The 57,059-nt window shown below is 51.8% G+C and carries 52 protein-coding genes, 1 tRNA gene, 4 pseudogenes and 1 other annotated feature (1 of these 58 only partly in view); of the genes and pseudogenes, 24 read left to right on the top strand and 33 right to left on the bottom strand.

Annotation, left to right across the window (positions count from 1 at the left end; genetic code table 11):
• Positions 1-10: 10 nt before the first annotated feature.
• From coaBC to slmA, 3 genes are all read left to right on the top strand, one after another.
• Positions 11-1,231: a bifunctional phosphopantothenoylcysteine decarboxylase/phosphopantothenate--cysteine ligase CoaBC gene (coaBC, locus tag AACU94_RS20920; RefSeq protein WP_135488549.1), complete on the top strand. Its 1,221-nt coding sequence runs from the start codon at positions 11-13 to the stop codon at positions 1,229-1,231.
• Positions 1,209-1,667, top strand: coding sequence for a dUTP diphosphatase (gene dut / locus AACU94_RS20915; RefSeq protein WP_167856172.1), 459 nt, complete (start codon positions 1,209-1,211; stop codon positions 1,665-1,667). The genes coaBC and dut overlap by 23 nt, the downstream gene beginning before the upstream one ends.
• A gap of 106 nt (positions 1,668-1,773) precedes the next feature.
• Positions 1,774-2,370: a nucleoid occlusion factor SlmA gene (gene slmA, locus AACU94_RS20910; RefSeq protein ID WP_130206731.1), complete on the top strand. Its 597-nt coding sequence runs from the start codon at positions 1,774-1,776 to the stop codon at positions 2,368-2,370.
• 45 nt (positions 2,371-2,415) lie between these two features.
• Here the strand turns inward: slmA and AACU94_RS20905 are convergent, their stop codons facing one another.
• From AACU94_RS20905 to rph, 3 genes are all read right to left on the bottom strand, one after another.
• Positions 2,416-3,375 (bottom strand): reverse transcriptase family protein, encoded by a 960-nt coding sequence (locus AACU94_RS20905; protein WP_135488561.1) that lies wholly within the window; start codon positions 3,373-3,375, stop codon positions 2,416-2,418.
• Positions 3,376-3,672: 297 nt separating this feature from the next.
• Positions 3,673-4,314, bottom strand: a complete 642-nt coding sequence (pyrE, locus tag AACU94_RS20900; protein ID WP_135488548.1) for an orotate phosphoribosyltransferase — start codon at positions 4,312-4,314, stop codon at positions 3,673-3,675.
• Positions 4,315-4,379: 65 nt separating this feature from the next.
• Positions 4,380-5,096, bottom strand: coding sequence for a ribonuclease PH (rph, locus tag AACU94_RS20895; protein WP_001247086.1), 717 nt, complete (start codon positions 5,094-5,096; stop codon positions 4,380-4,382).
• A gap of 126 nt (positions 5,097-5,222) precedes the next feature.
• Between rph and AACU94_RS20890 the strand changes: the two genes are divergently transcribed.
• A complete protein-coding gene (locus AACU94_RS20890) occupies positions 5,223-6,086 on the top strand; it encodes a YicC/YloC family endoribonuclease (RefSeq protein WP_000621326.1) in 864 nt (287 codons plus the stop codon).
• 251 nt (positions 6,087-6,337) lie between these two features.
• Entirely contained in the window at positions 6,338-6,955 is a 618-nt protein-coding gene (locus AACU94_RS20885) for a trimeric intracellular cation channel family protein (protein WP_130222444.1), read from the top strand.
• On the opposite strand, the gene ligB is transcribed toward AACU94_RS20885, so the two are convergent.
• Positions 6,952-8,637 (bottom strand): NAD-dependent DNA ligase LigB, encoded by a 1,686-nt coding sequence (gene ligB / locus AACU94_RS20880; protein WP_135488547.1) that lies wholly within the window; start codon positions 8,635-8,637, stop codon positions 6,952-6,954. The two genes, AACU94_RS20885 and ligB, sit on opposite strands and share 4 nt — an antisense overlap.
• 258 nt (positions 8,638-8,895) lie before the next feature.
• On the opposite strand from ligB, the gene gmk reads away from it, so the two are divergent.
• The 5 genes from gmk to recG are packed head-to-tail and all read left to right on the top strand — an operon-like array spanning position 8,896 to position 14,759.
• Positions 8,896-9,519, top strand: a complete 624-nt coding sequence (gmk, locus tag AACU94_RS20875) for a guanylate kinase (RefSeq protein WP_010344504.1) — start codon at positions 8,896-8,898, stop codon at positions 9,517-9,519.
• Positions 9,520-9,573: 54 nt separating this feature from the next.
• Positions 9,574-9,849, top strand: a complete 276-nt coding sequence (gene rpoZ / locus AACU94_RS20870) for a DNA-directed RNA polymerase subunit omega (protein ID WP_000135058.1) — start codon at positions 9,574-9,576, stop codon at positions 9,847-9,849.
• An 18-nt stretch (positions 9,850-9,867) separates the two neighbouring features.
• The gene (spoT, locus tag AACU94_RS20865) at positions 9,868-11,976 is read left to right on the top strand and encodes a bifunctional GTP diphosphokinase/guanosine-3',5'-bis pyrophosphate 3'-pyrophosphohydrolase (protein WP_130215150.1); all 2,109 of its coding nucleotides are present in this window, start codon (positions 9,868-9,870) and stop codon (positions 11,974-11,976) included.
• Positions 11,977-11,982: 6 nt separating this feature from the next.
• A complete protein-coding gene (trmH, locus tag AACU94_RS20860) occupies positions 11,983-12,672 on the top strand; it encodes a tRNA (guanosine(18)-2'-O)-methyltransferase TrmH (protein WP_130215148.1) in 690 nt (229 codons plus the stop codon).
• 5 nt (positions 12,673-12,677) lie between these two features.
• Positions 12,678-14,759, top strand: a complete 2,082-nt coding sequence (gene recG, locus AACU94_RS20855) for an ATP-dependent DNA helicase RecG (protein WP_135488546.1) — start codon at positions 12,678-12,680, stop codon at positions 14,757-14,759.
• On the opposite strand, the gene AACU94_RS20850 is transcribed toward recG, so the two are convergent.
• Together AACU94_RS20850 and gltS are read right to left on the bottom strand one after the other, a co-directional pair.
• Positions 14,744-15,610, bottom strand: a complete 867-nt coding sequence (locus AACU94_RS20850) for a hypothetical protein (RefSeq protein WP_130222450.1) — start codon at positions 15,608-15,610, stop codon at positions 14,744-14,746. The genes recG and AACU94_RS20850 overlap by 16 nt on opposite strands.
• 2 nt (positions 15,611-15,612) lie before the next feature.
• Positions 15,613-16,818, bottom strand: a complete 1,206-nt coding sequence (gene gltS, locus AACU94_RS20845; RefSeq protein WP_064526038.1) for a sodium/glutamate symporter — start codon at positions 16,816-16,818, stop codon at positions 15,613-15,615.
• Positions 16,819-17,098: 280 nt separating this feature from the next.
• Here gltS and xanP point away from each other — a divergent pair, with 280 nt between their 5' ends.
• The 3 genes from xanP to AACU94_RS20830 all read left to right on the top strand — a co-directional run bounded on the left by xanP (position 17,099) and on the right by AACU94_RS20830 (position 20,747).
• Positions 17,099-18,490 (top strand): xanthine/proton symporter XanP, encoded by a 1,392-nt coding sequence (gene xanP, locus AACU94_RS20840; protein ID WP_130215144.1) that lies wholly within the window; start codon positions 17,099-17,101, stop codon positions 18,488-18,490.
• 121 nt (positions 18,491-18,611) lie between these two features.
• Positions 18,612-20,321, top strand: a complete 1,710-nt coding sequence (locus AACU94_RS20835) for an AsmA family protein (protein ID WP_130215142.1) — start codon at positions 18,612-18,614, stop codon at positions 20,319-20,321.
• A gap of 331 nt (positions 20,322-20,652) precedes the next feature.
• Positions 20,653-20,747: transfer RNA gene (locus AACU94_RS20830), tRNA-Sec, on the top strand.
• A gap of 162 nt (positions 20,748-20,909) precedes the next feature.
• Here the strand turns inward: AACU94_RS20830 and fliB are convergent.
• Positions 20,910-22,124, bottom strand: a complete 1,215-nt coding sequence (gene fliB, locus AACU94_RS20825) for a flagellin lysine-N-methylase (protein WP_135488545.1) — start codon at positions 22,122-22,124, stop codon at positions 20,910-20,912.
• Between the two features lie 204 nt (positions 22,125-22,328).
• Here fliB and AACU94_RS20820 point away from each other — a divergent pair.
• Positions 22,329-23,253: pseudogene (locus AACU94_RS20820) on the top strand (carboxylate/amino acid/amine transporter).
• Between the two features lie 3 nt (positions 23,254-23,256).
• Here the strand turns inward: AACU94_RS20820 and nlpA are convergent.
• Positions 23,257-24,075, bottom strand: coding sequence for a lipoprotein NlpA (nlpA, locus tag AACU94_RS20815; protein WP_135488543.1), 819 nt, complete (start codon positions 24,073-24,075; stop codon positions 23,257-23,259).
• Between the two features lie 220 nt (positions 24,076-24,295).
• Here nlpA and yicS point away from each other — a divergent pair, with 220 nt between their 5' ends.
• The gene (gene yicS / locus AACU94_RS20810) at positions 24,296-24,589 is read left to right on the top strand and encodes a protein YicS (RefSeq protein ID WP_064526021.1); all 294 of its coding nucleotides are present in this window, start codon (positions 24,296-24,298) and stop codon (positions 24,587-24,589) included.
• A 40-nt stretch (positions 24,590-24,629) separates the two neighbouring features.
• On the opposite strand, the gene nepI is transcribed toward yicS, so the two are convergent.
• Positions 24,630-25,820, bottom strand: coding sequence for a purine ribonucleoside efflux pump NepI (nepI, locus tag AACU94_RS20805; RefSeq protein ID WP_135488542.1), 1,191 nt, complete (start codon positions 25,818-25,820; stop codon positions 24,630-24,632).
• A gap of 233 nt (positions 25,821-26,053) precedes the next feature.
• Between nepI and AACU94_RS20800 the strand changes: the two genes are divergently transcribed.
• Positions 26,054-26,407: a type II toxin-antitoxin system RelE/ParE family toxin gene (locus AACU94_RS20800; protein WP_130206759.1), complete on the top strand. Its 354-nt coding sequence runs from the start codon at positions 26,054-26,056 to the stop codon at positions 26,405-26,407.
• A complete protein-coding gene (locus tag AACU94_RS20795) occupies positions 26,391-26,714 on the top strand; it encodes a helix-turn-helix domain-containing protein (protein WP_130206761.1) in 324 nt (107 codons plus the stop codon). Before AACU94_RS20800 ends, AACU94_RS20795 begins: the two co-directional genes overlap by 17 nt.
• Positions 26,715-26,838: 124 nt before the next feature.
• Here the strand turns inward: AACU94_RS20795 and AACU94_RS20790 are convergent, their stop codons facing one another.
• A complete protein-coding gene (locus AACU94_RS20790; RefSeq protein ID WP_130222486.1) occupies positions 26,839-27,291 on the bottom strand; it encodes a DUF1198 domain-containing protein in 453 nt (150 codons plus the stop codon).
• A 52-nt stretch (positions 27,292-27,343) separates the two neighbouring features.
• Complete coding sequence (adeQ, locus tag AACU94_RS20785; protein ID WP_135488541.1) at positions 27,344-28,678, bottom strand: adenine permease AdeQ; 1,335 nt, start codon at positions 28,676-28,678, stop codon at positions 27,344-27,346.
• A 175-nt stretch (positions 28,679-28,853) separates the two neighbouring features.
• Here adeQ and adeD point away from each other — a divergent pair, with 175 nt between their 5' ends.
• Positions 28,854-30,620, top strand: coding sequence for an adenine deaminase (adeD, locus tag AACU94_RS20780; protein WP_135488540.1), 1,767 nt, complete (start codon positions 28,854-28,856; stop codon positions 30,618-30,620).
• A gap of 46 nt (positions 30,621-30,666) precedes the next feature.
• On the opposite strand, the gene uhpT is transcribed toward adeD, so the two are convergent.
• The 7 genes and pseudogenes from uhpT to ivbL all read right to left on the bottom strand — a co-directional run bounded on the left by uhpT (position 30,667) and on the right by ivbL (position 37,947).
• Positions 30,667-32,058 carry a hexose-6-phosphate:phosphate antiporter gene (gene uhpT / locus AACU94_RS20775; protein ID WP_130206773.1) on the bottom strand — a complete coding sequence of 464 codons (1,392 nt, stop codon included), beginning with the start codon at positions 32,056-32,058 and terminating at the stop codon, positions 30,667-30,669.
• Between the two features lie 202 nt (positions 32,059-32,260).
• Positions 32,261-33,579: pseudogene (uhpC, locus tag AACU94_RS20770) on the bottom strand (MFS transporter family glucose-6-phosphate receptor UhpC).
• A 9-nt stretch (positions 33,580-33,588) separates the two neighbouring features.
• Positions 33,589-35,097 (bottom strand): signal transduction histidine-protein kinase/phosphatase UhpB, encoded by a 1,509-nt coding sequence (uhpB, locus tag AACU94_RS20765; protein WP_130261101.1) that lies wholly within the window; start codon positions 35,095-35,097, stop codon positions 33,589-33,591.
• Complete coding sequence (gene uhpA / locus AACU94_RS20760; protein ID WP_047612689.1) at positions 35,097-35,687, bottom strand: transcriptional regulator UhpA; 591 nt, start codon at positions 35,685-35,687, stop codon at positions 35,097-35,099. The genes uhpB and uhpA overlap by 1 nt, the downstream gene beginning before the upstream one ends.
• A gap of 73 nt (positions 35,688-35,760) precedes the next feature.
• Positions 35,761-36,051 carry an acetolactate synthase small subunit gene (gene ilvN / locus AACU94_RS20755; RefSeq protein WP_104920000.1) on the bottom strand — a complete coding sequence of 97 codons (291 nt, stop codon included), beginning with the start codon at positions 36,049-36,051 and terminating at the stop codon, positions 35,761-35,763.
• A 3-nt stretch (positions 36,052-36,054) separates the two neighbouring features.
• Positions 36,055-37,743 (bottom strand): acetolactate synthase large subunit, encoded by a 1,689-nt coding sequence (gene ilvB, locus AACU94_RS20750; protein ID WP_135488539.1) that lies wholly within the window; start codon positions 37,741-37,743, stop codon positions 36,055-36,057.
• Positions 37,744-37,848: 105 nt separating this feature from the next.
• Entirely contained in the window at positions 37,849-37,947 is a 99-nt protein-coding gene (gene ivbL / locus AACU94_RS20745; RefSeq protein ID WP_130215122.1) for an ilvB operon leader peptide IvbL, read from the bottom strand.
• A gap of 563 nt (positions 37,948-38,510) precedes the next feature.
• Between ivbL and tisB the strand changes: the two genes are divergently transcribed.
• Positions 38,511-38,600 carry a type I toxin-antitoxin system toxin TisB gene (gene tisB, locus AACU94_RS20740; protein ID WP_000060506.1) on the top strand — a complete coding sequence of 30 codons (90 nt, stop codon included), beginning with the start codon at positions 38,511-38,513 and terminating at the stop codon, positions 38,598-38,600.
• Between the two features lie 296 nt (positions 38,601-38,896).
• On the top strand, positions 38,897-40,081 hold the full coding sequence (gene emrD, locus AACU94_RS20735; RefSeq protein WP_130215120.1) for a multidrug efflux MFS transporter EmrD: 1,185 nt from the start codon (positions 38,897-38,899) through the stop codon (positions 40,079-40,081).
• 7 nt (positions 40,082-40,088) lie between these two features.
• Here the strand turns inward: emrD and AACU94_RS20730 are convergent, their stop codons facing one another.
• Genes AACU94_RS20730 through AACU94_RS20720 form a run of 3 tightly spaced genes read right to left on the bottom strand, consistent with a single transcriptional unit; the run spans position 40,089 to position 41,282 of the window.
• Positions 40,089-40,586 (bottom strand): radical SAM protein, encoded by a 498-nt coding sequence (locus AACU94_RS20730; protein ID WP_135385276.1) that lies wholly within the window; start codon positions 40,584-40,586, stop codon positions 40,089-40,091.
• On the bottom strand, positions 40,583-40,945 hold the full coding sequence (locus AACU94_RS20725) for a DUF202 domain-containing protein (RefSeq protein ID WP_130206779.1): 363 nt from the start codon (positions 40,943-40,945) through the stop codon (positions 40,583-40,585). Before AACU94_RS20725 ends, AACU94_RS20730 begins: the two co-directional genes overlap by 4 nt.
• Complete coding sequence (locus AACU94_RS20720; RefSeq protein ID WP_135488538.1) at positions 40,935-41,282, bottom strand: YidH family protein; 348 nt, start codon at positions 41,280-41,282, stop codon at positions 40,935-40,937. The genes AACU94_RS20725 and AACU94_RS20720 overlap by 11 nt, the downstream gene beginning before the upstream one ends.
• Before the next feature lie 108 nt (positions 41,283-41,390).
• Between AACU94_RS20720 and yidI the strand changes: the two genes are divergently transcribed.
• The gene (yidI, locus tag AACU94_RS20715; RefSeq protein ID WP_130222499.1) at positions 41,391-41,840 is read left to right on the top strand and encodes a protein YidI; all 450 of its coding nucleotides are present in this window, start codon (positions 41,391-41,393) and stop codon (positions 41,838-41,840) included.
• A 77-nt stretch (positions 41,841-41,917) separates the two neighbouring features.
• On the opposite strand, the gene AACU94_RS20710 is transcribed toward yidI, so the two are convergent.
• The 3 genes from AACU94_RS20710 to ibpA all read right to left on the bottom strand — a co-directional run bounded on the left by AACU94_RS20710 (position 41,918) and on the right by ibpA (position 44,728).
• Positions 41,918-43,579, bottom strand: a complete 1,662-nt coding sequence (locus AACU94_RS20710; RefSeq protein WP_135488537.1) for a putative transporter — start codon at positions 43,577-43,579, stop codon at positions 41,918-41,920.
• Between the two features lie 196 nt (positions 43,580-43,775).
• Positions 43,776-44,204 (bottom strand): small heat shock chaperone IbpB, encoded by a 429-nt coding sequence (gene ibpB, locus AACU94_RS20705; RefSeq protein ID WP_001243431.1) that lies wholly within the window; start codon positions 44,202-44,204, stop codon positions 43,776-43,778.
• A 110-nt stretch (positions 44,205-44,314) separates the two neighbouring features.
• Positions 44,315-44,728, bottom strand: coding sequence for a small heat shock chaperone IbpA (ibpA, locus tag AACU94_RS20700; RefSeq protein ID WP_001243437.1), 414 nt, complete (start codon positions 44,726-44,728; stop codon positions 44,315-44,317).
• Positions 44,722-44,794 (bottom strand) — a sequence feature (ROSE (Repression Of Heat Shock gene Expression) occurs in the 5'-region of heat shock genes and acts as an RNA thermometer to modulate expression.). Its footprint overlaps the gene before it by 7 nt.
• Before the next feature lie 238 nt (positions 44,795-45,032).
• Between ibpA and AACU94_RS20695 the strand changes: the two genes are divergently transcribed.
• Positions 45,033-45,365, top strand: a complete 333-nt coding sequence (locus AACU94_RS20695) for a YceK/YidQ family lipoprotein (protein ID WP_130215114.1) — start codon at positions 45,033-45,035, stop codon at positions 45,363-45,365.
• Between the two features lies 1 nt (position 45,366).
• Here the strand turns inward: AACU94_RS20695 and AACU94_RS20690 are convergent, their stop codons facing one another.
• Positions 45,367-46,581, bottom strand: a complete 1,215-nt coding sequence (locus AACU94_RS20690) for a DUF3748 domain-containing protein (protein ID WP_205713085.1) — start codon at positions 46,579-46,581, stop codon at positions 45,367-45,369.
• A gap of 100 nt (positions 46,582-46,681) precedes the next feature.
• Here AACU94_RS20690 and cbrA point away from each other — a divergent pair, with 100 nt between their 5' ends.
• Entirely contained in the window at positions 46,682-47,782 is a 1,101-nt protein-coding gene (gene cbrA / locus AACU94_RS20685; RefSeq protein ID WP_135488536.1) for a colicin M resistance lipid reductase CbrA, read from the top strand.
• On the opposite strand, the pseudogene AACU94_RS20680 reads toward cbrA, so the two are convergent.
• The 4 genes and pseudogenes from AACU94_RS20680 to dgoR all read right to left on the bottom strand — a co-directional run bounded on the left by AACU94_RS20680 (position 47,743) and on the right by dgoR (position 51,183).
• Positions 47,743-49,079: pseudogene (locus tag AACU94_RS20680) on the bottom strand (MFS transporter). The gene cbrA and the pseudogene AACU94_RS20680 sit on opposite strands and share 40 nt — an antisense overlap.
• Before the next feature lie 74 nt (positions 49,080-49,153).
• Positions 49,154-50,302, bottom strand: a complete 1,149-nt coding sequence (gene dgoD, locus AACU94_RS20675) for a galactonate dehydratase (protein WP_130222503.1) — start codon at positions 50,300-50,302, stop codon at positions 49,154-49,156.
• A gap of 70 nt (positions 50,303-50,372) precedes the next feature.
• A pseudogene (locus tag AACU94_RS20665) lies at positions 50,373-50,465 on the bottom strand (2-dehydro-3-deoxygalactonokinase); the annotation flags it as partial.
• 28 nt (positions 50,466-50,493) lie between these two features.
• Entirely contained in the window at positions 50,494-51,183 is a 690-nt protein-coding gene (gene dgoR / locus AACU94_RS20660) for a D-galactonate utilization transcriptional regulator DgoR (protein WP_000174305.1), read from the bottom strand.
• A 277-nt stretch (positions 51,184-51,460) separates the two neighbouring features.
• Here dgoR and AACU94_RS20655 point away from each other — a divergent pair, with 277 nt between their 5' ends.
• Positions 51,461-52,117: a YidX family protein gene (locus AACU94_RS20655; protein ID WP_130222505.1), complete on the top strand. Its 657-nt coding sequence runs from the start codon at positions 51,461-51,463 to the stop codon at positions 52,115-52,117.
• A gap of 43 nt (positions 52,118-52,160) precedes the next feature.
• Here the strand turns inward: AACU94_RS20655 and yidA are convergent, their stop codons facing one another.
• From yidA to recF, 4 genes are all read right to left on the bottom strand, one after another.
• A complete protein-coding gene (yidA, locus tag AACU94_RS20650; RefSeq protein ID WP_130215106.1) occupies positions 52,161-52,973 on the bottom strand; it encodes a sugar-phosphatase in 813 nt (270 codons plus the stop codon).
• Between the two features lie 114 nt (positions 52,974-53,087).
• On the bottom strand, positions 53,088-53,486 hold the full coding sequence (locus AACU94_RS20645; RefSeq protein ID WP_205713084.1) for a YidB family protein: 399 nt from the start codon (positions 53,484-53,486) through the stop codon (positions 53,088-53,090).
• 239 nt (positions 53,487-53,725) lie between these two features.
• Positions 53,726-56,140, bottom strand: a complete 2,415-nt coding sequence (gene gyrB, locus AACU94_RS20640; protein ID WP_135488534.1) for a DNA topoisomerase (ATP-hydrolyzing) subunit B — start codon at positions 56,138-56,140, stop codon at positions 53,726-53,728.
• A 28-nt stretch (positions 56,141-56,168) separates the two neighbouring features.
• Positions 56,169-57,059 carry the 3' portion of a DNA replication/repair protein RecF gene (recF, locus tag AACU94_RS20635; protein WP_000060112.1) on the bottom strand. It continues 183 nt past the right edge of the window, so only the last 891 of its 1,074 coding nucleotides appear in the window; the start codon falls outside the window, past its right edge; its stop codon occupies positions 56,169-56,171.

Here is a 57,059-nt window from a genome sequence, read left to right as displayed (position 1 = left end):
AAAAATCATCATGAGCCTGGCCGGTAAAAAAATCGTTCTCGGCGTCAGCGGCGGTATTGCTGCCTATAAAACCCCTGAGCTGGTGCGTCGTTTGCGCGATCGCGGAGCAGACGTCCGCGTAGCCATGACCGAAGCGGCAAAAGCCTTTATCACCCCACTTAGCTTGCAGGCGGTTTCGGGTTATCCCGTTTCCGATAGTCTGCTGGATCCAGCAGCCGAGGCGGCTATGGGTCATATTGAGCTGGGTAAATGGGCTGATTTAGTGATTCTCGCCCCAGCCACCGCTGATTTGATTGCCCGCGTAGCTGCCGGGATGGCGAATGATCTGGTATCAACGATTTGCCTGGCCACGCCTGCGCCTGTTGCCGTACTGCCAGCCATGAACCAGCAGATGTATCGTGCTGCGGCTACCCAACATAATTTAGAGGTACTTGCCTCACGTGGTTTGCTGATCTGGGGGCCAGATAGCGGCAGTCAGGCCTGTGGTGATATCGGCCCTGGGCGAATGCTCGATCCATTAACCATTGTGGATATGGCGGTAGCGCATTTTTCTCCCGTCAACGACCTGAAACATCTGAACATTATGATTACCGCCGGCCCGACGCGTGAACCGCTCGATCCCGTGCGTTATATCTCTAATCACAGCTCCGGCAAGATGGGCTTTGCTATCGCCGCAGCCGCTGCCCGTCGCGGAGCGAACGTTACACTGGTTTCCGGACCGGTTTCGCTACTGACACCGCCGTTTGTTAAACGTGTGGATGTGATGACCGCACTGGAGATGGAAGCCGCTGTGAAGGCCTCTGTACAGCAGCAAAATATTTTTATCGGTTGCGCCGCCGTGGCTGATTATCGCGCAGCCGCTGTCGCCAGTGAAAAAATCAAAAAGCAGGCGACTCAGGGGGATGAATTAACAATAAAAATGGTCAAAAACCCTGATATCGTCGCTGGAGTTGCCGCACTAAAAGACCAAAGGCCTTATGTTGTTGGATTTGCGGCCGAAACAAATAATGTGGAAGAATACGCCCGGCAAAAACGTATTCGTAAAAACCTTGATCTGATCTGCGCGAACGATGTTTCCCGGCCAACTCAAGGATTTAACAGCGACAGCAATGCATTACACCTTTTCTGGCAAGACGGAGATAAAGTCTTACCGCTTGAGCGCAAAGAGCTCCTTGGCCAATTATTACTCGACGAGATCGTGACCCGTTATGATGAAAAAAATCGACGTTAAGATTCTGGACCCGCGCGTTGGGAAGGAATTTCCGCTCCCGACTTATGCCACTTCTGGTTCTGCCGGACTTGACCTGCGCGCCTGTCTCGACGACGCCGTAGAACTGGCGCCGGGCGACACCACCCTGGTACCTACCGGGTTGGCGATTCATATTGCCGACCCGTCACTGGCGGCGATGATGCTGCCGCGCTCCGGATTGGGACATAAGCACGGTATCGTGCTCGGCAACCTGGTAGGATTGATCGATTCTGACTATCAGGGCCAGTTGATGATTTCCGTGTGGAACCGTGGTAAGGACAGCTTCACCATTCAACCAGGCGAACGTATCGCGCAGATGATTTTTGTTCCGGTAGTACAGACCGAATTTAATCTGGTGGAAGATTTTGACGCCACCGACCGCGGTGAAGGCGGCTTTGGTCACTCTGGTCGTCAGTAACACATACGCATCCGAATAACGTCATAACATAGCCGCAAACATTTCGTTTGCGGTCATAGCGTGGGTGCCGCCTGGCAAGTGCTTATTTTCAGGGGTATTTTGTAACATGGCAGAAAAACAAACTGCGAAAAGGAACCGTCGCGAAGAAATACTTCAGTCTCTGGCGCTGATGCTGGAATCCAGCGATGGAAGCCAACGTATCACGACAGCGAAACTGGCCGCCTCTGTCGGCGTTTCCGAAGCGGCTCTGTATCGCCACTTCCCCAGTAAAACCCGCATGTTCGATAGCCTGATTGAGTTTATCGAAGATAGCCTGATTACTCGCATCAATCTGATTCTGAAAGATGAGAAGGACACCACAACGCGCCTGCGTCTGATTGTGTTGTTGCTCCTCGGTTTTGGTGAGCGTAATCCTGGCCTGACCCGCATCCTTACCGGGCATGCGCTGATGTTTGAACAAGACCGCCTGCAAGGGCGCATCAACCAACTGTTCGAGCGTATTGAAGCGCAGTTGCGTCAGGTATTGCGTGAAAAGAGAATGCGTGAGGGTGAAGGTTACACCACCGATGAAACGCTGCTGGCAAGCCAGTTGCTGGCATTTTGTGAAGGTATGCTGTCACGCTTTGTCCGCAGCGAGTTTAAATACCGCCCGACGGATGATTTTGACGCCCGCTGGCCACTGATTGCTGCGCAGTTGCAGTAATTCTCCCCTAAACGTTCAGGCAGAAACGTCTGCCTGACGCTTTTCTTACCATGCCACCAGCATTCGCTTTACACTTTCCCTCGCCTGTTTAAAGGCCTCATCCTCAGGGTTGATTTGCAATAACCAGTTTATTCTTCCCTGCAAAGCATACAGATACGCCGTTGCCTGTGCGTGGAGATCGCCTGAAGGATCAAGTTCACCACGATGACTAAGATGCGAAATAACGCCATATTTTTGGCACAAATGCACCTCCTGACGCAGCGCCCGGCGAGCTTCACGGGCAAGCTGTGGTTTGTGATTAACAACAATCCCGGTTACCTGCTGGCGCTTACAGGCCGCAACCAGGCAGCTTTTGCGTTGATTGAGGCTCAGGCCCAGCTCCGCTAACAATCCGCACACTTTATTTTTAACCTGGCGGGCATTGAAGTGACCGGAAAAGGTCATGTCATCGCAGTAGCGGGTGTAGGTAATTCCCCGAGTCTGACACCACTCCCCTATGCGCTCATCAAAACAGCGCATCACAAGATTGGAAATGGCTGGCGAAGTTGGTGCCCCCTGCGGTAACGCGTCGTTATAACAACAAAGCCAGGTCAGCATGGTTACCACATTACGTGGCAACTGGGCCTGGCGAAATACACGCCAGACCTGTAACCAGCTAATGCTATCGAAAAAGTTTTCGATATCGAGTTTCAGGATCTGCGGCTGTTGGCAGTGTGGCTGCGCGTTGCTGACGATTGGGCAACCCGGTCGGTAGGCGGTAGCAAAAGAGGAAAGTGGAAATTGTGAAAGTACGTTCTTAAGAATGTTGCGCTGTACGGTTTTGAGCAAGTAATCAGGGGCTAGCAGCATCCGCTGACCACCGTGGCGCTTAGAAAGAATAATGTGTCGGTAATGGCGTCCGACATGATTACTGAGCGCATACAGCCGCTGTATTTCTTTATCGGCACTCCAGCCCGGCGAGCCGAACAAATCGAGCGCCAGAAGGGTTATCCGGGTAGCATCCATTCCACTCTCCACATCACGGCGGCCAAAAGAGGCACCAACAGCGGCAATACCATCAAACCATCCCAAAGGCGCGTAACTGTACTGAGCGCGTCAGCGCGACGTACGCGAAGCGTACTTAAGTACAATGAAGCGGCTTTGGGTATATGGACATACTACTGGCGTTAAGTCGGCGACTCGCCGACCCTCCCGGCACAAAAGGCCGGAAACGCTATTGCCACTGCTGGCGAAAGCAGATTAACACGATATCTTAAAGCGCATCACGCTGCGCACAGCAAAAACCCTGCGCAGCGCATATTTTTAAACGCCAAACTCTTCGCGATAGGCCTTAACCGCCGCCAGATGTTCCGCCATTTCTGGCTTCTCTTCCAGGTAGGCAATCAGGTCTTTCAGGGTGATGATAGAGATCACCTTGCAGTTGTAATCACGCTCAACTTCCTGAATCGCCGAAATTTCGCCGCGACCCCGTTCCTGACGATCGAGCGAAATCAACACGCCAGCAAGCGTCGCGCCATTGGCCTGAATAATTTCCATCGACTCGCGAATCGCCGTCCCGGCGGTGATCACATCATCCACCAGCATCACACGCCCTTGTAACGCGCTACCAACCAGATTGCCGCCTTCACCGTGATCTTTTGCTTCTTTGCGGTTAAAGCAGTACGGCAGGTCCAGGTCATGATGCTCCGCCAGCGCCACGGCGGTTGTGGTGGCAATCGGAATCCCTTTGTAAGCAGGGCCAAACAGCTGATCGAACTCAATGCCGGAATCCACCAATGCTTCAGCGTAAAAACGGCCTAACAGTGCCAGGTCGCGCCCGGTATTAAACAGCCCGGCGTTGAAGAAATAGGGGCTTTTGCGCCCGGATTTCAGCGTAAACTCGCCAAACTTTAACACCTGCTTGCTAAGCGCAAATTCAATAAACTGGCGCTGATATGGTTTCATGCCTTCGCTCCTCATCTTACTTTTCTACAGACAAAAAAAAGGCGACTCATCAGTCGCCTTAAAAATCAGTTTGCCAGCGCCGCCTTCTGCGTCGCTACAATGGATTCGATTCCCCCTCGGGCAAGCGCCAACAAGGTGAGCAGCTCTTCATGGGTGAACGGCTCGCCTTCTGCCGTCCCCTGCACTTCAATGATGCGCCCGTCTTCGGTCATCACTACGTTCATGTCCGTTTCAGCCGCTGAGTCTTCAACGTATTCCAGATCGCAAATCGCTTCGCCGTTAACAATACCGACAGAAACCGCGGCCACCATACCTTTCATTGGATTGGTTTTCAGCTTGCCATTTTCAACCAGTTTATTCAGGGCATCAGCTAGTGCAACACAAGCACCGGTGATAGAAGCAGTGCGGGTGCCGCCATCGGCCTGAAGTACGTCGCAATCCAGCGTAATAGTAAACTCACCGAGGGCTTTCAAATCTACTGCTGCGCGCAATGCACGAGCGATCAGACGCTGGATTTCCATCGTGCGGCCGCCCTGCTTACCTTTCGCCGCTTCACGAGCATTACGGGTATGGGTAGAACGCGGCAGCATACCGTATTCTGCGGTGATCCAGCCCTGGCCCTGACCTTTCAGGAAGCGCGGCACGCCTTCTTCAATAGAGGCGGTACACAACACTTTGGTATCGCCAAATTCGACCAGCACCGAGCCTTCTGCATGTTTTGTATAGTTACGAGTCAGGGTAACGGGACGCACCTGATTATTGCTACGGCCTGCTGGACGCATATTGAAATCTCCGGCTTGAAACAAATGTGGCTGCGCATTATACGGACTTCCGGCGGTTATTCCTATCCTGACAAGGCATCGATGGCTATAATCCTTCCACCTCTCCTTTTATAAACAGGAACGTCTATGATCCGCAGTATGACCGCCTACGCCCGGCGTGAAATCAAGGGTGAATGGGGGAGCGCAACCTGGGAAATGCGCTCGGTAAACCAGCGTTATCTGGAAACTTACTTTCGTCTGCCGGAGCAGTTCCGTAGCCTTGAACCTGTCGTTCGCGAGCGTATTCGTTCTCGCCTGACGCGCGGTAAAGTGGAATGTACCCTGCGCTATGAACCCGATGTCAGCGCGCAAGGTGAGCTGATCCTCAACGAAAAACTGGCTAAACAGCTGGTAACTGCTGCGAACTGGGTAAAAATGCAGAGCGATGAAGGGGAAATCAACCCGGTTGATATCCTGCGCTGGCCGGGCGTGATGGCAGCCCAGGAGCAGGATCTTGACGCCATTGCCGCTGAAATTCTTGCTGCTCTTGATGGCACCCTGGACGACTTTATCATCGCGCGTGAAACCGAAGGTCAGGCGCTGAAAGCATTGATCGAGCAGCGTCTGGAAGGCGTCACCGCCGAAGTGGTCAAAGTCCGCGCCCATATGCCGGAAATCCTGCAATGGCAGCGTGAGCGTCTGGTCGCAAAGCTGGAAGATGCCCAGGTACAGCTGGAAAATAACCGTCTGGAGCAGGAGTTGGTTCTGCTGGCACAACGAATTGACGTTGCCGAAGAGCTGGACCGCCTCGAAGCGCATGTTAAAGAGACGTACAACATTCTGAAGAAAAAAGAAGCGGTTGGCCGTCGTCTGGACTTTATGATGCAGGAGTTCAACCGCGAGTCGAACACTCTTGCGTCGAAATCTATCAATGCCGAAGTGACAAACTCCGCCATCGAGCTGAAAGTGTTGATCGAGCAAATGCGCGAGCAGATTCAGAACATCGAGTAAGCGACATATCTCCGTACGCCGTTGTTAATTACAGCGGCGCTACGCATATAGTTTCGTCCTCATATTTATTTACTCCATACTTTTTCTAATGCATTTTACTTATCACAAAATCAGAAAAATGCATTCTTACTACAGAAAATAGCAATTTCACATAACTACAAGTTATCAACCCATTCTCTCCTTAAAAAATCTCAATCGTGACAATGCACACAAATCGCTACCCTGCCAGGCAGATTTTTAGGGAGAGAACCATGCTGTTACACATTTTGTATTTGGTTGGCATTACTGCCGAAGCAATGACAGGGGCGCTGGCGGCCGGACGGCGGCGCATGGATACATTTGGCGTAATTATCATTGCTACCGCCACCGCAATTGGCGGAGGATCAGTACGTGATATTCTGCTGGGCCACTATCCGCTTGGCTGGGTCAAACACCCGGAGTATGTGATTATCGTCGCCACCGCCGCCGTGTTCACCACCATCGTTGCTCCCGTGATGCCTTACCTGCGTAAAGTCTTTCTGGTGCTCGATGCACTCGGACTGGTGGTTTTTTCTATCATTGGCGCACAGGTCGCGCTGGATATGGGACACGGCCCGATCATTGCCGTTGTCGCGGCTGTGACGACTGGCGTGTTTGGCGGCGTTTTGCGCGATATGTTCTGTAAACGCATCCCACTGGTATTCCAGAAAGAGTTGTACGCCGGGGTTTCTTTTGCTTCCGCCGTGCTGTACATCGCACTGCAACACTATGTTTCCAACCATGATGTGGTGATTATTTCCACCCTGGTATTCGGCTTTTTCGCTCGCTTGCTGGCGCTGCGTTTTAAACTGGGATTACCGGTTTTTTATTACAGCCACGAAGGCCACTAAGGCACAAAACCTGTGATCTGCTGGGCAGCCAGCCAGTTGCCCAGCATCTTGATTTGCGCATTATCCTTCCATTCCATAACCTGACTTGCGCGACGCCCCCCTGTCCCCGGTAGTTGCTGCCAATACTGTTCGCTTCTCTGCAAAAGTTGCGCCCAGGAGCTGAAGTCGTTGGCATTAAGCGCCGTTTGGGTTAACGGTATTCCCATTGCCATCACCCAGCGAGTAAAAGGCTGTTGACGTGCCAGGTTAAACTGATGCCACAACTGCTCACCTTTACTCTTCGCGATCCCCGGCGTGTGCTGCAATTGCTCTGGCGTTAATGAAAGCCAGGAAAAAATATGCTCAAAGCGATGCGTCTGATGTAGCGAGCGCCAGCCAGATTCACCGATGCCCTCCAGCCCCAAAACCTGTTTTGATCCCAGCCAAACTAATCGCGATATGAATTGTTCCTGACAAACATCAGAAGCGAAGTAGCATGTCAACGCGTTAAAACGGTTTTCTGGCGGCGTCGGTTTTGTGCGTTCTGCACCGCGCCAGACCACTTCATCAATGCGTGGAATACCCTGACCGGCAAGACTCACAAGGATTTGATCGCCAGGTGCAATGTCCCACTCCTGCCAACGTCTGACGGAACCAATGTTCACCCGCTGAACTTTTTTATCATCCAGCATGACAGGCGCGAGTGATGCCACCACCGAGATTTTTCCGCTCTTACCGACAGCAAACTGTATCGCGTTTACTTCAGTAACCTGGGCCACAGGCTGATATTTCCACGCTATCAGCCAGTCCGCCTGACCCGGTAGCCAATGACGGGATTCGGGTTCCTTAGCCGCTCGCACCACCACGCCATCGGTGACGAAGGGCAATTTCGCTTTCCACCACTCATTACGTGCTCGCTCAACCTCGTCTGCGCTTTTCACCGCAAGGGTATACTTCTGCGTCAAAGTAAAGCCCGCAGTAGCAAGCTGCTGTAATCGCTCGGCCATCAACTGTGGTCCATCCGGCCATGCCCAGATAAACACGCCCAGTGAATGCAGCGTGTCGCTATTGTCCTGGCGCATCAAAATGCCAGCGACCTTTGAACGGGCATTCATTCCTCCCATTTGTTGTTGGATATGCCCCTCACGCTGGAGAAATATCTCACCCTGCAGGGTGCTGTTGGCCAAAGCTCCGCTAACAGATTGCGGAACAGAAGGAATCAAGCGTATTTTCTGCGTCCAGTCCTCACCTTTAAGCCCATTGCCACGACTGATCGCTTTAATCAGTTTTCCATCACGGTAGACCAGTGTTACCGCAACGCCATCAACTTTTGGCTGCACCCAAAGATCGCTGTGCTCATGCATCCACAGACGTAACGCATTTTTATCCGCTAACTTACGTACCCCCGTATGCGCAACCGGATGGATAACCGTGCCACTCAACGGCGGCGGCATAGCGTCACCCGTTGTCTCTTCGCCAAAACAGCGTTGCCACTGTGCAAGGCGGGCGCTTAACTGATCGTAAACCCCATCCTCCACGTCACTTTTCCCTTTTTTCCAGTAATCATCGTCCCACTGTTTTACTTGCTGTTGTAGGCGGGAGATTTCTTCATGCGCTCTGGCTGGAGACCAGGCCGGGCAGACCGCCTTCGCTGATGATTGCCAGCACAAAATACTCATTAACACTGCAATCCATACTTTCATCGTCACCTCCGCTGTAGTCAGGCGGGCAGATATACAACGAGATGAATGCAAAACCGAGAGGCAAAAATAAAGTGTGAGATGACGCTTCCAGAGAATCGTCTTTGTTGCAGTAAATGACCGGGAATTGCGGAAACAGGTACGCAAAACGCAACAACTTTGCGCAAAAAGTGTGAGCAAGGGCTACGTCACATGGCCGCGCCGTGTATAATAAGCCCGTATGTAGGCTTTATTTCGCTTAATCACATACGAAAGATACTCATGGCTCAAGGCACGCTTTATATTGTTTCTGCCCCCAGTGGCGCGGGTAAATCCAGCCTGATTCAGGCTTTATTAAAAACCCAACCGTTGTACGACACTCAGGTTTCTGTTTCACACACCACGCGCGCACCGCGTCCGGGTGAAGTACATGGCGAACACTACTTCTTTGTTAATCATGATGAATTTAAAGAGATGATTAGCAGAGATGCATTCCTTGAGCACGCGGAAGTGTTCGGTAATTACTATGGCACTTCACGCGAGGCCATTGAGCAAGTACTGGCGAGCGGCGTGGATGTTTTTCTGGATATTGACTGGCAGGGCGCACAGCAAATTCGCCAGAAAATGCCGCATGCGCGGAGTATCTTTATTCTACCGCCGTCAAAAATTGAGTTAGACCGCCGTTTACGGGGTCGAGGTCAGGACAGCGAAGAGGTCATTGCAAAGCGTATGGCGCAAGCAGTTGCAGAAATGAGCCATTACGCCGAATATGATTATTTAATAGTGAATGATGATTTCGACACCGCTCTGGGTGATCTAAAGACTATCATTCGCGCCGAACGCTTGCGCATGAGCCGCCAAAAGCAGCGTCATGACGCTTTAATCAGCAAATTGTTGGCAGACTGAACCTTCTTTCAGTATCATGCCCAGTCATTTCTTCACCTGTGGAGCTTTTTAAGTATGGCACGCGTAACTGTTCAGGACGCTGTAGAGAAAATTGGTAACCGTTTTGACCTGGTACTGGTCGCCGCGCGTCGCGCTCGTCAGATGCAGGTAGGCGGAAAGGATCCGCTGGTACCGGAAGAAAACGATAAAACCACAGTAATCGCGTTGCGCGAAATAGAAGAAGGTCTGATCAACAACCAGATCCTCGACGTGCGCGAACGCCAGGAACAGCAAGAGCAGGAAGCCGCTGAATTACAAGCCGTTACCGCTATTGCTGAAGGTCGTCGTTAATCACAAAGCGGGTCGCCCTTGTATCTGTTTGAAAGCCTGAATCAGCTGATTCAAAACTACCTGCCGGAAGACCAAATCAAACGTCTGCGGCAGGCGTATCTCGTTGCACGTGATGCTCACGAGGGGCAAACACGTTCAAGCGGTGAACCCTATATCACGCACCCGGTAGCGGTTGCCTGCATTCTGGCCGAGATGAAACTCGACTATGAAACGCTAATGGCAGCGCTGCTGCATGACGTGATTGAAGATACTCCCGCCACCTACCAGGACATGGAACAGCTTTTTGGTAAAAGCGTCGCCGAACTGGTAGAGGGGGTGTCGAAACTTGATAAACTCAAGTTCCGCGATAAGAAAGAGGCGCAGGCCGAAAACTTTCGCAAGATGATTATGGCGATGGTGCAGGATATCCGCGTCATCCTCATCAAACTCGCAGACCGTACCCACAACATGCGCACGCTGGGCTCACTTCGCCCGGATAAACGTCGCCGCATCGCCCGTGAAACCCTCGAAATCTACAGCCCGCTGGCACACCGTTTAGGTATCCACCACATTAAAACCGAACTCGAAGAGTTGGGTTTTGAAGCGCTGTATCCCAACCGTTATCGCGTAATTAAAGAAGTGGTGAAAGCCGCGCGCGGCAACCGTAAAGAGATGATCCAAAAAATCCTCTCGGAAATCGAAGGGCGTTTGCAGGAAGCGGGAATACCGTGCCGCGTCAGTGGTCGCGAAAAGCATCTTTATTCGATTTACTGCAAAATGGTGCTCAAAGAGCAGCGTTTTCACTCGATCATGGATATCTACGCCTTCCGCGTGATCGTCAATGATTCCGACACCTGTTATCGCGTGCTCGGCCAGATGCACAGCCTGTATAAGCCGCGTCCAGGTCGTGTGAAAGACTATATCGCCATTCCAAAAGCGAACGGCTATCAATCTTTGCACACCTCGATGATCGGCCCGCACGGCGTGCCGGTTGAGGTCCAGATCCGCACCGAAGATATGGATCAGATGGCGGAGATGGGTGTTGCCGCACACTGGGCTTATAAAGAGCACGGCGAAACCAGCACTACCGCGCAGATCCGCGCCCAGCGCTGGATGCAAAGCCTGCTGGAGCTGCAACAGAGCGCCGGTAGCTCGTTCGAATTTATCGAGAGCGTTAAATCCGATCTCTTCCCGGATGAGATTTACGTTTTCACACCGGAAGGGCGCATTGTCGAACTGCCTGCCGGTGCAACGCCCGTCGACTTCGCTTATGCGGTGCATACCGATATCGGTCATGCCTGCGTGGGCGCGCGCGTCGACCGTCAGCCTTACCCGCTGTCGCAGCCGCTTACCAGTGGTCAAACCGTTGAAATCATTACCGCACCTGGCGCTCGCCCGAATGCCGCATGGCTGAACTTTGTCGTCAGCTCGAAAGCGCGCGCCAAAATTCGTCAGTTGCTGAAAAACCTCAAGCGTGATGATTCTGTAAGCCTGGGCCGCCGCCTGCTCAACCATGCGTTGGGTGGTAGCCGTAAGCTCAATGAAATCCCGCAGGAAAATATTCAGCGTGAACTGGACCGCATGAAGCTGGCTACGCTTGACGATCTGCTGGCGGAAATTGGTCTTGGCAACGCGATGAGCGTGGTGGTCGCGAAAAATCTGCAACATGGAGACGCTTCCATTCCTCCGGCGACCCAAAGTCACGGACATCTGCCAATTAAAGGTGCCGATGGCGTGCTGATCACCTTTGCGAAATGCTGCCGCCCTATTCCTGGCGACCCGATTATCGCCCACGTCAGCCCCGGTAAAGGTTTGGTGATCCACCATGAATCCTGTCGTAACATCCGTGGCTACCAGAAAGAGCCAGAGAAATTTATGGCTGTGGAATGGGATAAAGAGACGGCGCAGGAGTTCATCACCGAAATCAAGGTGGAGATGTTCAATCATCAGGGCGCGCTGGCAAACCTGACGGCAGCGATCAATACGACCAACTCCAATATTCAAAGTTTGAATACAGAAGAAAAGGATGGTCGCGTCTACAGCGCCTTTATTCGTCTGACCGCCCGTGACCGTGTGCATCTGGCGAATATCATGCGCAAAATCCGCGTGATGCCAGACGTGATTAAAGTCACCCGAAACCGAAATTAATGTTTTATGAACCCAACACGTTATGCACGTATCTGCGAAATGCTCGCCAGGCGGCAGCCTGATCTGACCGTCTGCATGGAGCAGGTCCACAAACCCCATAACGTTTCTGCGATCATTCGTACCGCAGATGCCGTTGGCGTACACGAAGTCCACGCCGTCTGGCCTGGTAGCCGGATGCGCACTATGGCTTCAGCTGCGGCTGGCAGCAACAGTTGGGTACAGGTGAAAACGCACCGTACCATTGGCGATGCCGTCGCCCATCTGAAAGGCCAGGGCATGCAGATTCTGGCAACCCATCTTTCTGATAGCGCTGTCGATTTCCGCGAAATTGATTACACCCGCCCGACCTGTATTTTGATGGGTCAGGAGAAAACGGGCATCACTCAGGAAGCATTAGCCCTGGCGGATCAGGACATCATCATTCCGATGATCGGCATGGTGCAGTCGCTGAATGTTTCCGTTGCCTCAGCCCTCATTCTTTACGAAGCCCAGCGCCAGCGGCAAAACGCAGGCATGTACCTGCGTGAAAACAGTATGTTGCCGGAAGCAGAGCAACAACGTTTGTTGTTTGAAGGCGGCTATCCGGTGCTGGCGAAAGTCGCAAAACGCAAAGGTCTGCCTTACCCCCACGTCAATCAGCAAGGCGAAATTGAAGCCGATGCCGACTGGTGGGCCACTATGCAGGCCGCAGGGTAAGCGCCATGAAAGGTCGCCTGTTAGATGCTGTCCCGCTCAGTTCCCTAACGGGCGTGGGCGCGGCGCAAAGTAACAAGCTGGCGAAAATCAATCTGCATACCGTGCAGGATTTACTCTTACACCTTCCCCTGCGCTACGAAGATCGCACCCATCTCTACCCCATCGGTGAGCTACTGCCGGGCGTTTATGCCACGGTGGAAGGCGAAGTGCTGAACTGCAATATCTCCTTCGGCGGTCGGCGGATGATGACCTGCCAGATCAGCGACGGTTCCGGCATTCTCACCATGCGCTTTTTCAATTTCAGCGCGGCGATGAAAAATAGCCTGGCGACGGGCCGCCGCGTGCTGGCCTATGGCGAAGCAAAGCGCGGCAAATATGGCGCGGAGATGATCCACCCGGAATACCGCGTACAGGGCGATCTCAGTACGCCAGAGTTGCAGGAAACGCTCACGCCGGTTTACCCAACCACCGAAGGCGTAAAGCAGGCGACGCTGCGTAAATTAACCGACCAGGCGCTGGATCTGCTCGACACCTGCGCCATTGAAGAACTCCTGCCGCCGGAACTGTCACAAGGAATGATGACGTTACCGGAAGCGTTGCGCACTCTGCATCGCCCACTGCCAACGCTGCAACTTAGCGATCTGGAAACCGGGCAGCATCCGGCGCAACGTCGTCTGATTCTGGAAGAACTGCTGGCGCACAACCTTAGCATGCTGGCGTTACGCGCCGGAGCGCAACGTTTCCATGCCCAGCCGCTTAGCGCCAATGACGCGCTGAAAAATAAACTCCTCGCCGCCTTACCGTTCAAGCCAACGGGCGCACAGGCACGCGTAGTGGCGGAGATCGAGCACGATATGGCGCTGGATGTGCCGATGATGCGTCTGGTACAGGGCGATGTAGGTTCCGGTAAAACGCTGGTCGCCGCCCTCGCCGCGCTGCGTGCGATTGCGCACGGCAAACAGGTGGCGCTGATGGCACCAACCGAATTACTTGCCGAGCAGCACGCCAATAACTTCCGCAACTGGTTTGAACCGCTCGGTATCGAAGTGGGCTGGCTCGCCGGTAAGCAGAAAGGTAAAGCGCGACTGGCTCAGCAAGAAGCCATCGCCAGCGGTCAGGTGCAGATGATTGTTGGCACTCATGCCATTTTCCAGGAACAGGTGCAGTTTAACGGCCTGGCGCTGGTGATTATCGACGAACAGCATCGCTTTGGCGTGCATCAGCGTCTGGCATTGTGGGAGAAAGGCCAGCAACAGGGCTTCCATCCACATCAGTTGATCATGACCGCCACGCCGATCCCCCGCACGCTGGCAATGACCGCGTATGCCGATCTCGACACCTCGGTCATTGATGAACTGCCGCCAGGACGTACCCCAGTGACGACAGTGGCAATCCCTGATACGCGCCGTAACGATATTATCGACCGCGTGCGCCACGCCTGTATGACGGAAGGCCGTCAGGCATACTGGGTTTGTACGTTGATTGAAGAATCGGAATTACTGGAAGCGCAGGCGGCGGAAGCCACGTGGGAAGAGTTGAAACTGGCGCTACCAGAGTTGAATGTCGGTCTGGTGCACGGGCGGATGAAACCAGCCGAGAAACAGGCGGTGATGGCATCGTTTAAGCAAGGTGAGCTACACCTGCTGGTTGCCACTACTGTTATTGAAGTCGGCGTTGATGTGCCTAACGCCAGTCTGATGATTATCGAAAACCCGGAGCGTCTCGGTCTGGCGCAGTTACACCAGCTTCGCGGGCGTGTAGGTCGTGGCGCGGTGGCTTCTCACTGTGTCCTGCTCTACAAAACACCGCTCTCCAAAACGGCGCAAATCCGCTTGCAAGTACTGCGCGACAGCAACGACGGTTTTGTGATTGCGCAGAAAGATTTGGAGATACGTGGACCGGGTGAACTGTTAGGCACACGTCAGACGGGTAATGCCGAATTTAAAGTGGCGGATTTACTGCGCGATCAGGCGATGATCCCGGAAGTTCAGCGCCTGGCGCGACATATTCACGAACGTTACCCACAGCAGGCAAAAGCCCTGATAGAGCGCTGGATGCCAGAGACTGAACGTTACTCCAACGCATGACCAGACTCATCACAAAACAAGTCACGCAGTAAATCTTCAATCTGGATAGTGATGATATCCACTGCCTCATACGCATCTTGCGCAATTCGCGCCGCCATTGCGCCTTCCGGTTCACCACGCAGAATTTCAGCCGCTGCCTGTACGCCAGCCACAATCATTTCAGGTGTTATCATCTGGCGAAAAAAAGCGCGATTTTCAGAGGACCAGCCATCTTTATGGCCTAATGGATGCCACCAGCCTAACCATTCTTGCGACCATAACGGATTGGCTTCTATGGGATAAATAAGATGCGCGGCATATTGAATAGCACACACCGCTTTGCCGGGCGTATCCAGTGCCCACCAGCGTGACCAGAGGGGACGAATTAACGGCGCGGCCCCGCCCATTGCATTGAACGCCTCCAGCCAGTACAGAACATTATTGAAACCACGCTCGTTATCCATACGCTGCAACGCGGTTTCCAGTAAAAATTGTCGTACCTGCTGGCGTTGGGAAGCATTCATCATCTCCTGCCAGAGATAGGGCCGACGCAGTGCCTTGATGAAGGACTCTTCGAAGTGATCGCCATAACCGCCTGCCAAAACGGTTTCATGCCATTGCGCCAGGCATAGCGGAAACAGATAGCGAAACAGCTCTATTTGCATCGGTTCGTTATAAACGAGATTGAGTACATAGTAAGCACTCAAATCCCATTTGCTGATCTGTTGCCACTCTTTAGCCGCCAGCGCCTTGAGTTCGGCATCTGAGTAATCAAATTCCGTTTCCCATACATAGAGCACTGGCGGCTCATCACCAAAAATATGGCGACAGTGTTCACGTAGCGTTTCCGGTTCCCTCCGACGCTTTTTCATTTTTAACCCGCAAAAATCGGCAACATTAAATACAGCTTAATCACCAGGGCGTTAACGATATCGATAAAGAACGCACCGACCATCGGCACCACCAGGAAGGCCATATGTGAAGGGCCAAAGCGTTCAGTAATCGCCTGCATGTTGGCGATTGCCGTTGGTGTCGCGCCAAGACCAAAGCCACAGTGACCCGCAGCCAGTACCGCCGCATCGTAGTTTTTGCCCATCATGCGCCAGGTGACGAAGATGGCATACAACGCCATGAAGATGGTCTGTACCACCAGAATCGCCAGCATCGGCAGCGCCAGCGAAGCCAGTTCCCACAGCTTCAGGCCCATCAGAGCCATCGCCAGGAACAACGACAGGCTAACGTTACCCAGCACCGATACCGCACGTTCAAAGACGCGATAAAAGCCCATCATTGACAGACCGTTGCTCAGAATCACACCTACAAACAGCACACAAACAAAGGTTGGTAATTCAAAAGCAGTGCCAGCCAAAAGTTGCGCAACAATTTTCCCCACCGTCAGGCAGATAGCAATTAGCGCGATAGTTTCAATCAGCACCAGCGAGGTGATCATGCGCCCTACATCTGGCTTTTCGAACGCCGTCGGGACTTCCTGGTCATCCGGAATACCGTTCGGTGTAGTGGAGTGTTTCACCAGATAACGCGCCACCGGGCCACCAATCAGCCCGCCCAGCACCAGACCGAACGTTGCACAGGCCATTGCGACTTCCGTCGCATTAGTAAAGCCGTAACGTTCAATGAACAATTTACTCCACGCCGCGCCAGTCCCATGACCGCCAGAAAGCGTAATAGACCCTGCTAACAGCCCCATCAGCGGATCAAGACCTAACAGACTGGCCATACCAATACCGATGGCGTTTTGCATCACCAACAGACCAACAACCACAATCAGGAAAATACCCACCACACGGCCACCGGCACGTAAGCTGGCAATGTTGGCGTTCAGGCCGATGGTGGCAAAGAAAGCCAGCATCAACGGATCGCGCAGCGACATATCAAAGTTGACTTCCCAGCCCATGGTTTTTTTCAGCACCAGCAGCGCCAGCGCCACCAGCAAACCACCCGCAACAGGTTCCGGTATGGTGTATTTCTTCAAAAAGGAGACAGAGTGAACTAATTTGCGCCCGAGCAGCAACGTCAACGTTGCTGCAACAAGCGTTGCTAAAGTGTCGAGATGAAACATAGATAGCTCCTTTGTATCCGCACCACTCTTTCATACTCGTCATACTGCATCGCACATGTACTGTAAGGTGCACTATGACGAGTTTCGAGTCATGCTTTCCCGGTTCGAATTCTTAGCTGAAAATAAAAAAATGGCATGGATTTTAAGCAGAAAACAACCAAAAGTTATATAAAAAAGTGCATTTATCGCATTTAAATATTTAGAAGAATGCATGGCAAACGTTTGCTTTTGCCCTTCGGTCAGCTAAAATGCCCGCTTTGCTACCACGGGATTGTTTTCGATGTCTGTTTCCACCCTCGAGTCAGAAAATGCGCAACCGGTTGCGCAGACTCAAAACAGCGAACTGATTTATCGTCTTGAAGATCGTCCACCGCTTGCTCAAACTCTGTTTGCCGCCTGTCAGCACCTGCTGGCGATGTTTGTCGCGGTTATCACCCCTGCGCTTCTCATCTGCCAGGCGCTAGGTTTACCGGCACAGGACACACAACACATTATTAGTATGTCGCTGTTTGCCTCCGGTGTGGCATCGATTATTCAGATTAAAGCCTGGGGGCCGGTAGGTTCCGGGTTGTTGTCGATTCAGGGTACCAGCTTCAACTTTGTTGCCCCGCTGATTATGGGCGGCACGGCGCTGAAGACCGGTGGTGCTGATGTTCCCACCATGATGGCGGCACTGTTCGGTACGCTGATGTTAGCAAGCTGCACGGAGATGGTGATCTCTCGAGTTCTGCATCTGGCGCGCCGCATTATTACGCCGCTGGTTTCTGGCATCGTGGTGATGATTATCGGCCTGTCACTAATTCAGGTTGGGTTAACGTCCATTGGTGGCGGCTATGCGGCCATGAGCGACAACACCTTTGGCGCACCGAAAAACCTGCTGCTGGCGGGTGTGGTCTTAGCCTTAATTATCCTGCTTAACCGCCAACGTAACCCTTACTTACGCGTGGCCTCGCTGGTGATTGCGATGGCGGCCGGATATGCGCTGGCGTGGTTTATGGGTATGTTGCCAGAAAGCAACGAACCGATGACGCAAGAACTGATTATGGTACCAACGCCGCTCTATTACGGTCTTGGTATTGAATGGAGCCTACTGCTGCCGCTGATGCTGGTCTTTATGATCACCTCACTGGAAACCATTGGCGATATCACCGCGACCTCTGACGTTTCCGAACAGCCGGTTTCCGGCCCGCTGTACATGAAACGTCTGAAAGGCGGCGTGCTGGCAAACGGCCTGAACTCGTTTGTCTCGGCAGTATTTAACACCTTCCCGAACTCCTGCTTCGGACAGAACAACGGTGTAATTCAGTTAACGGGTGTTGCCAGCCGTTATGTCGGTTTTGTGGTGGCGCTGATGTTGATCGTGCTGGGCCTGTTCCCGGCAGTGAGTGGTTTCGTGCAACACATCCCAGAGCCAGTTCTGGGCGGCGCTACGCTTGTGATGTTTGGCACCATCGCCGCATCCGGTGTACGCATCGTTTCCCGCGAGCCGTTGAACCGTCGGGCAATTCTGATTATTGCACTGTCGCTGGCCGTCGGTCTGGGCGTTTCTCAGCAGCCGCTGATTTTGCAATTTGCCCCTGACTGGCTGAAAAACCTGCTCTCTTCAGGTATTGCCGCTGGCGGTATTACTGCCATTGTGCTGAACCTGATTTTCCCGCCGGAAAAACCGTAATTCACTTAGCGGCGGTAAGTTTCTTTACCGCCGCAGCGACCCTCTTTCACCATTCCCGCCTTGAGGAATGCGCGTAAATCGTGCATAACTCCCTTATGTGTATTTCGCGGGATGGAAGACTATGAAATTTATTGGGAAGCTGCTTCTCTACATTTTCGTCGCGCTACTCGTAGTGATAACTGGCCTCTATTTTCTTCTGCAAACCCGTTGGGGTGCGGAGCATATCAGCGCATGGATTTCCGAAAATAGCGACTACCATTTGGTCTTCGGGGCAATGGATCACCGCTTTTCCGCGCCGTCTCATATCATACTGGAGAACGTCACGTTTGGTCGTGATGGACAGCCCGCTACCCTGGTGGCAAAAAGTGTTGATATCGCCTTGAGTAGTCGGCAACTGACCGAACCGCGCCATGTCGATTCCATTCTGCTGGAAAACGGGACGCTGAATCTCACCGACCAGACCGCCCCGCTACCGTTCAAAGCCGATCGCCTGCAACTGCGCGATATGGCATTTAATAGCCCAAATAGCGAGTGGAAATTAAGTGCTCAGCGGGTAAATGGCGGCGTCATTCCGTGGTCGCCAGAAGCCGGTAAAGTGTTGGGAACGAAAGCGCAGATTCAGTTCAGTGCTGGCTCCCTGTCGCTCAATGATGTTCCTGCCACCAATGTGTTGGTTGAAGGCAGTATTGATAACGATCGCGTTACGCTGACCAATCTGGGTGCCGATATCGCGCGCGGTACGTTAACCGGAAACGCGCAGCGTAACGCCGACGGTAGCTGGCAGGTGGAAAACCTGCGCATGGCGGATATCCGTCTGCAAAGCGAAAAATCGCTGACTGATTTCTTTGCGCCATTGCGCTCTGTGCCTTCGTTACAGATTGGTCGCCTGGAAGTGATAGATGCTCGCCTGCAAGGCCCGGACTGGGCGGTGACCGATCTCGATCTCAGCTTACGCAACATGACCTTCAGTAAAGATGACTGGCAGACACAGGAAGGAAAGCTGTCGATGAATGCCAGCGAGTTTATTTATGGTTCGCTACATTTGTTTGACCCGATTATGAACGCAGAATTTTCCCCGCAGGGCGTGGCGCTGCGCCAGTTTACCAGCCGTTGGGAAGGTGGCATGGTGAGAACGTCAGGAAACTGGCAACGCGACGGGAAAACGCTGATCCTCGATGATGCGGCAATTGTCGGGCTGGAATATACCCTGCCAAAAAACTGGCAACAGTTATGGATGGAAACAACACCCGGCTGGTTAAACAGTCTGCAACTGAAGAGATTTAGCGCCAGCCGCAACCTGATCATTGATATCGACCCTGACTTTCCATGGCAACTCACCGCGCTCGATGGCTATGGCGCGAATCTGACACTGGTTGCCAATCACCAATGGGGCGTCTGGAGTGGCACAGCGAATCTGAATGCCGCCGCCGCGACGTTCAATCGTGTTGATGTTCGCCGTCCGTCGCTGGCACTGGCCGCCAACAGCAGCACGGTGAATATCAGCGAACTTAGCGCGTTTACCGAGAAAGGCATTCTGGAAGCCACTGCCAGTGTTTCACAAACGCCGCAGCGCCAGACTCATATCAGCCTGAATGGACGCGGTGTGCCGGTGAATATTTTGCAACAGTGGGGATGGCCTGAATTACCGTTGACTGGAGACGGCAATATTCAGCTTACCGCCAGCGGCGATATTCAGGCCGATGCACCGCTAAAACCCACGGTTAGCGGGCAACTCCATGCTGTGAACGCTGAAAAGCAGCAGGTAACCCAAACCATGAATGCTGGCGTCGTTTCCAGTGGCGAAGTTACGTCAACGGAGCCAGTGCAGTAAAAATCAATCTCACCGGGTACGACACAGCCGTACCCGGCATTTTTTCAATAAATAACAAACAGTAGAGTATCCAATTACCATGTTCGTTCCCGCTCATTGCACGGCGTAAACCATCCTTAAGAATACGGATATTGCTATTTTTTGTTATCAACTTACGTTTCTTTTTTCTGGGAGCGCGGTTGTGCCAAAGTGTAACTTATGGATTTGCCGAGAGTTTCTGTGAAGAGGATCATGGCAAGGCGAAACGAAGCGGAAAAAAGTGTGATGGGGGATGTGATAAGGCGAGGAAGTAGCTATAATGCGCCCCGCCTCCATGTAGCAATCGAGGCGCGGAAGATCGTCGTCTCCGGTGAGGCGGCTGGACTTCAAATCCAGTTGGGGCCGCCAGCGGTCCCGGGCAGGTTCGACTCCTGTGATCTTCCGCCAAAATGCCTCTTCTGACGTTTACCAATCCCTTGTAATACCGTTTATAGCAGATAATTTCTTCTATTCATGATTCAACCTGCTTTACCGAAGTTGTTCTTAATATTTATTACAGCGGAAGCGAGATGTCAGACAAACGCTTAACCCAATCCCCGACAGGCGAATTTAACTAATCAACAGCAGGCAGGAGAGATCGTCCCCGGCATTGATCATGTCGATCGCTTCATTCATTCGCTGGTTTATCGTTGACGAATGCAAGGTTGACTCGGCAAGGCTCGCCACAATTTTCAGTACCGTTGCCTCATCCAGAGTTGCTTCCAGCGATGTCAGACTCAACAAATGCTTAATATAGAAATAGTCGAGAATTAAACGGTAAACCTGGCGCATGACCGTTGAGAAATCAGCATCCGGAAAATGGCAGTGGTATATTTTGTAGGTCAGTAAATTGCGCAATACATGCGGAGCACTGAGGATAGAATCCTGGCAAAGCTGCTGCCACTGTTTATTCAGGACAGCAAACTTGTCAGCCAGAGCCTGCTTATCCGGGCTGTTTGCTACGTCTAAATACACCGCCATCTTTCGATGCGCGTCAGCAATAATACGATCCCTGCTGCTCTTATTCGCGACAAGCGACCCCAATACCGTCAGCGCACGCACCTTCAATCCCACCGACTCCGTAGGCGTTGATTGGCTCATCAGGCTAATACCTGCCGCCAGCTCGCTTAATAGCTCCTGATGGTACTGTTCAGCCTGCGCAAAATGGTTGTGCAGATCGAACTCAATGCGCTGCAGGTAAACCATAAACTGTGCCAACGCCATCAGGTTTTCTTCAACGTTCAACGATGGCGCCTGCAGGAGGTGCCAGGCAAAGAGATGCACAATCTGGTGGATCTGATTAACCGGCTGCCTGGCGGTGAAGGTGTTTTTCGCCTTAGCCAACAGATCATCCTGTTCGTGCACTAACATGCTGTCGGCATCAAACAATACCAGTCGGGCTACTTCTGGACATGAGAGCACCATCGAATGGCGAGTTGTATCCGCGTAGTACTTTTTGCTACGTGGATAAGTAGAACAGGTTTCTGAAAGTGCTTTTTCTCCCAGATCGCGATGGACCAGGCAGAATTTATTTTCATCGAGAAACGGACACTGACCCTGCGCGTCCAGTTTGATTATCGAATAGCGGCTTTTACCATTTCTCACCCGTAATAAATTCTCTTTCGCCAACTGGGCAATTTTCGGGTGTTGTTCATTGAGGTAAGTATGATGGGTTTTCTTGTCGATGTGTATCTGCCATCCCTGACAGCAGGAAATCAGGCAGCTGGGGCCGACGCAGGCAAACTTCTTCACAAACTCGGGGGTTACTACTTTATGGATTTGCATAACATTCTTCGCGTTTAAAAAGCGAACAGTAGCACGCTGTCAGAACAAAATGATAACGTCATAACCTGACGGTTTAACAAGTATTTCACTCGTTTCATAAATGCTCGCCCCATCAAATGACGGGTTTACCTGAAGGGGTCATTCTCACCATTTTTGCTATCATGCCTGCATACATAAACGACAAAACAGTATGCAGAGGGAAAAATGGGTTCCACCAGAAAGGGGATGATGAACGTTCTGATTGCCGCCGTATTATGGGGAAGTTCAGGCGTTTGCGCGCAATACATCATGGAACAAAGTCAGATGTCATCGCAGTTTCTGACCATGACGCGACTGATATTTGCCGGATTTATTCTGCTGACGCTCTCTTTTGTCCACGGCGATAAAGTCTTCTCAATCATTAAAAATCATAAAAATGCCATCAGCCTGCTTATTTTTTCCATTGTTGGCGCCCTGACCGTCCAGCTAACTTTCTTACTGACGATTGAAAAATCCAATGCAGCTACAGCAACGGTGCTGCAATTTTTATCACCAACGATTATCGTGGCCTGGTTCTCACTGGTACGAAAATCGCGCCCCGGTATTCTGGTATTTACCGCGATTTTGACCTCCCTGATAGGCACATTTTTGCTGGTCACCCACGGTAATCCAACATCGTTGTCGATCTCTCCTGCTGCGCTGTTCTGGGGGGTTGCTTCAGCCTTTGCTGCCGCATTCTATACGACATACCCCTCAACGCTCATTGCCCGTTACGGCACGCTGCCCGTCGTCGGCTGGAGTATGCTCATTGGTGGGCTGGTCCTGCTGCCCTTTTATGCCGGGCAAGGAACAAATTTCGTGGTTAATGGCAGCCTGATTCTGGCTTTTTTCTATCTGGTGGTAATTGGAACTTCGCTGACCTTTAGTCTGTATCTGAAAGGCGCACAGTTAATTGGCGGGCCGAAAGCCAGTATTTTGAGTTGTGCAGAACCATTAAGTAGCGCACTGCTCTCTTTGCTGTTGCTGGGGATCACCTTCACATTACCAGATTGGCTGGGAACGCTGCTGATTCTGTCATCGGTGATTTTGATTTCAATGGATTCCCGCCGCCGCGCCAGAAAAATGTAATCGTCCGGCGCGGTACGGTTGATCATTACCAGCCAGGCACCGCGCCACCGTTAAAGAGGGTTTCTGCCGCTTTAGCAACTTCTGGTGACTGATAAGATTGCAGAAACGCCTTCACGTTTTCTGCATCCTTATTATCTTCCCGCGCCACCAGAATGTTCACATACGGTGAATTTTTATCTTCAATAAATACGCTGTCGCGCACCGGAGAAAGTCCTGTTTGCTGGATGTAGGTGGTGCTGATAATCGCTACATCCACTTTCGGGTCGTCCAGTACACGTGGCAACTGTGCCCCTTCCAGCTCCATTATCTGCAAATGGCGTGGATTCTCAGTAATATCCAACGCCGTTGGCAGTAAACCTTTCCCCTCTTTTAAGGTAATAAGTTTCTCTTTTTGCAACAGTAACAGCGCACGCCCCAGATTGGTCGGATCATTCGGAATCGCTACTGTCGCTCCTTCTTTTAGCTGATCGACTGTTTTAATTTTTTTCGAATAGCCAGCCATGGGGAAGACAAAGGTATTTCCTACCGCCACCAGTTTGTAACCGTGCGCCTGATTATCCTGTTCAAGGAAAGGACGATGCTGGAAGACATTGGCATCCAGTTCACCCTGATTAGTTGCATCGTTCGGCAACAACGAACCACTAAATCCAACCAATTCAACTTCAAGACCATACTTCTCTTTGGCCACTTTTTTAGCGACTTCTGCCACATCCTGTTCGGCACCGTTAATGACGCCAACTTTAATGTGTTTTGCATCGCTGTTTTGCTGGTCGCAGCCTGCCAGCAGGATCCCCGCCAGAAATAATGCTGCCCCTGTCCGTAGATGATGTGTTGTCAGTTTCATTTTTTATCCTTTTATTAATGATTACCTGACTATAGCGGTAAGGTCGCTGCGGTTTAAAAAACGAAACGCTATCGATAAGAATAAAAAGGAATAAAAGTGGAATATAAGGTCTGGCACTTCTTACTGACCACACAAGCGCGTTTCGTACAGCATGATGAGAGCGATAAAAGCAAACTACACTTATGCTTCATTCGATACACATTTGTAAAAGGTTGAATCCATGAAACCAACGACACTACTGCTTATTTTCACTTTTTTCGCTATGCCAGGCATCGTATACGCCGAGTCGCCTTTTAGCTCACTGCAGTCCGCAAAAGAGAAAAATACGGTATTAGAGGATTTGCGGAAAATTTGCACCCCGAAGGCATCGTTGTCAGATGAAGCGTGGGAAAAGTTAATGTTGTCAGATGAAAACAATAAACAACACATACGCGAGGCCATCGTGGCGATGGAACGTAATAATCAGAGCAATTATTGGGAAGCGCTGGGTAAGGTAGAATGCCCGGATATGTAAGAGCAGCAACAACCACTGACCAACGCTTCTTTACCTGATATCAGGATTTCTTTATTTTCACCTTTGCAGTAACTAACAATGCAGTCAGCAACATCAATGTGCCGGACAACATCAGCGGCGAAGTCAGACCAATGTTATCCAACGCATAACCGCCGATTGCCGCACCGCAGGTATTGGCAAGCTGAATAACGGCCACCTGAATAGACCCCGCCTTTTCTGCCTGATCGGCCAATGAGCGAGTGATCCACGTTGACCAGCCAACAGGAATTAAAGCAAAGGTCAGCCCCCAGATAATCGCCACACCGGTAGCAACAATTTTATCGCTTCCCCACAGCGTCAGTACCAGCGCGCTCAGGGCGAGCACAAACGGTGCGCCCGCTAAGGCCAGTTTCACCGAACGTTTGAGAATGAACGACGAAAGCGATGTACCAACAAAACTGGCGATACCAAAACTCAACAGCACCAGCGTTAAGCCATCAACGCCGAATCCCGCCAGATTCATATACACTGGGCGAATATAAGTGAAAAAAGCAAACTGTCCGGCGAAGGACATAAAGATGGCGATCATCCCGGCCATCACCCCCGGACGCTGCAACAGGCGAAAGGTATTTTGTTTCTGATGTGACGGTTCGCCAGGCAGCGAAGGCAATGATTTGATAATCCAGATAATACACAGCACGCCCATCACCGCCGCCGCATTAAAGACATTGCGCCAACCGATAAGCTCGCCTAAAAAACTGCCCAATGGCGCGGCAATTACCAGCGCAATGGACACCGCGCCGAAGATCACCGACAGCGCCTTCGGCACTGTACGAGGCGGTACCAGGCGCATGGTCAGCGACGCCGACATCGCCCAGAATCCACCCAGCGCCAGCCCCAGACAAGCGCGACCGATTAACAGCAGACTGAATGAGTTGGCAAAGGAAACCAGCAAGCAGGAAAGCGTCAGCAAAACGGCGAACAGAATGACAACGTAGCGGCGGTCAGTGGCCTGAATGGTCTGGGTAATAAACAAACTGGCAAACATCGCCACAAAAGCGGTTACGGTCACCGATTGCCCGGCAACCCCTTCCGAAATGCCTAAATCGTGCGCCATCGGCGTCAACAAACTGACGGGCAAAAACTCAACGATAATCAGACAGGCGACGCAAAACGCCACCGAGAAAACGGCTGACCAGTTCGGTCGGGTAATGGCGTCCGCGCCGCGGTTTTCTTCGATATATTCACTCATGGTGTTACCCGTGGCATGTTTCAGGGGAAAAGCCGACCAGTCTAACATTGAAATGTGTGATGCATTTAACGTTTTTGCAACTTTTACAGTGTTGTGGGAAAAATTCGAGGCTGCTCGAGGAAATAAAAATCATATGGCAAGGTGATATGCATTGACGCGATTTCGTTGGAAACAAGGGATAAAGTATCGCACTTAGTGATATGCTTTAATAACAGGACATCAACGATATGCGTGTGTTTAAAACCAAATGGTTTGCAAGGGAAGCCAAGTCTCATGCAATAACAGATGAAGAGTTATGTCGGGCCATTTTAGAAACAGATCAGGGTAAAGCTGATGCGCTTGGTGGTGGCGTTTTTAAAAAGCGCCTTCACCAAAATCGTGAGCGTGCGATTATTCTGGCGAAAGGGGGTAGCAATTGGTTTTACACGTTTTTATATGCAAAACAGGATATGTCGAACATCAGTAGTCAGGAACTGTCTGGATTTCGTGAACTCGCAAAGCATTATGCCTTCCTGACGAAAGCCCAACTGACAGCAATGATTAACAGTAAAGAACTGACAGAGATCTGCTATGACTGCAAAAACTAAATTCAAAAGCCCTGCATTTGAGGCCATTCACAGCGCGGCTGCTGGATTGTCCAGCGTTGATGCCATTTCTGCCGAAACAATGCGTACTTTTGACAAAGCCTGCCTGACCAGCGTACCAGACTTACAACCTGTTGAGATAAAAGCACTACGGGAAAAATTAAAAGTGAGTCAACCCGTCTTCGCTCACTATCTCAATACCAGCGTTTCAACTGTACAAAAATGGGAAAGTGGCGCTAAACGCCCCAGCGGCATGTCATTAAAACTACTTAGTATTGTGCAAAAACACGGGCTAGAGGTGCTGCTGTAAATAGAACGTAGAGAATGCGTCCGCCTGGTGTCAGATCCGATAGCGGATGCGGCGTGAATGCCTTATCCGTACTCGGTCTGTAGGCCTGATAAGACGCGCCAGCGTCGCATCAGGCAAAGCGGTTTTAATGCAGCCAGTAAACGCCCTCAGCAGGCTGAAAAAATGCGTTGTAGCGCATCTGGAATGCATTAATCTCCTGCATTTCAGGCTCTATTTCGCGCAGAAAACCCAGCGCCAGCCTGACCTGAGCATCGGTAATCGGCGCGGCAAGGCGGGCTTTTTGTAAAATCCGATGCCATTGCAGCAGGTTCTGCTCGCTACCATCGACAATGACAACCTGCCAGATAAGCAACACCTGCGCGGCATTTTGCAGGTGCGACTCATCCGGGCGATGCAGATAACGTAAAAATTCGTCACCGGCTGACTTTCCCATTTGATCGACCATTGACTCAACGGGTACAACATCAATATTCAGCCGATCGCTGAGACGGCGAATCGCTTTTCTGGCCCCGGATGTCAGCACCCGAAAACCAACCACAAACACCACCGCCAGCGTAGCGAGCATTATCCAGATCATGAGTTCTCCTGCGTAACCGGCACTCATGATATCTGGAAACACTTATCAGATACTAATCCACCAGGATGATTTTCAGCGCAAACAATGCCGCTACAACCACCACACACAGATTCAGATCGCGCCAGCGACCAGTACACACTTTCATGATGCAGTACGACATAAAGCCAAGCGCAATCCCTTCAGTGATCGAGAACGTAAAGGGCATCATCACTGTGGTGATAAATGCGGGTACCGATTCGGTAAAATCATCCCAGTTAACGCGTGCCAGGCTCGATGTCATCAATACGCCAACGAAGATTAAGGCCCCGGCGGTGGCGTAAGGTGGAACCATCGCCACCAGCGGTGAGAAGAACATAACCAGCAGGAACATAACGCCAACAACAACCGCAGTCAGCCCCGTGCGACCGCCGACCGCCACGCCAGAAGTACTTTCAATATAGGCAGTAACAGAGGAAGTTCCGATAAACGCGCCAGCCACCGAACTCACGCTATCAACATATAGCGCCTTATTCATGTTAGGGAATTTACCGTTACTATCTATTAAGCCAGCTTTATCAGTTACACCAATTAATGTTCCTGATGAATCAAATAGGTTGATCAACATAAAGGAGAAAATGATACCGGCAAGCTCAAGCGATAATGCCCCGCTCAAATCAACCTCGCCAATAACACCGCTAATATCAGGTGGAATAGAATAGATTCCGCTGAAATGAACATCTCCGAAAAATAATCCACAACAGGAAGTGACGACGATAGAAACCAACACCGCCGCATGAAAATTACGCGATGACAACACGGTTATAATAAAAAAACCTAAAATACCTAACAACACGCCGTGGGAACTTAAATCACCAATCATCACCAGCGTGTCTTTATTGGCGACAATAACACCGGTATTTTTTAATCCCATTAAGGCAATAAATAGCCCGATACCACTGGTGATACCAATACGTAAACTTAACGGAATGTTGGAGATCATCCAGTAACGGATACGAAAAAGAGTCAGCAAAAATAGCCCAATTGCGCCCCAGAAAATAGCGCCCATTCCCGTCTGCCAGGTGATACCCATTGCCCCCACCACCACGAAGGCGAAAAACGCATTCAGCCCCATCGCAGGCGCCAGCGCGACGGGAAGATTAGCAAAAACTCCCATCGCAATACTGCCAATGCCCGCAATCAAACAGGTAGTAACAAACACCACCTTTGGGTCCATTTGCGCTGCGCCAAGAATTTGTGGGTTAACAAAAACGATGTACACCATAGTTAAAAAAGTGGTCATACCCGCAATCAATTCTGTGCGAACGGTTGTCCCGTGTTGCGGTAGTTTAAATAATCGCGAAAGCGTCCCTGATTCATTAGTCACGTAATCGGTATTGTCATTATTCATTTTTTTGTCCATTGGAGGAGATTTAATCCCTTGCTTTTGTAAAACAAATGACAACAACGGTTCAGTGATAATTATCACATTTCAATTGCACATTAATGGATATTCTTTAATAATCTCGCGACGTTTCTTTATGATAAATAATAATCAAATTGATAAAATCAAAATGAGAAAAAATATGAACAATTCTATTAGCCATAAATTTCATCACATTAGTCGGGTAGAATACCAGGAATTGTTAGCCGTTTCCCGTGGCGAAGCCGCTGCCGATTATATTATTGATAATGTCTCTATTCTGGATCTGATCAATGGCGGAGAAATTCCCGGCCCAATCGTGATTAAAGGACGTTACATTGCCGGTGTCGGCGCAGAATACGCTGATGCTCCGGCTTCGCGCCGAATTGACGCCCACGGCGCAACGGCAGTACCAGGGTTTATTGATGCTCACCTGCATATTGAATCCAGCATGATGACCCCAGTCACCTTTGAAACCGCCACCCTGCCGCGCGGCCTGACGACTGTTATTTGCGACCCTCATGAAATCGTCAATGTGATGGGCGAAGCCGGGTTTGCCTGGTTTGCTCGCTGTGCCGAACAGGCAAAGCAAAACCAGTATTTGCAGGTCAGCTCTTGCGTACCCGCCCTGGAAGGCTGCGATGTTAACGGTGCCAGTTTTACCCTCGAACAGATGCTCGCCTGGCGCGACCATCCGCAGGTTACTGGTCTGGCCGAAATGATGGACTACCCTGGTGTAATTAGCGGACAAAATGCGCTGCTCGATAAACTGGACGCCTTTCGCCATCTGACTCTGGACGGTCACTGCCCTGGTTTAGGCGGTAAAGAACTTAACGCCTATATTGCTGCCGGTATTGAAAACTGCCATGAGAGCTATTTGCTGGAAGAAGGCCGTCGGAAATTACAACTCGGCATGTCGTTGATGATCCGCGAAGGGTCCGCTGCCCGCAATCTCAACGCGCTGGCTCCGTTGATCACCGAATTTAACAGCCCACAGTGCATGCTTTGTACTGATGACCGTAACCCGTGGGAAATCGCTCACGAAGGGCATATCGACGCCTTAATTCGCCGACTGATTGAACAACACAATGTGCCGTTGCATGTGGCATATCGCGTAGCCAGCTGGTCGACGGCGCGCCATTTTGGTCTGAATCATCTCGGTTTACTGGCTCCCGGCAAGCAGGCCGACATTGTCCTATTAAGTGACGCGCGTAAAGTCACAGTGCAACAGGTACTGGTGAAAGGCGAACCGATTGACGCACAAACCTTGCAGGCAGAAGAGTCGGCGAGACTGGCACAATCCGCCCCGCCATATGGCAATACCATTGATCGCCAGCCAGTTTCCGCCAGCGACTTTGCCCTGCAATTTACCCCCGGAAAACGCTATCGCGTCATTGATGTCATCCATAACGAACTGATCACGCACTCCCGCTCCAGCGTCTACAGCGAAAATGGTTTTGATCGCGATGATGTGTGCTTTATTGCCGTACTTGAGCGTTACGGGCAACGTCTGGCTCCGGCCTGTGGTTTGCTCGGCGGCTTTGGCCTGAATGAAGGCGCGCTGGCAGCGACAGTCAGCCATGACAGCCATAATATTGTGGTGATCGGTCGTAGCGCAGAAGAGATGGCGCTGGCGGTCAATCAGGTGATTCAGGATGGCGGCGGGCTGTGCGTGGTCCGTAACAGCCAGGTACAGAGTCATCTGCCGTTGCCCATTGCCGGGCTGATGAGCACCGACACGGCGCAGTCGCTGGCAGAGCAAATTGACGCGTTAAAAGTCGCTGCCCGTGAATGTGGTCCGTTACCCGATGAACCGTTTATTCAGATGGCGTTTCTTTCCCTGCCGGTGATCCCCGCATTGAAACTGACCAGTCAGGGGCTGTTTGATGGCGAGAAGTTTGCCTTCACCGCGCTGGAAATCTCTGAATAATAAAAAAAAGCCCGGCGTCATGCCGGGCAAAAGTCACCAGTTACGTTTATGCCACTGTCAACTGCTGAATTTTTTTCTCGCGGCGGATTTTTCGTTCTTCCATCACCGCGACTATCGCCATCAGGCAGATACAGCCAATAGCGGCGATATCCAGTGCGGCGAAGGTGCCTGCCCAGCCGGTGAGGCCGAACACTGGCGTACCATCGGCAATCATTCCCAGACCTAATTTGGCAAAGCTGTCACCAATCAGGTAGGCGAAAGTGCCTTTAATCCCATCGGCAGCGCCGATCGCTTTTTTCGGTACGAAGCCAACAGCCGCCACGCCAATCAACAGTTGCGGACCAAATACCAGGAAACCTAATGCAAAGAGAGAAGCCAGATAGATATATTGGTTGCTGGCGTGTTGATACACACCAAGCGTGGCGATAATCAGCGCCAGTGCAACACACGCCACCAGGCCACGGCGCCCGTTCGCCAGGTCAGAGAGCCAGCCCCACAGCAGCGTGCCAACCAGAGCACCGGCTTCAAACAGCGTAAAGCCCTGAATCGCCACCGATTTAGAAAGTTTCAGTTCCTGAAAAGCGTACACGGTTGACCACTGGTCGATACCAATGCGTACCACGTACAGGAAGATATTGGCGAAGCACAGCAGCCAGATCACTTTGTTTTTCAAAACATATTCGACAAAGATCTGCCACTTGGTCATATCGGTGGATTCCGTCTCTTTGTCCTCTTCGCTGATCTCTTCACCGAATAGTTCTTCAGCTTTGCCAAGACCATACGCTTCAGGGGAGTCGCTGCCATAACGCAGACCGATAAAACCGACAATCAACGCGATAATCGACGGGAAGATAAACATGCCGATCACGTGACCGTCGAACAGGTAATTTGCGCCGAATAGCGCCACACCCGCCGCCCCCGCGCCGCCGAGGTTGTGGGAAATGTTCCAGAAACCGAGGAAGGTCCCGCGCTTACGACGCGGCGTCCATTTGGTAATCGTGGAGTAACTGCATGAACCGCCAGTGCTCTGGAAAAAACCGCTTAAGGCGTAGAAGGCAATCATCAGGAACAGGCTAACCGAGCCGCTGCCCATGCTGGCGCTGAAGCCCAGCATACAAATAGCGGACAAGATCAGCATGAACGGCAGGAATTGTTTGGTATTTTTGCCGTCGGCGTAGTAGGAAACCAGCGTTTTACCCACGCCGTAAGTGATGGAGAAGCCCAGGCCAATCATCCCCAGCTGCGTCATGCTCAACCCGTAGGTCGAGATCATGTCGTTCTGTGCGATGTTGAAGTTCTTGCGAATCAGGTACATCGTCAGGTAGCCAATAAAGACCACCAGATAGGATTGCATGAACGGTTTGAACCACATTTTGCGCCGCACTTCGAGCGGAAGATCCAGGGTCGGCTTGCGAACCTGGTTTAAGAAAGCCAGCATGGGTTACTCCTGATTTCCCTTCATACTTCAGGCCGCAGGTGCCTTAGCTGCTCGCGTTCCTGCAACTTGAATTATTTTGGGAAAGAATTAACGAATGATGGCATTGTAAAAACCTGCAGCAAATCAGGCTTGAGATAGCGTCCAGGCAAAACCAGGAAAATTTCTTAGTTTTGCCGGATATGAGGTAGAAAAGTGAGATGCATCACGCTTCGCGTGGTGCCTGGGCGTTCAAAAAGGGCAGTAACAACAGTGCCGAAACCCCGGCGGCAATGGCGATAACCACGAAAAACCACTCCAGTGCCAGGTATCCAGCACTTTCGCCAGCGGCCAACCGGCAAGCGACGCCCCCAGATAAGCAAACAAGCCGACAAACCCCGTCGCCGCACCTGCCGCCTCTTTGTGGGAACACTCTGCCGCTGCCATACCGATTAACATCTGCGGGCCAAAGACAAAAAAACCAATGGTGAAGAAGCAGGTTGCCTGCATCACGTAGCTGGCAAATGGCATCAACCACAGCGAGCCGACGGAAAGCAAAATCCCCGCAGCAAAAATCAAATTCATCGGCCCACGGTTGCCGTTAAACAGTTTGTCCGAGCCCCAACCGGCTACCAGCGCACCGATAAACCCGCCCAGTTCAAACATCGTTACTGCCGTATTCGCCGTGACCAGATCGACGCCCAGCGTCTCGGACATATACAGGTTGCCCCAGTCGTTGATCGCCGCACGAACCACATAGACCAGCACATAACAGAACGAAAGCAGCCAGATATACGGATTCAGCAACACATATTTGGTGAGGATCTCTTTACGCGTCAGCCCCGCCCCTTCTTGTTGTTGGGCGATTTCCAGCGCATCGTGCCGCCATTCTCCGACCGCCGGTAAACCTAACGCCTGCGGGCGATCGCGCAGCCGCCAACAAAGAAAAATCCCCACGACTATCGCCATACAACCGGCAATCATCATCCCGGCACGCCAGCCGTAATGCAGCGCGCTCGCTGCCATCACAATGGGAATGAGCGCACCGCCGACGTTATGCGCCGTATTCCATAGCGCCCACCAACCGCCGCGCTCGGTACGAGAATACCAGGCAGTCAACAGACGCGCACAAACCGGCGAACCCCAGCCCTGGAAAAAGGCGTTCAGCACCCACAGCACGGCAAACGCCCACAACGAGGTGGAGAAGCCAAACAGAATGTTGATGATGCCAGTGGCGATAAGCCCAATCCCCATAAAATAGCGGGCATTAGAGCGGTCACTGACAATGCCGGAGACAAATTTCGATACGCCGTAGGTAATGTAAAACAGCGTTGCTAACAGGCCGATATCGCTACGGCTGAGCACGCCGTTGGCAAGGATTTCTGGTACGGCGGCGTTAAAACTTTTACGCGTGAAGTAAAACAGCGCATAGCCCAGCCAGATGGTCAGCAAAATATGCCGACGCCAGTAGCGGTAGCGAGCATCAATTTCACTTTTATCGCTGATCAGCGGTGCGTCGGCAGGTGCTTTCAGAAACGGCAACATCATCAAGCCTTAAACATAACGTTGAGGTAGAGAAACGCTGACACGCGTGCCGTGCAGGCAGGAAATGGTCAATGTGCCGCCCAGCGCCGTTACGCGCTCGCGCATTCCGGTCAAGCCAAAACCTTGCTGCCCGGAACCTGGCGGCAAACCACTACCATCGTCTTCAATCACCAGCATTAAACGCTCATCCTGCTGCCAGCCTTGCAGGATAACCGCACTGGCATCTGCATGTTTCACAATGTTGTTCAGCCCCTCCTGACAGATACGAAATAGGGTTACGCGCTGGTTCTCACTTAGCGCTGATTCATCTATCCGCCATTCGAGATGACTGACAATGCCGCGCCCTTCCAGCTCCATTTCCCGCATCAATGAACGGATGGCCTGCTCCAGGGTCAGATCATCCAACTGGCGCGGACGTAACCGCCCTAACAAACGGCGCACCGCGTCGTAAACGCCCAGCGACAGTTGTTCGATGAGCTGTCCGCTCTGTTTCACACTGGCGTTATCCGCCGCCAGCCGCTGGACAATGCCAGCCTGAGTACGAATGGCGGTGATGGTCTGGCCGATATCATCGTGCAGTTCACGCGCTACGTCGCGACGCACACTCTCTTCGGTTTCAAGCAACCGCTCGGCAAGATGTTGATTACGTGCCAGTTCCTTTTGCAGCGACTGGTTAAGCTCGCGCAACCGCTGGATGCCTGCGCCCAGTAACAGGCCAGTGAGGCTTTGCACCAGCAGCGAAAGCAATAAATCGACCGGATGATCGCGCCAGGTCTGACTGGCGATCAGCGCGATGGCGTTCATCAGCGTCGCAATCAGCGCCCCTTGCCAGCCATAGTGCCAGGCCAGGGCGATAATCGGCAGCGCCAGACAAAACGGGGTAAAGCGCGAAAGTTCGTTCGGCAGCCCCAGTTGCAACCACAGGCTGATAACAAACAACAGCAAATACCAGACCAGATGCCGACCACGCCAGTTGATCGGCTGGGAAACCAGCGATGGCCCCAGCGGCAGCCAGGTGTTATTCGCCAGATAGTGCCAGAACACCAGGCAAATGGGGGCCAGCGTCAGGCCGCCGGTTAAGGTCATCAGTAGGGCGTTCCAGGGCTCGTTTCCGTACCCATGCCAAAGCCAGGGGGATGACTGTAATAACGCCGCCGCCGTCAGTGCCGCGCCCTGTAACAGCAACGTGCGCCAGTCGCGCTGGTGGCGATAGCGGGAAATCAACGCCACAGGAAGTAACGTCAGCAAACTACCGATCATCAATAACGGATCATGCGTTAACCCAACCGCCTGCGTCAGCCAGTAAATCAGCAGCCATTCTGCGCCCATCAGCACCAGCCAGTATCTGCGCGGGCATTGCAACATCAGCCCCAGTCGCAGACCGAACGGAAACAGCAATACCGCCAGATCCGGTCGTTCAACCAGGTGCAGGCTGATACTCCACAGGCAAAACCATGCGGCAGAGAAGATAAAAAAGCAGGAAACTACAGTATTTAAGCGGGAGAAAAATGTCTTCATCACCAGCCATCAAACATGCGGCGCGCCAGTTCAACGTCGTTGCTGACGCCCAGTTTTTCCATCAGATTGGCACGATGTACATGCACAGTTTTTGGCGACAACCCCAGTTCGGCGGCAATCTCTTTCACCGCCATCCCTTGCGCCAGTTTTTCTGCCACCTGGCGTTCGCGTTTGGTTAGCGGGTCCTGACGGCCCGATGCCAGTTTAATAGCGATATCCGGCGTCAGATAACAGCCGCCAGTTGCAACCGTATGCACGGCAGCGATCAGCTCGTCCGGGCTACAGCGTTTAGAGAGAAAGCCGCGCGCCCCCGCGTTAAGCGCCTGTTCAACCAGCGCCGGACTGTCGTGAACGGAGAGCATAATTGTCGCCATACCTTTCGGTAGCTGGCTTAACAGCTCCAGCCCGGAAATATCCGGCATTGAGATATCGCAAATACACACCTGCACACCGCGCCCAGGTAAGCCAGTCAGCGCCTCACGCCCGGAACCAAACTCGGCAACTACCTGCAAATCAGGTTCCAGCCCCAGCAGCTGCGCAAAGCCGGAGCGGACGATAAGGTGATCGTCTATAAGGGCAACGGTTATCATGGTCTTGTCCTGGCGGGTAAAAAAAACGCGCTTACCTTAACGATAAGCGCGCCACTGTTCAAGCCTTGAGCGGTTACTGAAAAAATACGGCTATCTTGTTAAACATTGTCGGGTCAGACTGATTACGCTGCACTTTCACCACATCCTCCAGTTTGTCGATTTGGCTTATCATTTGTTCCAGTCGCTGATCGTCATTGACCAGTAGCCAGATGTGGCTTTTATCACTGTTCTGAATCGGCAGACAAAGAATGCCTTCGACGTTAAAAGCACGACGGGCAAAAAGCCCACACACGTGGGTCATTACACCGGGATGGTTGCGAACGGTGAGTTCCAGAATCACGTTGTCATGAGTTGTGTTTTGCATGGCTTATTCCCCCACCATTTCAGTATTTGCCGCGCCTGGCGGCACCATTGGGTACACTTTTTCTTCGGCATCAATGCGTACGTGGATCAGCGCCGGACCAGGGCGATTGATAATTTCCTGTAATGCCGCCTGCGGATCGGTTTCATTATTCAAATCGCAGGTTTCGAGGCCGAACCCGGCCGCAATTTGCATAAAGTTGATTTTTCCCGGATAGGTGGCCGCAAAAACTCCCTGCTTGTAGAACAGACTCTGTTGCTGATGCACCAGTCCCAGCGCTTCGTTATTCATCAGGATGATTTTGACATCCAGCTGGTTTTCACTGGCGGTCGCCATCTCCTGAATATTCATCATCAGGCTGCCGTCGCCGGAGAAACACAACACTTTGCGATCCGGGTTAGCCAGCGCCGCACCTATCGCTGCGGGTAAACCGAAGCCCATCGTTCCCAGCCCACCAGAAGTCAGCCACTGACGTGGTCGATTGAGCGGATAGGCCTGCGCTGTCCACATCTGATGCTGACCCACGTCGGTGGTGATAATCGCGTTGTCATCGACACAGGCGGCAACGGCGTTAATCAGCCCGTAATGTGTTAATGGATCGCACGCTTTCGGAATAGGACACGGGAACTCGCGCTGCAAATCCGCCACCAGTTGGTGCCACTCTGCACGCGGCTGGGCTTCCACCTGTGGGATCAGCTGCGCCAGCACATCATCAACATCCGCCTGAATCGCCACGTGCGGTTGCTTAACTTTACCCAGCTCCGCGCGGTCGATATCCACATGAATAATTTTGGCATTCGGGCAGAACTCTTCAGTTTTGCCAATTGCCCGGTCATCAAAACGCGCACCGAGAACAATCAGCAGGTCCGCCTCCTGCAAGATATAGTTGGTGCTGCGCACGCCGTGCATCCCCAGCATGCCCAGCGACAGCGGATGTGCTTTTGGCAACATGCCCAGCGCCATTAAGGTCATGGTGGTGGGCAGCTGCGCTTTCTCAGCCAGCTCACGCACCCGCGCGGGCGCGTTAATGACACCGCCCCCCAGATAAAGCACCGGGCGTTTGGCGGCGTTAATCATTGCCGCAGCGTCACGAATGCTTTCTTCGCTAAAGGCGGGCGCGGCGGCTTTTTCTGCCGCCGCGGGCTGTTCTTCAATTTCAAAAACCGCCGTTTGTACATCCTTAGGAATGTCTATCCACACCGGGCCAGGGCGGCCTGATTGCGCAATGCGGAAGGCATCGCTCATGACCTGCGGGAGTTCTTCGATATGTCTGACCAGATAGTTGTGTTTGGTGATGGGGATAGAGATGCCGTAGGTGTCCACTTCCTGGAAGGCGTCGGTGCCGATCATCGAGGCGGGAACCTGGCCGGTGATGCAAATCAGCGGAATGGAGTCCAGCCGCGCATCGGCAATGGCGGTCACCAGGTTAGTCGCACCTGGCCCGCTACAGGCCATACAGACCGCCGGTTTGCCGTCGGTACGCGCCATTCCCTGGGCGATAAAGCCCGCGCCCTGTTCATGACGGGCCAGAATATGGCGGATTTGCGTGCTTTGGCTTAAGGCGTCGTAAACAGGGAGAATCGAACCGCCCGGAATCCCCGTCACAATCTTAATGCCCTGCTGTTCCAGAAAATGAACGATAAATTCTGCGCCGGTAAAACGCTTACGTGTCGATGTTGTGCCCGAACTTGCCATGCTCCAGTCCTTTTCTTCTGGGCCGACTTTCCGGGAGGTGTTTAAACGAAAAACCCCGCCCGGTTTGCGCCGGCGGGGTTTTGGAATCGTGTGTTGTTCCAGTCCCTACGGCGCATTGCCGACGACCACCACCACACGCACGACGACCACTGCGGCGGATGGCGCAGTTGGTAGTAGTTTCGCGTTGAGCATGGAAGTAATCATTGGGGACCTTGTTGGTTTTGTGTTTAACAATATTTATACAAGCACAGCTTTACAGGGGAGACAATGGAAAATTTTTCATCAAGGAATAATTGGGGAGTCGATCACGTTTTGTACTGAAACGCAGGTAACAAAAAACCCCGCCGGAGCGAGGTTTTGTCAGTCGCCCGCGGCTGGTAACCGCAAAGCACACTGTGTTATGTCAACACTGAAAGTATACGTGTTCCGCGCAGAACGCGCAATTTCGGCACGAATTTTGACTTATTTAGCGCATAATTGAGTATCGATCACAGTTTTGATTTTGTCTAATTTTTACTGTTTATTTATACAGTATAATTCTATAATATCACTGTACGCAATGTGTTATGCGGGGCCGCATCGTTACCCGGCGCACTAAGTCCTGGCTGAAACGGGTGGTGCCGTCAGCGCCTTAACCCCGCGTGAGCACACTGTGTTATGTCAACAAGCACAACGTTTCTTCTGAAGAAGCTGCGTGCGCAACAGCTGGCAACAGGCAGCGGAAAGGTACGTCAGCTGGCAGTGCTCCTGAACCACAGGAGACGCGTATGAGCCTGGTGGATATTGCCATTCTTATCCTCAAACTCATTGTTGCTGCACTGCAACTGCTTGATGCTGTTCTGAAATACCTGAAGTGATTCAGATTCAAGCCGCACTAAAGGGGAGCGGGAAACCGCTCCCCTTTCATATTCTGCTGGCAGATTGGTGTCGTATGCGATGCTGACGCATCTTATCCGGCCCACAGTATTTATTTAAGCCAAAGTCCTTCCGGCAACATTTATTGCCGCTGTTGTTTATATTTTCTGCCGTTTTGTTATTCATCATTCCGTATATATATCTGGCTAACATTTATCAATGTGATAGATTCCTCTCCTGCATTTATTCGAATGCGTAGTAACTTATTCTAAATATATTTTTAAAAGCGTCCGTGATAATGAAAAGGCATAGAAACGTCAATTTATTATTGATGTTGGTATTACTCGTGGCCGTCGGTCAGATGGCACAAACTATTTATATTCCTGCTATTGCCGATATGGCACAAGATCTCAACGTCCGTGAAGGGGCGGTGCAGAGCGTAATGGGCGCTTATCTGCTGACCTACGGTATCTCACAACTATTTTATGGCCCAATTTCCGACAGGGTGGGACGCCGCCCGGTGATCCTCGTCGGAATGTCCATTTTTATGTTGGCGACACTGGTGGCAGTCACCACTTCCAGCCTGACGGTGTTAATTGCCGCCAGTGCGATTCAGGGGATGGGGACCGGGGTCGGCGGCGTAATGGCGCGTACATTGCCGCGTGATTTATATGAACGGACGCAGCTTCGTCACGCTAATAGCATGTTAAATATGGGGATTCTCGTAAGTCCGTTGCTCGCACCACTCATTGGCGGCCTGCTGAATACCCTGTGGAGCTGGCGGGCCTGTTATCTGTTTTTACTGGTGCTTTGTGCCAGTGTGACGTTCAGCATGGCGCGCTGGATGCCGGAAACACGCCCTGTCGATGCGCCGCGTACGCGCCTGCTCACCAGTTATAAAACACTCTTTGGCAATGGCAGCTTTAACTGCTATTTGCTGATGTTAATTGGTGGTCTGGCAGGGATTGCCGCTTTCGAAGCCTGTTCCGGTGTGTTGATGGGTGCAGTGTTAGGGTTAAGCAGTATGACAGTCAGTATTTTGTTTATTCTGCCAATTCCAGCGGCATTCTTCGGCGCATGGTTTGCTGGTCGACCGAATAAACGCTTCTCTACGTTAATGTGGCAGTCGGTTATCTGCTGCCTGTTGGCAGGAATGATGATGTGGATCCCCGGCTGGTTTAGCGTGATGAATGTCTGGACGTTGCTCGTTCCCGCCGCGCTGTTCTTTTTCGGTGCCGGGATGCTGTTTCCGCTCGCAACCAGTGGCGCAATGGAGCCATTCCCCTTCCTGGCTGGCACGGCTGGTGCGCTGGTCGGCGGCCTGCAAAACATTGGTTCCGGCGTGCTGGCGTCGCTCTCCGCGATGCTGCCGCAAACCGGTCAGAGCAGCCTGGGGTTGTTGATGACCTTAATGGGATTGTTGATCGTGCTGTGCTGGCTACCGCTGGCGACGCGGATGTCGCATCAGGGGCAGCCTGTTTAAGCTCACGTCACCGCAGCATCGTCATCAACTCCATGGGAGAACGATGCTGCTTTATCAGGTCACGCATCACCCGCATGTGCGGCGCAGAGTGGGAATAAAAAGCTTGATAGCCAACACAAAGCACGTTGCCAGGAGAATCCTCCTGGGAATGCCGGCACAAGCGATGCCAGTCGCACACCTGACACTCCCGCCGAAGTTGTACGTTTTCGCTCCCGCACCATTTTTGCAGCGTGGCGTCAAAAAGTTCGACTGATATACGACCAATATCTGCACGCACCCAATGCTCGAACAGTGCGATTAAAAATTGTCCCCACAGTTCAGCCGTCACCGAAGAAGCTGTCAGCTCGCCCCGGTCATCAAATTCTATATGGGGAATAAGTTGCACGGAGCGAAGACCCCGCTGTTTGAAATTCTGATAAAAATCGGCAGGTTGTAGCGCATCTTTATACTCTACAACCAGTTTATGCCTGTCCTCTTCAGCATTTACAACCTGACTTCCTGTCATGCGACTCTCTCAATCAATACGATTAGTTGATGTATATGCGTTACAGCAAACAGTATTGCAAGAGATAACACCGCGAGGGAGATCATAAATTTGTCACGGATGACGTTAAATTGAGAAAAATCACTATTAGTCACATCCATTAAATTACGATTACGGGTATAGCGCCAAAGTATTAATGCCACAATGGCGAGGATGCCAATAGAAATCCAGAACAACGCGCCGGCCTGATGCCAGTTGTGTTTAATTGCCAGCGCCATCAGCGCGCCATAGCCCAGCATGGTGCGAAACCACGCCAACGATGTCCGTTCTGGCTGAAGTCCGGGATCAGCAATGCGTCTGGCTTTGCGACTATCCGGCATACAGCACCAGCCCCATGACTATTACCGCTACGATCATCAATATTAAACTGATGATTAATAAGCTGTTGCTATAGGGTAAGTCCTCTTTCAGACGCATCGCTTTTTCATTGCGTAACCAGCGCAGATAGCCATACATCGCTAACCCGCCGGAAAACAGGCATAACAATAACGCCAGCAGCTCACGAATGACGGGCGTGGCGAAGTCTGGCGCAAGTTGATCCAGCCCGACGCCCGCCGCCAGAAATCCCAACGCGGTACGGATCCATGCCAGAAATGTACGTTCATTAGCCAACGAAAAGCGGTAATCAGGCGCTTCTCCGAGGCGGGAAATTTTCATTGTTGCTCCTTTGCACTTTCACTAACGCTCTGCATTTAGCGGTTATTTTTAAGAATTTCGTCCGCCCGTTTCCTGATATGCTTTTGCCATCCATTACAAGGAGGTCAGATGGGTATCATAGCGCAAAATAAAAGCAGTTCACTGGGCATGCTGTTCGGTGCCATCGCTTTATTGATGGGTATTATCCACTTTTCATTCGGCCCTTTTGCCGCGCCACCACCAACGCTGGAAAGCATCGTGGCGGACAAAACGGCTGAAATTAAAAGAGGTCTCCTCGCCGGAATAAAAGGTGAAAAAATTACTACGGTGGAGAAAAAAGAGACGGTTGATGTCGATAAAATCCTCGATCAAAGCGGTATCGCACTGGCCATTGCTGCGCTACTTTGCGCATTTATTGGCGGTATGCGTAAGGAAAATCGCTGGGGCATTCGAGGCGCATTGGTATTTGGCGGCGGGACGCTGGCTTTCCATACCTTGCTTTTTGGTATCGGCATCGTGTGCAGCATTTTGCTGATATTCCTTATCTTTTCCTTCCTGACCGGCGGTTCACTGGTTTAAGCAACGCGGTAATGTTCAGAAATGCATTGTGAATACCAGGTGGAGTACCATTGACGGTAACTCCACCCAAAAAGGAGTTAGCCGATACTCCAGAAAAGCACCGCCAGTAACTGCGGTGTGATAATGCGCAGGAACATGACTAACGGATACACCGTGGCGTAAGAGAGCGCCGCCGCACCACTGGTAGGATGAAGATTATTGGCAAACGCCAGCGCCGGAGGATCGGTCATTGAACCCGCGAGCATCCCGCACATCGTGAGATAATTCATTTTGACTAACATCCGCGCCAGAATGCCAGCCGTGATCAGCGGAATTGCAGTAATCAATGCGCCATAGCCTATCCAGCTTAACCCTTCCCCATCCACCAGTGTATGGATAAAATCGCCGCCGGATTTCAGGCCAACTACCGAGAGAAACAGTACGATACCCAGTTCGCGCAGCGCCAGGTTGGCACTTGGCGGCATAAACCAGTAAAGCTTACCAATGCTACCGATACGCCCGAGGATCAGCGCCATAATCAGCGGACCACCCGCCAGCCCCAACTTCAACGCAGCCGGGAATCCAGGCACAAACACCGGAATGGAGCCCAACAATACGCCAAGCCCAATACCAATAAACACCGGTAACATTTGTACCTGTTGCAATTTTTGCTGCGCATTACCTAATACATTAGCAACGGCATCAATCGCGGACGGGCGTCCAACCAGGTTGAGAATATCGCCAAATTGCAGGCTAATATCGCTACTTGCAACTAATTCAACGCCAGCACGGTTCAGGCGCGAAATAACGACGTCATAGCGCTCCTTAAAGTGCAGGTCGCGAATACGTTTACCAAGCACATTCTCATTGGTGACCACGACGCGTTCGACGCGCAGATCGGTGCCTTTCGTCGACAGCGAGGTATCCACTTCCTGACCAATCACCAATTGCGCATTATGTAAATCCGCAGGCTGTCCCACCAGATGAAGCAAATCGCCCAACTGAATAATGGTTTCCGGAGAAGGTACTTTGAGGGTTTCCTCTCGTTTCAATCGCGAGCAGATAACTTTATCGCCATTGAGAATCGGTACATCTTTAATCGCTAAATTATGTAAGTTAGGGTTATCAACACGGATGTTAATGGTCCTGATCAGCACGCTACCGTTAGTCCGCGTGGACTCGTGTTGCAACGCCTCAGTCTCAACATTGACGCGGAAAATAACCCGCAGCATCCACATAGTGAACAAAATGCCGCAAATCCCAAATGGATAAGCCATCGCATAGCTCATCCCCATCTGATCGACCATCTCCATTGGTGTCCCCAGGTCGCGTAAGATCTGCTGACCTGCACCCAGCGCTGGTGTATTGGTGACCGCACCGGAGAAAATCCCCAGTACCACGGGAAGTGGAATATCGAACAGTTTATGCAGGATAGCGGTGACCAGGCCACCAATGATGACAACTAAAACAGCAAACAAATTGAGGCGTAATCCGGAGACACGCAACGAGGCAAAGAAGCCCGGCCCCACCTGAATACCGATAGTATAAACGAACAGGATCAGACCAAATTCCTGGATAACATGCAGCATGTCGCTGCTTAATGTCATCCCCGCCTGTGAAACAAAATGGCCGACGATGATCCCACCGAACAGCACGCCGCCAATGCCCAATCCAACACCGCGAAACTTGACGTTGCCGATAAACAACCCGACGACCGCCACCAAAGCCAGAATACTGACCGTTAATGCTATATCACTCATCGTCCATTTCTCTTGAAATAACATTTTAATTGCTACGGATTATGGCTGAATCGGTGAAGCAGATTTGCCTTATGGCGCACATTATCACGGTAAAGAAAGTGCCGGAACATCTTAAATTGGCGAAAATTAAAACATTGTTGAAGATTGCAGGCAAAAAAAAGCCCCACCAAACTGGCGGGGCAAAGAGAATAGCTAATTAGCTATTTAACGCGGGACGTTCGCTGATAGCGATACGCTGCGCTGCGATGGGTTCAGGCTCATTACGAATTAAATCAATATGCAGTAAACCATTAACGAAGGTTGCGCCAGAGACTTCCATATTTTCAGCCAGCGTAAAGCTCAGGCTAAACGGCTGATTCATAAGCCCTTGATGCAGCCATTTCTTCTCTTCTTTTGGCTGCTCCGGCGTGCCTTTTACGCTCAGGCGCGTTCCTTCCAGTTGAATCTCTAAATCTTCCTGACGAAAACCTGCCAGCGCAAGGGTAATGCGGTAGTGGTTATCGTCGCTTTTCTCAATGTTGTACGGCGGGAAGCTCTGGCTTTCACCGGCGTTTTGCAGTGCGTTGGCCAGTTTGTCAAAACCGATCCATTGACGCATCAGTGGGGATAAATCGAAGTTACGCATAGTCATTTCTCCTTCTAAGAAGCGAGTAAGTACCTGCAAATCCGAAGATTCGCATATGCTCCCTGACGGCGAGCATCAAATGTCAGGCCGCGCACTGCGGCCTTAGGGAATTAGTTGATTTCGATACGGCGCGGTTTTTTCGCTTCCGGAATCACGCGTTCGAGATCGATATACAGCAAACCATTTACCAAGTTAGCACCACGAACATGAATGTTCTCAGCTAACTGGAATTTACGTTCAAAGTTGCGTTCAGCGATGCCCTGGTACAGATAGGTGCGCTCTTTTTGTTCGTCGGCGTGAGCACCTTTCACCACCAGCAGATTGTCCTGGGCGGTAATTTCCAGTTCACTTTCGGCAAAGCCAGCCACCGCGATAGCAATGCGGTAATGGTTTTCGTCTACCAGTTCAACATTGTACGGAGGGTAGCCGCCATTACTCTGGCTCTGGTTGTTTTCTAAGTGGTTAAACAAACGATCAAATCCAATAGCAGAACGGTAAAGCGGGGATAAATCAAAGTTACGCATAATTAATAGCTCCTGAAATCAGCGAGAATGTAAGACCTTCCACAATGGACAGGTCGGATAGCCAGAACACCCATCAGGCGTGTTCTCATTGGCTACGGTATAAAAATGGGTCTGGATATGCACTTTTCAAGTCTTTTCGACGGACTTTTTTTTGCAGTTTGTGGTCTATTGCATAGACTGGGGGGCAGCACGAAACGTTAAAGTGCGATAGCCGCCACAGTGCAACGTAATGATGATGTTATTTTCAGCAAGGGATCGCTATAACACATCATGCCAACACCCACGATCAACAGATGAATTTATTATGATAAGAAATGTGTTGTTAGCGTTCATGATATGCAGCGGAATGGCATTACTCGGAGGATGCTCCAGCGTAATGTCCCATACCGGGGGGAAGGAGGGAACGTATCCCGGCACCCGCGCCAGTGCCACCATGATTGGTGATGACACAACAAACTGGGGAACCAAATCGCTGGCAATTCTCGATATGCCATTTACCGCAGTCATGGATACGCTACTTCTGCCATGGGATGCGTTCCGCAAAGACAGTTCAGTGCGCTCGCGCGTGGAAAAAAGCGAAGCCGACGCGCAAGCCATCAATGCCGTCATTCCACCAGCCAGAATGCCCGTGAACTGATTTAGCGGCCAGTTTTGGTTATCCACAACTGGCCGGCTTCCATCCACGCCAGCCATTGACCATCCGGCGAGAAGACCACCGCGTCCGCCGAAGGTGGGTTGGCGTGGTTTTCGGTTAAATACTCAACCGTACCGCTTTGCGCGTGTACGCAGGCAATACGGTTATCCAGCACAACGCCCAGCCATTCTCCCGATGGATGCCAGTTGAATGCTGACTGAATATCCGTTTTGTTATGGGTTAACTGGCGCGGTTCGCCGCCCTGTGGCGAGATAAGCCACAGTTGCACAATACCGTGATCATCACGCATTAAAAACGCGATTTGCGTTCCTTGCGGGTTACACCGCACCCAGTGGCGCGGGACGTTGACTAACCCCGGATAAGCCCGATGGTGGGTAAAGGTTAAACGTCGCTGCACGACGCCACGCGGTGGCGCGGGCAGAGTTGATTCCGTTCCGCTTAACGGCGCGTCGCCCGGCAATTTCCAGCCGTTTTCATCTTGCGGCAATTCAACAATATACAGCTCCGGCACTTTCTCGCCCTTTTGCGAAAGCGTATCGCCAATAAACGCCAGAGCGTGGTTTCCTACCCATCCTTCTTCATAAGCACGATTGATTTCATCGCTGCCCGGCTGCGGCGTGGGCGTTGTTTTACTCACCAGCACGCACCAGTGGCTACCGCTGTATTCACGCGGATGCTGCTTTTGCACATTGACCGGACCAAACGGCGCTGCCACCCCGACGTTTCGCAAATCCAGCGCTGGATCGCGTTCATGCAGCACGTGGTCGTTATAGGTAAAACTCACCATTTCACCGTTTGGGCTAAAGACATGTACATGACTGCCGCCGCGTAACGCCCCTGGAGTGTACGGAACGGTAATATCCATTGCATCGAGATTGCTCATCTTGCCGCCTTCAACAACCACGCCACGACGGTGATGGAAATCGTAATACCATGTTTCATCAGGATTTTCAGGGCCGTGGATGAAGACATACTTCTCTGACTTCGGATGAACGGTCACCACGCCGACGTGCGCGCCCTGTGACGCGCGGTAGATAACCTCGACCTCGCCGGTATGGATATTCACACGCTCAATGGTCTCACCGGTAAACGACGCGCCAGAAGGACGCACGTCAAACACCAGCCACTGGCTGTCGGGCGTCCAGGTATTGGTATTGGTGAGCAGGTGATTACGGGGAGCAAAGGTTATCTGTTTCATGGCGCGGTCCTGATACAAAACGGTTCCCGCCATCATACTTCACAAGGACTTCACTTTCAGACATTAGTCTTTTGCCATCGTGATGAATGTGAGTGAAAAGATGGAACATTTTGACGTGGCGATTATTGGCCTCGGCCCGGCAGGGTCGGCGTTGGCGCGAAAGTTAGCAGGCAGAATGCAGGTGATCGCGCTGGATAAAAAGCACCAGCATGGTACTGAAGGTTTCAGCAAGCCTTGCGGCGGTCTGCTGGCACCGGACGCGCAGCGATCTTTTATTCGCGATGGACTGACGCTTCCTGTCGATGTGATCGCCAACCCGCAGATTTTCAGCGTCAAAACCGTCGACGTCGCCGCATCTCTCACGCGTAACTACCAGCGAAGCTATATCAATATTAATCGCCACGCTTTCGACTTGTGGATGAAATCACTGATCCCCGCCAGCGTTGAGATTTACCACGATAGCCTGTGCCGGAAAATCTGGCGTGAGGATGATAAATGGCATGTCATTTTTCGTGCAGACGGCTGGGAGCAGCATATTACCGCCCGCTATCTGGTCGGTGCCGATGGTGCCAACTCGATGGTGCGGCGACATCTCTACCCGGATCATCAGATTCGTAAATATGTCGCCATCCAGCAGTGGTTCGCAGAGAAACATCCGGTGCCGTTCTACTCCTGCATCTTTGATAATGCGATAACTGACTGTTATTCATGGAGTATCAGCAAAGACGGTTATTTTATCTTTGGCGGCGCCTATCCGATGAAAGATGGCCAGGCGCGTTTCACAGCACTGAAAGAGAAAATGAGCGCCTTTCAGTTCCAGTTTGGTAAGGCGGTGAAAAACGAAAAATGCACGGTGCTGTTTCCCTCACGCTGGCAGGATTTTGTCTGCGGTAAGGACAATGCCTTTCTGATTGGTGAAGCGGCGGGATTTATCAGCGCCAGTTCGCTGGAGGGGATTAGCTATGCGCTGGATAGCGCAGACATTCTTCGTTCGGTGTTACTGAAGCAGCCGGAGAAGAGCAACGCCGCCTACTGGCGCGCCACCCGCAAACTGCGTTTAAAACTCTTCGGCAAGATAGTAAAAAGCCGATGCCTGACCGCACCGGCTTTAAGAAAGTGGATTATGCGCAGTGGTGTGGCGCATATTCCACAGTTGAAAGATTATCCAACGCGCTTCACATCGCCCACCAGCAGGATGTAAGAGAGTGCGCCAATCAACGCGACGGCGGAAATATAAACCAGTGCAGGTGCGAAACCGTAACCCTGCGCCAGGTACCCCACCACCAGCGGAACGGTGATGCCGCCCAGACCACCGGCAAAGTTAAACACGCCGCCGGTTAAACCAATCAGGCGCATCGGTGCCAGAGAAGAAACCAGCGACCAGGTAATCGAAGCAAATCCGTTGCCAAAGAATGCCAGCGCCATCAGGCACATAATCATCATCGGATCGTTGGTGTAGTTAGCGCCCATAATGCAGGTGGAGATCAGCAAGCCGCAGATAATCGGCGTTTTACGCGCAAAGCCCAGTGAAAAGCCCTTACGTACCAGCAGATCCGCGACCCAGCCAGAGAGCAGGACGCCGACAAACGCCGCGAGGAATGGCACTGTGGTCATAAAGCCTGCTTTCAGCGCGGTGATCCCTTTTTCCTGGGTTAAATAGTTCGGGAACCAGGTTAAGAAAAACCACAGTGTAGAAGCCACCGCAAATTGCCCAAGATAGACGCCAATCAGTTTACGATGGAACACCAGTTTCCAGTCTTTGGCTGTTAACGGCTGACGTGCCTCTTTTTTCACCGGCGCATCGCCATCCACCAAACCGCCGCCATCACGAATGTAATCCAGTTCAGCTTTGCTGATGCCTTTGGTCAGGCGCGGCGGCTGATAAACCTTAAACCAAATCAGCGACCAGATAATGCCGATACCACCAGTGACAATGAACACCCAGTGCCAGCTCAACATTTCCTGAATCCAGCTCAGCAGCGGAGTCAGAAACGCCAGACCGACAAACTGACCAGACGTATAAAAACCAACGGCGGAAGCACGTTCATGTTCCGGGAACCAGCTGGTCACCATCCGGTTATTGGTCGGGAAAGCGGGCGCTTCGAAAATACCAGTTATCGCGCGCAGACCAATTAATGACATTAATCCCGTGGCAAAGCCTGGAATAAAGTCGCCACTGACCAGCCAAATATCGCAATAAAATAAGTCACGCGTGAACCTACGCGATCTAAAAACCAACCGCCGGGGATCTGACATAGCGTATAAAGCCAGGCGAAGGCCGAAAATACATAGCCCATTTGCGCTTTGGTAATACCGAACTCTTCCTGAATATGGGCGGAAGCCACGGCCAGGTTAGCGCGGTCAACATAACAAATGACCACCGTAATAAAGATCATCACCAGCGTCAGATAACGCCGACGCCCCGGCTTTGCTGCATTAACGGGAATATCCATAGCGAGCTTTCTCCAGATTTTGGGCATAGCGAAGCCGCTCACCATGCCCTGTAATGTACAGAGGGTTATATTTTTGTATTGCTGTTTTAGTGCCCGATGAGGGGCTTACGTGGCAGGAATTACCACTCTGCTACGCTGTTATCTTCATGACGCCAGAGCGGATTACGCCAGTCCGGGGCATTTTTACTGAACTCAATAACTTTAGCTTCGTCGATTTCCACGCCTAAGCCCGGTTTCGTTAGCGGTTTAAAGAAGCCGCCGACCATGCTGAAGTCTTCTTTGTTTTTCACAAAGTCGAGTAACTCCGCGCCTTTGTTGTAATGAATGCCCATACTTTGTTCCTGAAGTACCGCGTTATAGGAAACAAAGTCGATATGCAGGCAAGCCGCCAGTGCAATCGGTCCGAGCGGACAGTGCGGTGCAAGGGTCACATCATAGGCTTCTGCCATTGCGGCAATTTTGTAGCATTCGGTAATACCGCCTGCGTGGGAGAGATCCGGTTGCAGAATCGAAATACCGCCCGCCTCCAGCACGCGTTTAAAATCGAAGCGTGAGAACATGCGCTCACCCGCCGCCAGTGGGATATGCGTCTGTGCCGCCAGTTTCGGGTAGTATTCGGCTTGTTCCGCCAGCACCGGCTCTTCAATAAACAGCGGGCGATACGGTTCCAGTTCTTTAATCAGTACTTTCGCCATCGGCGCGCTGACGCGACCGTGGAAATCAAGACCAAACTCAATCTGATTGCCAAAAGCTTCACGAATTTGTGCCACGGTGTTGACTGCCGCATCTATCGCGCGGGAGTTATCAATTAGCCCCAGTTCTTCACAACCGTTCAGTTTGAAGGTATCGAAGCCGATTTCACGCAGAGTTTTAATGCCGTCGATAACATCCGCCGGACGATCGCCACCGACCCAACTGTAGGCTTTGATTTTGTCACGGACCAGGCCGCCCATCAGTTGCCAGACTGGCGCATTCAGCACTTTGCCTTTGATATCCCATAACGCCTGGTCAATCCCGGCAATGGCGCTCATCAGGATCGGACCGCCACGATAAAATCCGGCGCGATACATCACTTGCCATAAGTCGTTGATGCGCGATGGATCCTGACCAATCAAATAGTCACCCAGCTCGTGAACTGCCGCTTCAACCGTACGGGCGCGGCCTTCAATCACTGGCTCGCCCCAACCGACCACGCCTTCATCGGTTTCAATTTTCAGGAACATCCAACGGGGAGGTAAACGATACGTGGTAATTTTGGTGATTTTCATTGCACTGCCTCTCGATACGCCTTAACAAATGCTGCTGTCTGCTACGTGGTACGTTCTACGGATTGCCCGGTGCCTGCGCGCCGTGCAATTGGGTTTCTTCACCACGCATGTCATTGTGGTTATCGTCATGAGAGAGGCACACGCTGGGGATTATAGAGATATTCCCCAGTCAATTGCGATGTAGCACACTGTCATGTGATTTCCTTTAACCTTCGTGTCGAGCTGGCGATCATGGTAAGCGCCGCCTGCTCTGCCGCATCGCCGTCCTGATGCCGTATCGCATCGAACAGCGCCTTATGTTCCTGGAGCGTTTGCGGCATGTTGGCCTCATCGCCCATCCAGGTTCGTTCAAAAACCGCCCGCTGCAGCGAACTGATCGCGATGCTAAGTTGCTGTAATACCGGGTTATGCACCGATTGCAGTACCGCCTCGTGATAGCGAATATCCGCTTCGTTAAACGCCTCTCGATCCTGATTGTTGGCTATCATCTCGTTCAGTGCCGATTCAATCTGCGCCAGATCGCTGGAGGTCGCGCGCTCCGCCGCCCAGCGGGCAATCGCAGGTTCCACCAGATTTCGTACTTCGCTCATTGCACTGATAAGCCGTGGGTCGTAGTCGTTTTCCAGCACCCATTGCAGTACGTCAGTGTCGAGGTAATTCCACTGGTTACGCGGTGCTACAAACGCCCCGCGATAACGTTTCATTTCAATCAGTCGCTTCGCCATCAGCGAACGGAACACTTCACGGATGATGTTGCGCGAGGTTGCAAACTCCTCACAGAGTTCCGCCTCAGCCGGAAGCGGCGAGCCTGGCACGTATTTGCCGTGAACGATCTGTTTACCCAGCGTAATGACAATGCGATCGGTTTTATTGAGAGTCATGGAGAGTCCTTGTGCTCTGTATGTTCTTCTCTACTTTACCCCGATCGATGCATAACGCGGCAATTTTGTAGTACCAGCGTGATGACATTCGCGTTTGCCGTGCGCGTAATGTAGTACAAACTTATATTGTTGTACTACAATTTAGATCACAAAAAGAACAATACATAAAAAATGACATGCGCCGGGCAGAAATCTGAAAAGGGGTATCAGGCGCTAAACAGGAGGGAAATAAGAGTATGCTTTCAACGGCTTAGCACTCTTGTTTAAAGGATTAATCATGAAGTTGAATTTTAAGGGATTTTTTAAGGCTGCCGGTTTGTGTTCTTTGGCATTCGCGTTGACCGGATGTCTAACCGCAGGACTGGTTTTTAATACCGCAAGCCGTCCACATGCCCAGCAATGGCGGTCAGACACGATTACGGGTTTATCACTGGCAGAGGATAGTAACGGTACGAAAGGCTATGTTTTTGTTGGCGAATCGCTGGACTACCTGCTGACCACGGGTGGCGGTGATGTGGTTAAAATGCTGAACGATCCGGCAATTCATGGCGAAAGAATCACCGTCCATGATAATGCGAAATTTATTTTAAGCAGCAGTAATAAGAAATTCTCTGGTGCTATTACGCTCTATTACGACTGGAACAACGAAGAAGATAAGGCACTGGCAACACAATATGGTTTTATTTGTGATACCCGGCGTTGTACTTGGGCACTTGACGGCTTGAAAGGCTCTATCCACCAGAAAAATAAAAAAGCGGATTACTCAAACGTGATGGTTTTCCATCAACCCTTTACGGTGGGATTTTATGAGTACAAAGCAACAGATGGCGTCCCGCGCGGCCTCGTTAATGCACTGCTACCAGTCACTCTTACGCTGGATATAGTAACGTCACCACTCCAGTTCCTGATTTTATGCACGACCAGAAATTGTTAATCGCTGCGGGCAAACGCATTCATGCTGTTTGCCCGCCCACAGATTAATTCAGCACATACTTCTCAATAGCAAACGCCACGCCATCTTCAAGGTTGGATTTGGTGACAAAGTTCGCCACTTCTTTCACCGAAGGAATAGCGTTATCCATCGCCACACCAACACCTGCATATTCAATCATTGCGATGTCGTTTTCCTGATCGCCAATCGCCATAATTTCTTCCGGTTTAATGCCCAACACGTCGGCCAATGATTTCACACCAGTGCCTTTGTTAACGCGTTTATCGAGGATTTCGAGGAAGTACGGCGCACTTTTCAGCACGGTGTATTTCTCTTTCACTTCCTGCGGAATACGCGCGATAGCCTGGTCGAGGATGGCGGGTTCATCAATCATCATCACTTTCAGGAGCTGTATATTGGGGTCCATTCTTTCCGCTTCGCAGAATACCAGCGGAATGGTGGCAACGAAGGATTCATGCACCGTGTAGTAGCTGATATCACGGTTAGCGGTGTACAGCGTGGTGCGGTCCAGGGCGTGAAAATGAGAACCGACTTCGCGAGAGAGTTTTTCCAGGAAACGATAGTCGTCATAGCTCAATGCTGTTTGCGCCACGGTGCTGCCATCAGCAGCCTTCTGTACCAGCGCGCCGTTGTAAGTAATGCAGTAGTCGCCGGGCTGTTCCATGTGCAGTTCTTTCAGGTAGTTGTGAACGCCTGCATAAGGGCGCCCCGTCGTTAGCACGACATTCACGCCACGGGCGCGAGCTGCGGCAATCGCATTTTTAACGGCGGGTGAAATGGTGTGATCGGGCAGCAGAAGGGTGCCATCCATATCGATAGCAATGAGTTTGATAGCCATGAGTTCCCCAGGTAGATTGTTTCCTGACCCATGCTAACGCGATTGCGCTCAAAAATCAGTACAACACCTGAGGGAAAACGGGGATGCAACGCGCGTTGCGTGCTCCCCTTTTGCTTAGCGGAAAAGTTTTCCTTTCAGCAATTCCATGCCTGCGGAAAGCAAATCGTTATTGGCTTGTGGCGAAACTTCGCCCTGCGGCGATAGAGCATCAATAATCTTCGGCAATTGTTCCGCCAGTATGTTGGAAGCAGCACTGGTATCAACACCGAGTTTTTGTCCAAGATCGGACACCGCATTTGTGCCGAGCGCCGACTCCAGTTGTTCTCCGCTCACCGGTTGATTACTTTGTTGGTTACTCAACCAGGATGTGAGAATGGCACCTAAGCCGCCACTTTGCAGTTTTTCCAGCAGCACCTGAATGCCGCCCTGCTCCTCAACCCAACTTAAAATCGCCTGATATTTCCCCGCATCGCCTTTCAGAAAGGCACCGACAACTTCATCAAAAAGCCCCATGATAATCACCTGTAAAGCGTTACGTGTTGACTCAAAAAGTATAGTTCTGCGGGATGATAATTGCGGATTGCAGAAATAAAAAGGGCGGAGATAATCTCCGCCCTTTTCTTAAAGCTTCTTGCCGGATGTGGCGTTAACGCCTTCTCCAGCCTACAAAATCATGAAAATTCAATACATTGCATGAGTCTTGTAGGCCTGATAAGCGTAGCGCATCAGGCACGCTCGCATTGTTAACGCCATTAAATATCGATATTCGCCGCTTTCAGGGCGTTCTCTTCGATAAATGCACGACGCGGTTCAACGGCGTCGCCCATCAGCGTGGTGAACAGCTGGTCGGCGGCAATCGCATCTTTAACGGTAACGCGCAGCATACGACGGCTTTCCGGGTCCATCGTGGTTTCCCACAACTGTTCCGGGTTCATCTCGCCCAGACCTTTATAACGCTGGATGGAAAGACCACGACGGGACTCTTTCACCAGCCAGTCCAGCGCCTGCTCGAAGCTGGCTACCGGCTGAAGACGCTCGCCACGTTCGATAAACGCATCTTCTTCCAGCAAGCCACGCAGTTTCTCGCCCAGAGTGCAGATACGACGATATTCGCCACCGGTGATGAACTCGTGATCCAGCGGGTAGTCAGTATCCACGCCGTGGGTACGCACGCGAACAATCGGCTCGAACAGGTTTTTCTCGGCATTGGTGTGGACATCAAACTTCCACTGGCTGCCGTGCTGCTCTTTGTCGTTCAGTTCGCTGACCAGCGCGTTCACCCAGCGGGTAACGGTCTGCTCATCAGAGAGGTCGGCTTCCGTCAGCGTTGGCTGATAGATAAGCTCTTTCAGCATTGCTTTCGGATAACGACGCTCCATACGCACGATCATTTTCTGCGCCGCATTGTACTCAGACACCAGTTTTTCTAACGCTTCGCCCGCTAAAGCTGGTGCGCTGGCGTTGGTATGTAAGGAAGCACCATCCAGTGCGATGGAGATTTGGTACTGATCCATCGCTTCATCGTCTTTAATGTACTGTTCCTGCTTACCTTTCTTCACTTTGTACAGCGGCGGCTGGGCAATGTAAACGTGACCGCGTTCGATGATTTCCGGCATCTGACGATAGAAGAAGGTCAACAGCAGCGTACGAATGTGCGAACCGTCGACGTCCGCATCGGTCATGATGATGATGCTGTGATAACGCAGTTTGTCCGGGTTGTACTCGTCACGACCAATCCCGCAGCCAAGCGCGGTGATCAGCGTCGCCACTTCCTGGGAAGCCAGCATCTTATCGAAGCGGGCTTTCTCGACGTTGAGGATTTTACCTTTCAACGGCAGAATCGCCTGGTTCTTGCGGTTACGCCCCTGTTTTGCAGAGCCGCCCGCAGAGTCCCCTTCCACAAGGTACAGTTCGGAGAGCGCCGGATCGCGTTCCTGACAGTCCGCCAGTTTGCCCGGCAGGCCCGCTAAGTCCAGCGCACCTTTACGACGGGTCATTTCACGAGCGCGACGCGCAGCTTCACGGGCGCGGGCAGCATCGATAATTTTGCCAACCACGATTTTCGCGTCGGTCGGATTTTCCAGCAGGTATTCTGCCAGCAGTTCGTTCATCTGCTGTTCAACCGCCGATTTCACCTCAGAAGAAACCAGTTTGTCTTTGGTCTGGGAGGAGAATTTCGGGTCCGGCACTTTCACGGAGACAACGGCAATCAGGCCTTCACGCGCATCGTCACCGGTGGCACTGACTTTGGCTTTTTTGCTGTAGCCTTCTTTGTCCATGTAGGCGTTCAGGGTACGGGTCATCGCCGCACGGAAGCCTGCCAGGTGAGTACCGCCGTCACGCTGCGGAATGTTGTTGGTAAAGCAGTAGATGTTTTCCTGGAAGCCATCGTTCCACTGCAGCGCCACTTCAACGCCGATACCGTCTTTTTCGGTGGAGAAGTAGAAGATATTCGGGTGGATCGGCGTTTTGTTCTTGTTCAGATACTCAACGAACGCCTTGATACCGCCTTCATAGTGGAAGTGGTCTTCTTTACCATCACGCTTGTCTTTCAGACGAATGGAGACGCCGGAGTTGAGGAACGACAACTCACGCAGACGTTTCGCCAGAATTTCATATTCGAACTCGGTCACATTGGTGAAGGTTTCGAGGCTGGGCCAGAAACGCACCATCGTGCCGGTTTTATCGGTGTCGCCGGTAACCGCCAGCGGAGCCTGTGGTACACCGTGTTCGTAGATCTGACGGTGAATTTTACCCTCGCGCTGGATAACCAGCTCCAGTTTTTGCGACAGGGCGTTTACTACCGAAACACCAACGCCGTGCAGACCGCCGGACACTTTATAGGAGTTATCGTCAAATTTACCGCCTGCGTGCAGAACGGTCATGATCACTTCCGCCGCCGATACGCCCTCTTCCGGGTGAATACCGGTCGGAATACCGCGCCCGTCGTCCTGTACAGAGACAGAGTTATCGGCGTGAATGGTGACGATAATTTCTTTACAGTGACCCGCGAGCGCTTCGTCGATAGCGTTATCTACCACCTCGAATACCATGTGGTGCAGACCGGTGCCGTCATCCGTGTCGCCGATATACATACCCGGGCGCTTACGCACCGCATCCAGCCCTTTCAGGACTTTGATACTGGAGGAGTCATAAGAATTCGACATCAACGTTTCTCGCTCATTTATACTTGGGTTAATCCGTTATTTTACCCTTTTCCACGGTAAACATCTTCGAATTTTCGTCCGACATGTCTATAACGTGTTCAGCACTGATCGCGCTGACAAAGACCTGTGATTGCGTCGCTTTTAAGCGGCTGGCAAGCAACCCGCGACGCTCATCATCAAGCTCAGAGGCAAAATCATCTATCAGGTAGAGACACCGCCGCCCGCTTTCACGGGTGAGGAACTCTCCTTGCGCCAGACGTAAGGCGCACATCAGCAGTTTAAGCTGCCCACGCGATAAGGTATCTTCCACCGGCGCACCGTCGGCGCGAATGCGTAAGTCCGCTTTATGCGGGCCATGCGCGGTGTAGGTTAGCTGGCGATCGCGTTCAAAATTACGTTCCAGCACCTCAGCATATTCTGTCTCTTTCTCCCAGCCGCGCTGGAAAGAGAAAGTCAGAGAAAACTCAGGGAGAAATTGCTTACAGGTATCAGCCATATCGGCCGCGATACCGGCGCTATACTCCGCGCGCCAGGTGCTGATTTGCTCCGCCAGCGGGATCAGCTCTTTATCCCACGGGCGTAGCTGTTCGTAACGAGTCACCTGGCGCAGCGCCGCATTGCGCTGCTTGAGCAATCGCTTGAGATTGCTCCAGGCGGTGAAAAATCCGGGTTCGTTGTGAAAGCATCCCCAGTCGAGGAATGCTCTTCTGTATTTGGGGCCGCCGTTGAGTAAAGTAAACCCTTCAGGCGTTATCAGCTGCATTGGCATCAGATGCGCCAGCTCCGCGACTTTATGCCCGTCAGTACCGTCGATGCGGACTTTGCTGTCGCCCTGTTTGTCTTTGGTTAAGCCAATTGCCGTCTCGCGCTCTTCGCCCTGCAAACGCCCGTGGAGCACAAACGCTTCCTGCTCATGGCG

This window comes from Escherichia sp. E4702, assembly GCF_963883545.1.
In the GTDB taxonomy this organism is placed as follows: Bacteria; Pseudomonadota; Gammaproteobacteria; order Enterobacterales; family Enterobacteriaceae; genus Escherichia.
The sequence above is the reverse complement of the archived record's forward strand: the minus strand, read 5'-3'. Positions and strand labels throughout refer to the sequence as shown.

Bases quoted from the DNA above. Each gene is read 5' to 3' on its own strand.
- coaBC (WP_135488549.1), top strand. From the start codon at position 11: ATGAGCCTGGCCGGTAAAAAAATCGTTCTCGGCGTCAGCGGCGGTATT.
- dut (WP_167856172.1), top strand. From the start codon at position 1,209: ATGATGAAAAAAATCGACGTTAAGATTCTGGACCCGCGCGTTGGGAAG.
- slmA (WP_130206731.1), top strand. From the start codon at position 1,774: ATGGCAGAAAAACAAACTGCGAAAAGGAACCGTCGCGAAGAAATACTT.
- AACU94_RS20905 (WP_135488561.1), bottom strand. From the start codon at position 3,375: ATGGATGCTACCCGGATAACCCTTCTGGCGCTCGATTTGTTCGGCTCG.
- pyrE (WP_135488548.1), bottom strand. From the start codon at position 4,314: ATGAAACCATATCAGCGCCAGTTTATTGAATTTGCGCTTAGCAAGCAG.
- rph (WP_001247086.1), bottom strand. From the start codon at position 5,096: ATGCGTCCAGCAGGCCGTAGCAATAATCAGGTGCGTCCCGTTACCCTG.
- AACU94_RS20890 (WP_000621326.1), top strand. From the start codon at position 5,223: ATGATCCGCAGTATGACCGCCTACGCCCGGCGTGAAATCAAGGGTGAA.
- AACU94_RS20885 (WP_130222444.1), top strand. From the start codon at position 6,338: ATGCTGTTACACATTTTGTATTTGGTTGGCATTACTGCCGAAGCAATG.
- ligB (WP_135488547.1), bottom strand. From the start codon at position 8,637: ATGAAAGTATGGATTGCAGTGTTAATGAGTATTTTGTGCTGGCAATCA.
- gmk (WP_010344504.1), top strand. From the start codon at position 8,896: ATGGCTCAAGGCACGCTTTATATTGTTTCTGCCCCCAGTGGCGCGGGT.
- rpoZ (WP_000135058.1), top strand. From the start codon at position 9,574: ATGGCACGCGTAACTGTTCAGGACGCTGTAGAGAAAATTGGTAACCGT.
- trmH (WP_130215148.1), top strand. From the start codon at position 11,983: ATGAACCCAACACGTTATGCACGTATCTGCGAAATGCTCGCCAGGCGG.
- recG (WP_135488546.1), top strand. From the start codon at position 12,678: ATGAAAGGTCGCCTGTTAGATGCTGTCCCGCTCAGTTCCCTAACGGGC.
- AACU94_RS20850 (WP_130222450.1), bottom strand. From the start codon at position 15,610: ATGAAAAAGCGTCGGAGGGAACCGGAAACGCTACGTGAACACTGTCGC.
- gltS (WP_064526038.1), bottom strand. From the start codon at position 16,818: ATGTTTCATCTCGACACTTTAGCAACGCTTGTTGCAGCAACGTTGACG.
- xanP (WP_130215144.1), top strand. From the start codon at position 17,099: ATGTCTGTTTCCACCCTCGAGTCAGAAAATGCGCAACCGGTTGCGCAG.
- AACU94_RS20835 (WP_130215142.1), top strand. From the start codon at position 18,612: ATGAAATTTATTGGGAAGCTGCTTCTCTACATTTTCGTCGCGCTACTC.
- fliB (WP_135488545.1), bottom strand. From the start codon at position 22,124: ATGCAAATCCATAAAGTAGTAACCCCCGAGTTTGTGAAGAAGTTTGCC.
- nlpA (WP_135488543.1), bottom strand. From the start codon at position 24,075: ATGAAACTGACAACACATCATCTACGGACAGGGGCAGCATTATTTCTG.
- yicS (WP_064526021.1), top strand. From the start codon at position 24,296: ATGAAACCAACGACACTACTGCTTATTTTCACTTTTTTCGCTATGCCA.
- nepI (WP_135488542.1), bottom strand. From the start codon at position 25,820: ATGAGTGAATATATCGAAGAAAACCGCGGCGCGGACGCCATTACCCGA.
- AACU94_RS20795 (WP_130206761.1), top strand. From the start codon at position 26,391: ATGACTGCAAAAACTAAATTCAAAAGCCCTGCATTTGAGGCCATTCAC.
- AACU94_RS20790 (WP_130222486.1), bottom strand. From the start codon at position 27,291: ATGATCTGGATAATGCTCGCTACGCTGGCGGTGGTGTTTGTGGTTGGT.
- adeQ (WP_135488541.1), bottom strand. From the start codon at position 28,678: ATGAATAATGACAATACCGATTACGTGACTAATGAATCAGGGACGCTT.
- adeD (WP_135488540.1), top strand. From the start codon at position 28,854: ATGAACAATTCTATTAGCCATAAATTTCATCACATTAGTCGGGTAGAA.
- uhpT (WP_130206773.1), bottom strand. From the start codon at position 32,058: ATGCTGGCTTTCTTAAACCAGGTTCGCAAGCCGACCCTGGATCTTCCG.
- uhpB (WP_130261101.1), bottom strand. From the start codon at position 35,097: ATGAAGACATTTTTCTCCCGCTTAAATACTGTAGTTTCCTGCTTTTTT.
- uhpA (WP_047612689.1), bottom strand. From the start codon at position 35,687: ATGATAACCGTTGCCCTTATAGACGATCACCTTATCGTCCGCTCCGGC.
- ilvN (WP_104920000.1), bottom strand. From the start codon at position 36,051: ATGCAAAACACAACTCATGACAACGTGATTCTGGAACTCACCGTTCGC.
- ilvB (WP_135488539.1), bottom strand. From the start codon at position 37,743: ATGGCAAGTTCGGGCACAACATCGACACGTAAGCGTTTTACCGGCGCA.
- ivbL (WP_130215122.1), bottom strand. From the start codon at position 37,947: ATGATTACTTCCATGCTCAACGCGAAACTACTACCAACTGCGCCATCC.
- tisB (WP_000060506.1), top strand. From the start codon at position 38,511: ATGAGCCTGGTGGATATTGCCATTCTTATCCTCAAACTCATTGTTGCT.
- emrD (WP_130215120.1), top strand. From the start codon at position 38,897: ATGAAAAGGCATAGAAACGTCAATTTATTATTGATGTTGGTATTACTC.
- AACU94_RS20730 (WP_135385276.1), bottom strand. From the start codon at position 40,586: ATGACAGGAAGTCAGGTTGTAAATGCTGAAGAGGACAGGCATAAACTG.
- AACU94_RS20725 (WP_130206779.1), bottom strand. From the start codon at position 40,945: ATGCCGGATAGTCGCAAAGCCAGACGCATTGCTGATCCCGGACTTCAG.
- AACU94_RS20720 (WP_135488538.1), bottom strand. From the start codon at position 41,282: ATGAAAATTTCCCGCCTCGGAGAAGCGCCTGATTACCGCTTTTCGTTG.
- yidI (WP_130222499.1), top strand. From the start codon at position 41,391: ATGGGTATCATAGCGCAAAATAAAAGCAGTTCACTGGGCATGCTGTTC.
- AACU94_RS20710 (WP_135488537.1), bottom strand. From the start codon at position 43,579: ATGAGTGATATAGCATTAACGGTCAGTATTCTGGCTTTGGTGGCGGTC.
- ibpB (WP_001243431.1), bottom strand. From the start codon at position 44,204: ATGCGTAACTTCGATTTATCCCCACTGATGCGTCAATGGATCGGTTTT.
- ibpA (WP_001243437.1), bottom strand. From the start codon at position 44,728: ATGCGTAACTTTGATTTATCCCCGCTTTACCGTTCTGCTATTGGATTT.
- AACU94_RS20695 (WP_130215114.1), top strand. From the start codon at position 45,033: ATGATAAGAAATGTGTTGTTAGCGTTCATGATATGCAGCGGAATGGCA.
- AACU94_RS20690 (WP_205713085.1), bottom strand. From the start codon at position 46,581: ATGAAACAGATAACCTTTGCTCCCCGTAATCACCTGCTCACCAATACC.
- cbrA (WP_135488536.1), top strand. From the start codon at position 46,682: ATGGAACATTTTGACGTGGCGATTATTGGCCTCGGCCCGGCAGGGTCG.
- dgoD (WP_130222503.1), bottom strand. From the start codon at position 50,302: ATGAAAATCACCAAAATTACCACGTATCGTTTACCTCCCCGTTGGATG.
- dgoR (WP_000174305.1), bottom strand. From the start codon at position 51,183: ATGACTCTCAATAAAACCGATCGCATTGTCATTACGCTGGGTAAACAG.
- AACU94_RS20655 (WP_130222505.1), top strand. From the start codon at position 51,461: ATGAAGTTGAATTTTAAGGGATTTTTTAAGGCTGCCGGTTTGTGTTCT.
- yidA (WP_130215106.1), bottom strand. From the start codon at position 52,973: ATGGCTATCAAACTCATTGCTATCGATATGGATGGCACCCTTCTGCTG.
- AACU94_RS20645 (WP_205713084.1), bottom strand. From the start codon at position 53,486: ATGGGGCTTTTTGATGAAGTTGTCGGTGCCTTTCTGAAAGGCGATGCG.
- gyrB (WP_135488534.1), bottom strand. From the start codon at position 56,140: ATGTCGAATTCTTATGACTCCTCCAGTATCAAAGTCCTGAAAGGGCTG.